Origin of the sequence: Vulcanisaeta distributa JCM 11216 (assembly GCF_001315985.1) — an archaeon.
Classification (GTDB): domain Archaea; phylum Thermoproteota; class Thermoprotei; order Thermoproteales; family Thermocladiaceae; genus Vulcanisaeta; species Vulcanisaeta distributa_E.
Map to the genome: position 1 here is coordinate 1 of NZ_BBBI01000003.1, position 56,369 is coordinate 56,369.

Consider the following 56,369-nt stretch of genomic DNA (forward strand, 5'->3'; position numbering starts at 1 on the left):
GTTGACCTTGTTGAGGCTATGAAGGAGGCTGAGAGGGTTGTTAAGACTGTGACCAAGGAGGAAATCGAAATGACAAAACAAAGAATAAAGCAATTAAGGTGATGAGCATGCCGGTAACCGTTAACTTTGGTCTTAGGGAGGAACTCCTTAAGGTAGTACCCACGCTGAGTCTTTGTTACCAATGCGGTACATGTAGTACTTACTGCCCAATAACCGACGAGTCCTACAACATAAGGCTCATCGTTAAGAAAGCCCAACTTGGTGTTATTGACCCAAAGGACTTTAAGGTCATTTGGGACTGCGTAACCTGCGGCACCTGCCAAGCCCTATGCCCCCCCAATAATGTCGAGATCGTTAATCTCGTGGAGGTTATTAGGACCATGGCCATGAAGTCCAAGGTCTTCCCAACAAAGATTAATGAAGTACTCTGGAAGATATACGAGAACCAGAACCCATGGGGGGGTTACACCGTCACTGACAAGAGGAGGTTCCTAGCTCAGTTCAGCGGTTTGATTAATAATGAGAATCCGGACGTTGTAATATACCCATGCTGCCTATCGGTTGGCGACCCAAGGCTTCAGAGACATATTAAGGCTTTGATCAAGGTATTAACCAAGGCAGGCCTTAAGGTGGGTATGTACACAGGCCTGTCCTGCTGCGGCGACATAATACTCCACACAGGCAATAAGGCATTCTATGAGGAGTATACGACCAAGTTAAGGGACTCAATAATGAATAGCATTAAGGCTCCAATAATAGTTACATTATCACCACACTGCGAATACGCCCTTAAGAAGTATCTTAAGGGTGTTAGGGTTGTTCACTACGTTGAGTTACTTGATGAGCTTATACGCAGTGGTAAGTTGAAGATCGACAAGAAGGTGGATATCACCGTGACTTACCACGACCCGTGCTACCTATCTAAGCATCAGAGAATCATTGAGGAGCCCAGGAGGGTGATCACGTCAATACCAGGGGGGGTTAGGCTTGTCGAGATGGCTCACTCGAGGGAGAAGTCGCTGTGTTGCGGTGCCGGTGGTGGGGGGGGTATAGCCCTTGAGACCAGGGTATCCACTGAACTATCGAAACGCAGGTTGAAGGAAGCAGTTGACACGGGCGCCTCGGTAGTACTCACGGCGTGTACATACTGCTTCAGGATGCTTGAGGACGCGAATAAGGTAGTGAAAACAAACCTGAGGGTTATGGACCTAGTGGAATTCCTAGATAGTGTTATGGGTGATTGACATGAGTGAGTGGAGGGGGGGTATATCCGTATTTATCGAACAGGACAATGGCGAGCTAGAGAGGGCATCGCTTGAAGTCCTAACGAGGGCTGGCGAGTTAGGTAGGAAGTTTAATGAGGAGGTTCTCGGCATATTACTAGGCCATGAAGTGAATAACCTAGTCAGGGAGTCCTCCCGGTATGGCGCCGATAAGCTCGTAATAGTTGACCACCCAGACCTGAGACATTACAATAGTGATGCCTATACTGAAGTCATGGCATACCTAATCAATAAGTACAGGCCCAGGTACTTACTACTACCAGCCACCAGGAACTCCAGGGACCTAGCCGGCAGGTTGGCCGTGAGGTTTAGAACATGCCTTAGCGCGCACGTAATAATGGTCGACATTGACGGGAAGGATGGAAAGTTGGTCACGGCGGTGCCGGGCTTCGGCGGTAACATAGTCGCCACAGTTATCTGCACCGGGGGGGGCAAGCCTGAAATGGCCACGGTTAGCCCAGGTACCTACGAGGCAAGGTCAAGCGATAAGGAGGCCACGGTTATCATGGAATCCGTCCCGGAGGACTTGATAAGGAGGCGTAAGATAGAACTCGTGGAGAAGAAGACCTCACCAATGCCTGACCTATCAAGGGCTGAGAAGGTCGTCGTGGCGGGGGGGCTTGGGACTGGGGGGGGTGATTTGGAATTGATTAAGGAATTCGCAAACCTAATAGGCGCCGCTGTCGGCGTCACAAGACCACTTGCGGACATGGGCATAATGCCCAGGGACTACCAAATAGGAACCACAGGCGTCTCACTGAGGGCTAAGACAGTTTTTGTATTTGGCGCCAGTGGTGCTCCTCACTTCGTTTACGGCATTAGGGACTGCGGCACCATAGTCGCGGTTAATACGGATAGGGAGGCGCCAATATTTGAGAATTGTGATTACTGCGCTGTGGCTGATTTATTTGATGTGCTTAAGGCATTGATAAGGGAGTTAAGGGGGGGTGGTAAGTGATGGTTTCCCTCAGGAACATAATAGTCACGATGAAGGTAACGCCAAAGCCCGAGGAGATAAGGTTCGACCCAGTCACAAAGACCGTAGATAGGTCTAAGGCGACGAATGAGATAAACCCAGCCGATAAGAACGCCCTTGAATTGGCATTACAGCTTAAGGAGAAGTACGGCGGTAGGGTAATAATACTGTCCATGGGTCCACCATTCTGGGACCAATTCATAAAGATGGGTATAGCCATGGGTGCCGATGACGCGGTCCTAATAAGTGATAGGGCCTTAGGAGGTTCAGACGCCTTCGTGACATCCAAGGTACTTGCGGCAGCGATTAAGAAAATAGGTGATTACTCGCTTGTAATTACCGGTGAGGAGAGTGAGGATGGCTCAACGGGTCAGGTACCACCTGGCATAGCCGAGTGGTTGGGGATCCCCGTTGTTACCTACGTTTCCCAGGTCATTGACGTGACCGAGGATTCAATAATTGTTAGGAGAACGATTAAGGGGGGGGTTACGAAAACGTTAAGGTTAAGATGCCAGCCGTATTATCAGTAGAGCTTGGGATTAATACACCGAGGTTTCCGGACTTCGAGAGACTACAATGGGCCAGGACCAGTTTAAGACAATGGTGTGGGGGGGTATCAAGGACCTTGGGCTCGCTGAGGATGAAGTTGGCTTTAAGGGCTCGTTAACAGCTGTTACAGAGCTGAAGGAGTTAAGGCCTCGTGAGCGACTACGCCAATTCATCGAGGGTAGTCCTGAGGAGATAGCTAGGGAGCTCATTAAGAGACTTGGCCTTAAATGATTACCCTGCCAGTTCATCTAATTGACTCAAAACATCCGCATAACCGCTTTGCCTTAATTCGTTGACCTCGTTCTTCTCGTACTTATATATTAAATCCGCCCTATTTGGTTCGAAGTCCCAGGGCGCAACCAGTATGTAATCACCAACCCTAAGCCACATCTTCTTCCTATACTTACCCGGTATCCTCACGAGCCTAATCTTGCCATCCTGCACACGGCCTTAGCCTATCATCACCAACAAGCTCTATTACCTTGGCAAGCATTTCACCCTCCTCAGGTAATCGTGTTTTACTTCCCTGCTGATTTTCCTTGGGCATCTGCGATAATAAATCTCATACCTTTATAAACCCAACCTTTATCATCAGCACATGCCATTGAGCACATACCTATCATTGCCTATCATAATTTCCAGGGACCTTGAGCCTCGATCCTCAACACACCTGGTCTCATAACTTGGCACCGATATACCATCCTTAATAATTTCACTCAACCTAACATTAATAATCTCCCTACTACCCAACTCCATTAGCCTAAATGCCCCCCCCTGTGAATAAGAAAGCACGTAATATGGCCTATTTAAGTAAATAATCACTGATCCACGGCTCAGAGGGACCAAAGCCACGCTAATACTTAACTTGGTAATTACCTTATCACCGTGTCCCCCCCTAACCACACTCTGGCTCTCGGTTACCCTACTCGGCACCGCCTTATGTATCTTATAGGCTATGGACCTAGCGAGACTTTGATCCGATAACTTAATGTCGAGCCCCCCCTCCTCCGTATCCTCAATCTTTAAAAAACCACTTCTTTCATTCTTAATGGTTTCCTTCCTAACAACATCAATTATCAACCTCTTTAGTAGGCCATTCATTGGCACAACACTCCTAACCTGTATGACCGCTCTTTCCCTTTCATTAATCATATCCCTACACCTTGGACACAGCTCCTCACTATACCTGACCCTGACCTGAACCTCCTCGTCATAGTCACTAATGAGTTCATGAACCGAACCCCCCCTGATCTTAACCACCGCCGTATTCAACCCATGCCTCAAACTCAGGGTTTCGATGGATGCATTGGTGACCCTGCCCATGTACTCTATGGACTCGAGTATCAACTTCTCAATAACCCTTGGATCCCTCACCCACCTACCCCCCCTGTAAAGTATTGCGCCACAACTTGGACACCTAACAATACCTACCACATCCCTCTTCACCCTGGCAAGCGGGTGGGTCTTCCTATAGCAGTCTGGGCATAATCCCTCAATCAATATATCAGTCTCCCTGCCACACAATGCACATACCCTGCGCATTTCCCACTAACGAACTAAGGCGGGTTAAATAAATCCTTTCCATCACCATAATACTTAATACATCTAGTTACACCAATTACCTGTGAGTAAGGACGTGGAGTCAAGGATTATAGACATAGTTAATGAGATGAGATCCTCAGTCGTAAGTATAATAACGACTAGGCTCATGGTCGATGAATGGTTAAACGCAACCCCCCCAGTCAGGGGGGGTATTGGCACGGGATTCTTCATTGACAATAAGCATATAGTTACGGCGAATCACGTGGTTCACGATGCGGCCGAATTGGTGATAGTGACACCAGAGGGCGATGAGTATGAGGGTGAATTACTAGGTAGAGACCCAGAGTTTGATGCAGCATTAATTAGGGTTGAGGGCGCTAGGTCGGTTAGGTCCGTCAAGCTAGGTGATTCTGATAAACTCAAGGTGGGGGGGCAGATGGTCATAGCCATAGGCTACCCACTTGGTTTGCTTGGTGAACCAACGGTCACTCTCGGCGTTATTTCAGCAATTGGTAGAAGCATAAATACGCCAGTGGGTGTTCTTGAGGGCTTAATACAGACGGACGCGGCGATAAATCCGGGAAATTCAGGTGGTCCATTACTTAACCTTGATGGTGAGGTCGTGGGCATGAACACCGCAATAATAGCCGGTGCCCAAGGTATTGGTTTTGCTGTGCCCATAAACCTGGTTAAGTTAACAATAGATGAGATACTGAGGTTTGGTAGGGTCGTTAGACCGAGACTGGGCATATTCGGTACCGACATTAATAAACCCCCCCTGGCTAGGTACTTTAGATTACCCGTGGAGAAGGGGGGTTTTAGTAGTTAAGGTTTTACCAGGTTCTCCAGCTGATGATGCTGGCATTAGGCAGGGTGATATAATTACGGCTATTGATGATGAGGAATTATCAAGTATCGTTCAGTTAAAGGTTCACATGACTAGGAAGTTCATTGAGGGTAATAGGGCATTTGACCTGACAATAGTTAGGGGGGGCAGGACTAGATACAGGATTAAGGTCAGCATCTAAGCTATTACCTCATAGGAATAGTTAAAAAATTAAAATCGTTATGAATAAGAGCAATGAGCGAATTAGCGATACCTAATTATTCAGGCTTAAGCATTCAGAATCTAGCTAATACATTACTATCGCATTTCGGCGCGGTACCTAGGGTCCTAAGTTAAGGCTTGACCTTGACATTAACGATCGCGTAGTCCTAATACTAATTGATGGCCTTAGTTACCTGGATTTAATAAATGCCATGGGTAATTCATTACCCGTAAGTAGACTATATAGGATAACCTCGGTTTTTCCAACAACCACATCCACGGTATTAACAACACTATTCACAGGCCTAAGTCCTGGCCAGCACGGCGTCTTCGGCCCTAATGTCTACATTAAGGAGATCGGAACAATAGTCAATACCCTATCCATGGGTCCCGTAATTGGTGAGAGGGATGGATTACATAAAATGGGTTATGACCTAAAGAAGCTCTTCCCAATAAAGTCTACAATATTTGAGGAGCTGGGCAACATGGGTATAAGGAGTAGGGTGTATGTTCCTAAGGGCCTATCCGGCGGCTTATCGAGAATAACCTACACAGGTGCTGAGATTGTGGAGTACGTAACGCCATATGACGCAATAATAAACGCATCAAAGTTCTTGAGTGAGTATAGGACTAGCTTTGTACACATATACATAACCACGGTTGATTCCGCAGCGCATAAGTATGGGCCGGACTCCGAGGAATGCAATGCCGTGATTAGGGAGACCGTGGATTCCGTGATTAGGATGGCTAAGAAGTACATGGCCGATGCCACGGTCTTGATAACGGCAGATCACGGACATGACGAGGTCAAGAGTAATGTTAAGGCTAATGATGTTCAGGGATTAATGAGGCACCTTCATGTACCGCCCTACGGCGATGCCAGGGCCGTATACCTCAAGCTCAGTGATAGGTCGAGTATTGATGAATTAACAGCATTACTCAGTAGGCATAACGTGGCCGGGCGCTTCCTAAGTAGGATGATGCGATTAACATGGGCCTATTTGGTGAGGTTTCAAGCGATGTGATTGATAGGGTTGGTGATGTAATCTTCATACCCAATAGTGGCTCAGCCTTTATCTACCTGTATAAGCCGGACAATGAGGAATTACTAACTCTCAGGGGGGGTCAGCATGGAGGCTTAACCGAGAGGGAATTGTACATACCATTAATACAGCTATAATTACTCACCAACCAACCTGCCCAGTCTCCTACGTGACTTCTTTAACTGATTAACCATCCTCTTCATCAATTGATAGTAATTCAATAACTCCTTAACGTCCTTAGGAGTTACCCCAGCGCCCCCCCTGGCTATCCTACGTATTCTAGATGCATTAATAATATCCGGATTTAACAGCTCTTCCTTGGTCATTGAATCGAGTATGTGCCTCCACCTCCTGAGCATCTCCTGGGCATTGCTCACCTTCTCCTCATCAAGCATCACAGCCCTATACTGCATTGGCAACATACTACTTGGTAATAACTCCAGGATCTTACTAAGGGGGGGCCCAAGCTTCATTATTGAGTCAATCTGCTTCTTAATGGTTAGCAGGTTTATCTTGCCCTCCTCAATCTCCTCCATGATCTTGCTCTCCTCCTCAATAGCCCTTATCTTCTCGACTAATGCCTCAAGATCACCCATACCCAGTAGTCTCGACACGTACTTATTAGCATCGAAGACCTCAATCTCATCAATATCCTCACCAACGCCAATGAACTTAATCCTCGCGCCACTCCTTATGACAGAGGTTAATGCACCACCGGCTTTGGCGGTGCTGTCCATCTTCGTTAGGAAAACACTATGTATTGGTACGTACTTCATGAAGGCCTCTGTTTGGGCAGCGGCCTGTCTACCGACTGTGGCGTCGATCACGAGCATGACCTCGTCAGGTTTAGCCTCATCATAAATAGCCTTGGCCTCCTTCAGCAGCTCCTCCTCATTCTTATGCCTACCTGCCGTATCGATTATTATCAAGTCAACCCTATTCCTCTGCATGTGCTCAAGGCCATGCCTAAGTATGGCTATGGGATCTTTAGAGCCCTCCTCACCATAAAACAGGGCATTAATTTTTTCAGCTAGTTGCTTAAGCTGATGATACGCGCCAGGCCTATATGTATCGGTCTCAATAAGCCCAACCCTTAGATTCCTCTTGATATAAAACCTGGCCAGTTTAGCCGCTGATGTTGTCTTGCCGCTGCCCTCAATGCCGATCAGCATTAACCTATACGGTCTCTTACTAATATTGACGTTAGGTATTTCCTCACCGCCAAGCGCCTTAACTAATTCCTGGTATAGGAGGTATAGAAGGAATTCCTTACTTGTGATGCCTTGGGGAGGCTTCTCCTGCCTAAACCTTTCCTCGATTGCTTTCGTTATTGACAAAACAACGTCAGCACTAACGTCAGCCTTCAATAAGATCCTCTGTATTTCTCTTAATACCTCTTTGAGCGTTGCCTCGTCTATATAATTCAACCCCCTAATCCTATTGACTAGGTTCGTGAAAGCCTCAATTAATGGATTCGGCGCCACTGCAGCCTTAGCACCTGCTTATCTCTTAATTAATTTATTGCGGGTATTTTACTAGGGTAACGGACTTAGTAGGTGAAAGGGTTAATTGAGCTTGACGTAGGCTCTGGTATGGATTAGGTTCTCTTAACCACGTTACCACTTAACGGTTCTTTATTCCTTGCCCTAAGTGAGGGCCAGGGCGGTTTTCCTCTAAGGCAATCGTGCCCAAATCAATACGCTCTAAGCAAATTACTGCTTATTGCTGCGTCTCGTAGTATTGAGACGTGTAATACTGCTGCGGGTAGTAGTAATAGCCCTGTGAGTACTGTTCCATCGCATACTGCTGCCCACAGATACTCCTCAACGTAGCCTCATTATTCAAGGGACCTATCACATAAATACCATAAGGCGCGGCTATGTCGTATACAAGCTTTATTGGTTTAATCGGCATCCACCTCATCTTCCTAATAAACATAATCCTGCTAAACACCCAAAGTTACTATTAATCATTGATACCTCCCTGAGGGATAGCATAATCACGCCACTCGCAAGATACTCCTCAACGCCAAACCTACTGAGCTTATTCTCCTCACCCGTGGGTATTTCCGAGGTCATTATCGTAGTCACATCCTTAAGTTTCTTAAGCTGGAACACCAACTCCCTCAGGTACTCCCTAATCCAAATAACGTCTTGGTGACTCATTATTATTAATGGAGCAATCGGATCAATAACGAGCCTCTTAACATCATACTTCTTAACCTGCTCAATAATCATCTTAGCCAGGTCCTTTGGATCGAGAGTTATCTTCTCATCCCGCGCATAAATCCTGAAGTATGTCCTGAAATCGGCCATTATTAGTTTACCGTTCTTCTCATAGGAATCTAAATCCCAACCAAGGGCATCCCTAACGCCTCTTTTAACGTCCTCTGAAGGTTCGTCAACCGTTACGTACATACCCACCTCGCCAAGCTCTGCACCCGTCCTTAGGAATGTCAGGCTGAATATGGTCTTACCAGTGCCAGCTTCACCGGCTATCAGGTAAACCTCACCCCCCCTCTTGAACCCGCCACTAAGTATGTATGAGTCTAGGTAGTTAATTCCGGTTATTGCCTTGTCCTCATAATAGTAATAGTAATATGGATATTGATCCTGTGGATACTGAAGGGTTTGTGTGTTATATGGATATTGATAATATGTCATTGTATCATTATAATAATTATTATCTGTTTGATAATTTCCATAGTAATTATAATAATTCGAATAAGTATCCGAATCAGCTACCACGGGCTTTTTCATTGAACTCATATTATCCTGACAATAGTTATAAAAGTGCTTATATATGTTGCGTTTCATCAATGTTCCTTCGGCCTTACCTTAAGTTGAACATTAAACTTCCTCCTAATATTCTCAAGTTTAGGCAGCCCCTTGGAGATAACAGCGCCTATGTATGCGTCAGGTACTTGGATTATTACCGAGCCATCCTCACCCCTAACTATTGATATCTCCTCTGGGGGGGCACGTACTTCCTCAAAACCCTAATAATCCTACTAATCAACCTCTTATCATTAACTACCTGACCAATCCTACGTGACCTACTGATAGGCGTTACGAAGATCTCTTCGCCAAACACATAAACCTCATACTCAACAGTATCATTTATGAAATCCTTAACAATGACCACGGGCCTCGCCAAGTCCTCCTCGCTCATGCCCTCGGGAACCTTGACAGTAAGCTCGAGACTATACACCCTCTGAACCTCGCCATCCTTCATAAAGAGGACTGTGTCTATTATTGATGGTAGCATGCCAAGCTCAGTCCTGCCTATGAACCTCTGAATCGCATCTATGGGGGCTTGTTGCGTGGACAACACCCACCATGCCAACACCCGCCAGCCTAAGGTCTATGTATAATTGGAAGTCAGCCGTATCTCTCATCTCGTCAAAAATCGTGAAGTCCGGCCTCGACAGCAGCAGTAGGTCGTGAACTTCTTCGGACGTTGCGTAGGTCTTTGATATCTGCGTTATTTCATTAGGCAGTATCATGTCCCTAGGTGATTCCACGGTCTTAACGATTTTGCCAAGGTTCATGTAATACTCCGCCAAAGCCTGGGCAAAGGTTGTCTTACCAGCACCCGGTGGACCGGCTATTAGTATTCCCTCGGCCTGCCTACTCAGTCTATCAAGAACCTTTGGGTGCAGTGAATAATCCTCAAGTTTACGCTTAATTAATGGCCTAACTGCCGTTATCTCAATCCCATCAGAAACGGGGGGGGTAACGCAATGACAATTCTATACTCACCGTGCTGAATAATGAGCGAGTTCTCCCTCCTAATCTCAACCCTGGTGTTACTATTGGCCATGAGCGATGCCGATATCAATTCCCTAACCATCCTCTCTAGGTACTCCCTACTGAGTGGTTCATTACCGAGAGGCACTAATTGCCAACTTCCCGGCCTACCCTTCTTGGCATAGGGTATTGAGCCCTCCTTTAGGTGGACGGACATGGTGTCGTTATCGAAGAACCTCTCAATCTCCAGCTTATCCTTATGCTGACCAATGAATAGCGTTTCAATACCCATAGCCCGTGAAATCTCAAAATTCATCTCATCACTCGTCACCAGTATTGCGCCTAATTCCCTGGCCAATTCCCTAACAATCTCATCAACCGAGTGCTGGTCAGGTCTTGGTATTGACTTTGGAAGTATCGATACGTACTCAACCCTTACATCCTCAAGGCCGAGCTTATTTATTGAGTCCATGATGTAATTCAGCTCCCTAATACCCAACCAACCCAATGCACCGCCAGACCTAGCCTCACCCTCAAACTTCCTAATTATCTCTGTATGTATCAATAACCTACCCTTGATATTACCCCCCCTCAATATTGCCTCCTTTAGGCTTCCATCCAAGAACACCGACGTATCGGGTATGTAAATATTGCCTACTTGCATTCCGCTTATCGCTAATTAATCGATATTAAGCACCCTTAATAAACACTTTTATTCATAATAGGCCAATTAATCATTACTCTCAATCATTGCGCCATTAATATCCAACCTGGCCCTTAATGCAGAACCGCCCACGAGCTCCACGGCCTTCTCAACCTCTACCCTATCGGACAACGCTATCATACACCACCGCCGCCGGCACCCGTCAACTTAGAGCCAAGGCACCTGCATTTCTGGCAGCATAGACCATCTCATTTAACTGCCGAGTCGACACACCAAGGGCATCAAGCAGTCCATGGTTAATGTTCATTAAAGTACCCATTAACTCCAAGTCACCCTTCTCCAGGGCCTCCCTACCCTTCCTAGTGATTAGCCTATTGACCTTATTATCGGCTCTATTACGTCCCTCATGACCTCGTACTTCTTCCTAACCATGGCCACCAAGTCCTTCGTCGTGCTCACCCTGGGCACGTACCCAATAATCAATGGAATACTGGTTCCTGGCTTCACGGGTTCCATCGCCGCGTTGTTGCCCTCGGGTTTCACATACATTATACCGCCGAATGTGGCCATTGTGGTATCCGTAGGGCTTGCAGAACCTTGAACATCCTTCTCAACCTGCCAGGCCAGGCGTGCCAGTTCGCGTTTATCAATATCATAACCCAGTTCTTTTATGTATGCGTATATGGTCGCTACGGCAACAGCGGCTGACGTGCCGAGCCCAGCACCAACAGGCATTTCAGACCGTATCTCCAAGTCAATGCCAACCCTCTTGTCTAGGTACTCCATGGCTAACTCAACCGCTCTCTTAACGTAGCTTAACGCGGAGATGACCGCGCCATAATCTGTCCTAGCAACTATATCACCGTCTTCATTAATCGTCACCGAGACACCTGCCAACCTTAGATCTCTCGCATTTATGCTCACCTTATTATCGTTCCTAGCCTTTGCCATAACATAGACATACCTATTAATGGCCATGGCTAAGGCTGGCTCGCCGTAAACGACGGCGTGTTCCCCATACAGTATCACCTTACCAGGGGGGGCTCTTACGATAACCACAGGGGGGGTTAGGATAATCAAGGAAATTAAATTCTTCCGCCAAATAACACCGAATCCCTTCTGCCGTTGGTTTTGCCTGCTTAAATGAATGACCATGTTTAATATTATCCTGCGTGTGCTACCGAGTCCGTGAATTATCACTATATGACATTGGAATTACGGCACCAGATATGAATAGGACCGCGTGTTAATGCCCTTAATAACTAACTGGCTTATAGACAGTGTCATTGTTCACTAGGGGGGGTATTATGACGAGACCTACTTAAATGAATTACTACCAAGCTCAGTGATAGGATTAATGGCATCAGGAATAGGGACTCTGTACTAATCCTATAAAATTCACCTGCCACATAACTACCTATTGTCTGTCCAATTAACTGAAACGTTATTAATAAGCTCATCCCATAACCCCCCCTCTTGTCAATGTTAATTCTATTACCCAACTCACTCTGGATTGCGGTCATGATTAGCTGGGTACCGATTTGCAGGAGTAACATGTACCCAACGGTTGAGTAGACATTTTCGAGTAGGCCTATTGCACTACCTAGCGTGTTAATAATGATACCAACAATAAGCAACTTACTCCTGTACCTATCCACATAGAACAATAGGAGAACACCTAGGACTATGTATGCTGCGTAGGAGATGGATACCAAGTAACCCCCCCAATAAACTGTACTCAATTCTAGCCTGTATACAACGTATATCGATAGTAACGTGTTAAGGGGCATCACGGCTATGTATGTTATTAATGTTATTAAATACATGGTTAATAAGTCATTGGGTAAATGAACCACGTTGCTCAGGGAGTAATAGGAACGCAATAACTCCCTAAGGGAGATATTTCTCGGCTTGCTATTGCCCAGTGTTTCCTTAATCGTGAAGTGCCTAATCACTGACACGGCCGTAGATATGACCGCGGAAAATAGGTAGGCAATCCTAATACCAAGTAGTCCGTACTTATTAACTAGGAGACCACCGATTGGCGGTAGGATTAGCCACGGTATTTGGGGCAATACGGATGTCACCAGGATACCGCTGGCGTACCTTTCAGGTGGCAATGAGTCTATTAATATCGCCAACAGTGCAGGTTGGTAAAAACCCGCTGCCATACTCAAGGCATAGAATACAGCAAGTAATTGCCAACTTGGTGCTATTACCATTAGGTACGTCGTTATTGTTATTAGCCACGTCCCCATGATTATTGATGATCTACGGCCAATGGTATCCGTTAAATAACCACCGGGTATTATCGTCATTAACTGCGCTACCATAGACACCGAGTAGGTCAGGCCAATATCCACTGCATTGGCGCCAAGCATTTTAAGGTAGATTGAGAAGTAGGGTAACGTTACCGCATTGCCTATGGCATAAAGAAACCAGGTGAGCAATAGGACTCCCACATTACCTGTTACGTAATACCTAATGCCTCTTTTTATATCGTGCAATAACAATCCCCCCCTTAATTATTAGGTATAGAACATGACTTATTTTAAGCATTATGAATGTAGGTGCAATAATCATACTCAGCCATTTACCCGTCATCATTTAATCAAGAGACCGTCGTTTCATCATAGACATTAATTAACCCTTTGGGGCTTAAAAAGACTTAAGCGTCGTATCTTTATGGTACTACGTAGTAATAATCCTTTGTTGTCCCCCCCTAGTAGTTTTCTCATCAGCGTATATAGGCACCACTATTGGTAATGTATAGGGTGTAGGTATGATCACTAAGCGACCGGTAACTTGGTCATAATGTCCATTTTTACTTCCGCTGTTTACTGGGTCGTTGTTATTTATTGATAACTTACTTAATTGCGTTGGTAATACCCTGATTCTTAAAAACCTGGTTATTGATTTTGTTACCATCATACATTTTTCAACCTTTATGGAGAATTTAAATACCTATAAGGTAGGGAGAGTATACTTGCTATATATCAAGTATATTGGAAAAATTACTATATATGCTATATATCTCACATAGAATTAAATACCGATATTAGACACTTTTCACGAAACCTTAATCCTAATTATCGCACCCCTTGAACATACCAACTGACAAATACCGCAGCCAATACATGCCTTAGCATCAATAACAGGTTTCCTATTTAATTGAATTGCTGGACAATTAATCCTTAAGCAATCACCGCAATTATCGCAATACTCATCAACAATGCTAAACGCATATTTACCTAGAGAATTCACCGGGATATTTATTACAACTATACCACGTGAATTAACAATGCCCAGAACATCCTGCAATGAACTCAGGGGGATTACCTGGATCGTAATTTACGACTTTATACCGAGCATTGACTTTAGATAAAACGTTCAAAACCTCATTACATTCACCATTAATTAATGGAATTATCATCAGGTAATTATCATGAGCAGTATTAATGATCTCACGGATTATATCCTCCTGGCTCAATAATGAGCATGGATTAACCACCGCTACTAACCTGCCATAGCCATAACCAGCCCTTAGAAATGCCAATATTGACATTAATGGATTCACCACAAAATCAATCACTTGATCAAAACTCCTCGGTTCGAAGAATGTAGGGAGCATGTCATAGCTTGGCGTCAGCCCTTCAGTACTGATTATATGTATGTATGATGGGTCAATCGTCATTATCGGTACCTCACCCTGCCTCCTATACTTTGAAAAAAGCCACTCAATGAGCATCAATGGGTCTCCCGGTTCCCGAAAAAAGAGCTGATTAACGGCATTATTGATTAAATCGTTATACCATTTATTAATATCATCAACCATAAGCCTATCAGCACCGACCTCCTTCATTAAGTAGTCCCCCCCAGTATCGATGACGTACTTAATACTAATTGAATCCTTAGGAAGTGGATTTATGTATAATGACAGTATCATCGAGTAATTACTGATTTTATCGATGCGCTCCTTAATGAATGACCACGCAGAACCAGATATGAGAACCCCCCCATCACCCTTCCCAATAATAGCAATGTTATCACGAGACCTAACCCTAACCTCCTCAGGCAATTCTTTACGGAAACTACCCAATAATCGACTGGGTCCCCCCCAACGCATGGGCTCACCCCAATTCTTATTAAACGTAGCTTCCCTATGCCTAACGCCAACGCCATTGATGCCCTCACCTATACCTAGCCAAGGCCCCAACCTCACTATGTATGGTAGCTCAAAGGACCCACTATAGTCACGGCTTTCCTTAATAGCCCTAACTAGGCTCTCCTGGTCCCAGGGCTCCAGGCATGGTAAACCCACTAAATTACAGAAGGGCCTTATGTCGTGAACGTCATAGACGAATATCACAAGCGAACCTCTAATTTTGGCGATGCTTAAGGAGCCTAGGGAATTTAAGAAGCCGGTATCATCAATTAGCACCGCAACATCCTAAACATGCCTGAGAGGACCTCAGCCTCATTAATCGCATTCTCAGGATTTATCTTTACAGTAAATACCCTATTCATTAAGTAGGAGCCTGTTATGACTACATCGTTAAACGAGTTCCTTAGTACATCCGCGATCCTCAAAATACTACTTCTTACATCATGCACTGATTTCGGTATCTATACCGCGATTTAAAAAGTATTATTTTTGTCATGGAATTGAAAGGTTTTAATAACCTCAATATATAAAGTACTTTATTAAGTATGAATTCGAATGGCTGGAATGGACTTGTTCCCTCGGTAATTATGAGATACGTAATCATTACATTGATAACCCTGATCTTCATCTCAATTAATGCTAGTGCATTAACACCTACTGTGAGTAGTACGCACTTCCTAATATACGACCTGGCAAATGCAGGTTCGTCATATGACCAAGCCCTAGATAATTACCTAGAGCAGGCATACTCATTATACACCACAACCCTGGGCATGAAAATGTCACCGCCATGCAGTGGAAGTCAATACACGGTATATGTGGTACCCTCTCTTCCAGGGTCAGAGGCAGGTGTAACTGGGTGGGAGTATACCTATAATCCAAGCACTGGCCAAATAATCAGTACATGCATAGAGTACATAAACATAAGTGCTGGTTTGTCGAGTGATTGGCTTGAACACACGGCTTATCACGAGCTTGTACACGTATCCCAACTGGCGTATATCCAATACACGACAATACCCCCCCAGGACTACCCGTGGTATATCGAAGCCGATGCTGAGGGTACAGCGAGTTACTACACGAACCAGTGCCCAATGGCCCAGGACTACTTCCAATATAACCAGTATGGGTACGACCCATACGACTACTCAGGAGAGCCAATAATAAACATGTACTACTACTCAGCCTTCATATACTGGCTAATCGCGAATGGCATTGGGCCCGCAACCATTGAGCAGAACGTATTCACCAGCAATAGCATCATTAATTCATGGCTCGATAATTACTACACACAGTACCTGGTTTCACTGGTCCATGGGCAAAACCTATGCGGATCAACCTACTACCCAAGCTTCCAAACAATAAGTATGAGTGGTAGTACTTATTCATTTAGTGTTAGCCTTCAAGGCCTCAGCGCTCAGTACTACGAGGTTCAACTGCCTGCTACGGGCACTATAGAAATCACGGCAGGCGGTGGTTCAGTTATTAGTAACATCGAACTCAACTCCGCATTCTCGATAACAAACACGACACTATACATGGCCCTGGTCAACCCAACAACAAATAACGAAACCGTTACCTTAACAATCAGCTATACACCGGGTATCACGGCTAGGATAGTGGGTGGTACGTATAACGTAATGACGGAAAACCTGGCCCTTAACCTATACGTAATGTACGGAACAACACCAATCACAGGCACGATATACATCAACGGCACACCAACAAGCGCAAGTAACGGCTATGCAAGTGCCACATTTACAGGGATTACCTGGGGGGGCACCTACGTAATTAACGTGACCTATGAAAACTCAACGGCATTAACCTACATCACGCTGGAACAACCGACGGCATCACTGGTCACAACAACCACGTTATACCTAACGAGTAATAGCTTTGGCAATTTAGTGATTTCGGTAAACAACCCAAACAGTGTAACGTTGGTTACGGACATGCTAATCACATCACCACCAAGCCCCCCCATCAACCCCCCCTATAAACCAATGATATACTTCGAACCGCCAAACACGACCTTAACACTGAGCCCAGGAACATCAACGATTAAGATAAACTTCGTTGTTAATTCCACCGTATCAAACGGCCAAGGCGACATCTACATATACAATAGCCCAAGCACAGCACTATCCCTTGGGTATGATGTGGTGCCCGTGCAGGTAAGCATCTTAAACGCCACGTACTACATAAATGGTAACTACACAATTGTTGATACGTACGTTAATGATGTAGGGAAGATGAACTTCGTGATTGGGGGGGGATTCACGGGAACAGTCTACATTAATTACAGCACGTACACAATAACAACACTTAAAATAGGCGTGATGAGCCTACGGTAAGGCTATTACCGGAAATAGTATTACTAGCGCCAAGCTGGGCCTTGGTCAATGCAACAATTGAGTTAATGACACCTAATTCCTGCCCTAGCTTCCCCCGTGTTTTACTACGGTGAGTTTTACGTTAATAACACGTATGTAGGAAGCAAATTAGTTCCTTGCGGCAGCATTGGTGTTGTGTGGAATTTATTAAATGAAACCTATACGGGCCAGTACATGGTGTTGTCCGTGGCGGGTATGAATATCATGGCCAACATTAGCATAGTGCCTCCATTAATAAATGTGGTTAATTACCTATGGAACATAACCGGTACTAATGAATACGTAATTGTAAACCTAAGTATTTACGGCCCATACGAGTACGCAGTTCTTAGCCACTATGTGAGCAACTCAACGCTTCAGTTAACGTATTCCCTACCCGCGAACTATACAATGCTAACCATAAACACGGGGGGGTTTGGCAATATAACGGTTTCAAGGCCGACACCATTAATAAGCCTTGAATCGCCCGCGGTGACCATCTATCCACAGCCGATTAATGCAATTATCAACATCACAATGCCACCAACCCTTGCCTACCAGGGTTTATTGAATACGTACTTAAATGGTTCATTATACTCATCAACCATGGTTGACCTATCGCCAGGCGAATCATCATTGTTGGGCATGGTTATCAAGCCCACGGTGCCGGGCACGTACGTGATTAATGTTGAGTTGGGCGCATTGGCGTCGATTAATGTTACCGTAATGAGCGTGGAGTTATTTAGATTGAGTATTGAGGCAGAACCGCTAGTGATTATTGGCCATAATGAGACGATAAATATAATACTCAATGATTACCCCGCGATAAGCGTACCCGTTAATCTCACATTGCAGGGTTGCATTAATGATACGACCATGGTCATGGCAAATACGTCATTAAGCCTAGGATTCAATAGGGAGTGTGCATTATTAATTAATGCATCGGCATACACACTGACGGGTGAGGCCATTAGCTACTGGGATTACTTAAACCTATGGATTAATAACACGGTTGGTTATTACGATGGTTATCCGTTAATACTTAATGGGACAATAACTGCATATGCAACATTCCTAAACGGTTCCGAGGTGCCGGCCACGGTACTCATTAATGGATCAACAACGCTCACACCGCGGTACCTGGGGGGGCTCATCACAATTACGTTGAGCATTAATTACCTCGGTGTCACCAATGAATCCACGGTAAGTACCTACGTCATACCACCGACATACTTCGAAGCAGAGAAAATACTCAGTGAGTTGGGTAATCCGCAGTTCCTGAACGCCACGGTTAGTAATGCTATAATGAGCGGTAACTGGAGCTTGGTCGATGAAATAATTAATGAGTATCAAGCATCATCGAGGCCGTACGACCCACTGGCTCAATTATCGAGGTATTTGCTAGTACAGGCAATAATGAGTGGTAGTGCCAGTAAGATAAGTCTCGTAAATGCCATACTTAGGTATGAACTCCTTATCTATACCGTGCTCATACTAATTATCATACTGGTGATAGTGGCTCTACATAGGGTAAGGGCTAGGTCACGTAAGTCCTAACTTACCCTCCTCCCTAAGTCGTTTATCGAATATCCTAATAAGCATGGTTGTGACTATGAATAAAGACGCCACGGTGGTTACTGAGTAAAATAGTTGGTAAGTAATTGGTATGGGAAGCTCCAGGTAGCCCAGGGCAGCCTCACGCATTATAACAAATGGATAGGCTATTGGCGAGTACTCATTCACCAGCATCACGTACCTACTCGCCTCACTCGGTATTAATCCGCCTAATGCAGGCATTAGGAACTGCATTATGTCGGTGATGACCCAGTTAGACCTGAGCCTAACCACGAGCATTGCGTATATTGTTGATATAAAGAGAAGCTGTAATGAAGCAAGTATTATGGATGCTGTAAGGAGTACTGGGTTCCTAATGTCAATGGTTAGGCCGAATACTACGTAGAAGCTTATCACGAGAGATGCCAAATCGAGTAATGTATATATTGAGTATGCAATGCCCCCAGCCAACCACGTGTATTAGCAAGTTACTTATGGTGGTCATGACATTCTCGAGAATTCCCTCATAACTCTCCTCAATAATCCCACCGCCAAAACCCCCCCACAACCAACTCGAGTAAAGTGCGAAGGCGTATGCAGCCCATAGGAATAACTGGAGGGTGAGTTTACCCAGGGTGAGCACACCGAATCCCCCCCTGAGGGTGAGTATGAAGAAGGCAAGCCATAGTGGTGCCGTTACGATGTTTATCATAATCGATGATGGTTTCGAGAACAATAAGCGTAAACCTCTCCATACCTCAGCACCCAACTTTCTAAATTCCCCCCCTGTTCCTGAACCCACTCTCGAGCTTTGCATATGAGGTCATCCCAAACAGTAGGTATATGATTGTTGCGGTGATTAGGTAGATAATGAGCATGTAACTTGCCTGCCCAATGCTCTCTAGGTACATGGAGTAGAATGTTATGTACATAGGTAGTGCATAAACGAGCCCCCTAATCCACCATGGAAGTACATATACCGGGTATGTGGTCCCAGATAATATTGTTAGTATTGGTGTTATTACATTATTTACCGCGTCTGCATCATTAAGTCTCATAACTAGACCTGCTATTAATAATCCAATGCCATATAGAGGGAGTAATCCAATGAAGAGCGTTAGAAGAGCTAATGCTAACCTAAGGGCTCCGATTAATCCATACTCCATATAGAATAGTGGTAGGGATGCTATTGTGAAGGCGCCGATGTTTACTATTATCATCACTAGGGATGTGCCAAGTAAGATCAAGTACATGCTAGTTGGTGAGGCAAGCAGGAACTCAAGCCTACCACCCCCCCTCCTCTCCTCCCATAGAAACCTAGACCCAGTCTGCACCATTATCATTGACAGCATTAAGACCTCAAACCCAATGAATTGCCTAATGAATACACTACTTGTTACCTTAACAAAGAATGATGCTATAAATGCCATACTACCAGCGATGAAGTACGGAAGAACAACAAGCAAGGCTAAACCGCCCGGCTCCCTACTTATTATCTTTAGTTCATTAGCCATTACAGCAAGTAACACACCTATCTTACCCATTTTACTCACCCTCATTCTTAACCACCTTCACGAAAGCCTCCTCCAGAGAAGGTTCATTTATCCTAACCCTAATTATATTCAACCCCCTCGCTTCTGCGTCATTAATGACCCTACGAAGTGAGTCGGCAGGGTTCGTGGTCTCCACACGTATGGTCTCCACACGACCATTAAGCTGAACCTCAACCTCAACTACGTACTTAAGCCCAAGCATGTCCTTTATATCCCTCGGTGAACCCTCAATGATCATTCTACCATTACTTATTATACCAACCCTATCACAGACCTCCTCCACCTCCCAAAGGTTATGACTAGTAAAGAGTATTGCCTTACCCTCCCTCTTAAGTCTCCTTACCAACTCCCTTACCTCCCTCGCAGAGATTGGGTCCAAACCAATGGTTGGCTCATCGAGAAACAGCACAGGTGGGTCGTGAATCAACGCCCTGGCTATAGCAAGCCTAGCCCTCATACCAAGTGAGTACTCCTCATAGGACCTATTCATCGCGTTCTCAAGCCCAACAAGCCTCATTAACTCCCTAGCCTAGCCTCAGCCACCGACTTGCTTAACCCATAAAGCCTGCCAAAGTAAACGAGGTTTTCATACCCACTAAGTCTCGAGTAAAAGCCTTATCTGGGTAAAGTACTAGGCCTATGATACTTCTAACGATACTTGCTTCCTTAACAACATCATGCCCATTAATCAAGGCATAACCGCCATCGGGGGGGATTAACAAGGTAGACAGTATCTTGACGGTAGTCGTTTTACCAGCACCATTAGGGCCCAACAACCCATACACCTCACCCCCCCACCTAACCCTGAAGGAAACACCCCCCCTCAGCGCCTCAACTACGATTTTTCTCCTCCTTATGAAACCAGTACGTTCATTACTAATGAACCTCTTCCTAATGTTCGAAGTTATTATTGCATCGTTCACACAACCTCAAGCTTAAAGTCCCGAGTAAATAAGGCTTTGCTAATCACTACTTTAATGAGACCTTAATTTAGGTAATGGGTTAATCCTCAATAGTGACATCATCAGCAATAAGCACTGGACTAAGGCGCTTGACCTCAAGTGGGAGCCACCGTTAATGGAGAAACGCATAAGGTTTATTAAGCCTAATATTTTTATGGTTGTCGAATGAAAATACCGTTTTGCACCTTCTGTGTCAAGACCAGGGTGTTTTGCAGCAAGTGCCAGTCTTTGCTCGATAGTGGAGAGTACTCCATGCTTGATGTTGATGTTAGCGATGCATTGCTAAATATAGCCACTGGTAAGATGGAGGAGGTCCTGAAGAATGTTGAGTATGTGAAGTCCTACGAGGTCGGTGACCTGGTTATTGTTGTACTTAAGGGCATAAAGGCGCTTCCTCGGACCATAATACAGCAGATGGAGCATGACTTAGAGAGGACATTGAATAAGAGGGTTAAGGTTGTTGAAAAGGGCGTTAATGTGAATGAGCTCGCCACGCAATTGGCTTCTCCTGCAGGATACTCACAGTATCAACGTCCTGGCTTCCCGATGGTACCACGGAGACCGTAGTCAGGATAACAAAGAGTGAACTTAGGAGGTTGCCATTTAGACCGAGTGAGTTGGCTAAGGTTCTTAGTCAAATTAGTGGTACAAACATTAGGGTTGAAATTACCAAATAATCACAATTTTTAAATCCCCCCCAAAATCTACAAGTTAGTCGTGAGTTTTCCAAGGAAGACCCACTGGACTAAAGACGTAATCCCCCCCGAGCTTGATGGTAAAGAGGTCGTGTTGGCCGGCTGGGTCTGGGACATCAGGGACCTCGGTAATATAAAGTTTATACTGCTTAGGGATAGGGAGGGCACTATTCAATTAACGATAAAGAAGGGGGTGGTCTCAGACAGTGTTTGGTCATTGATTCAGTCACTGGGTAGGGAGGACGCGATTGTCGTTAAGGGGGTCGTCAGGGCAAGCAAGGTGGCTAAGGCCGGCGTTGAAGTTTTCCCGAGCGAGTACATGTCGTGGCTAAGTCGAAGGCATTACCAATAGATATATGGGGCTCGGTGGAGACCGACCTGGATACGAGGTTAAGGTATAGGTCTGTTGATCTTAAGAGACCTATTAATTCTCTGATATTTAGGGTAGAGAGTGAGGTTGTACATGCAATACGTGATACATTGTATGGCCAGGGTTTCATTGAGGTGTTTACCCCCCCAAAGATAATAGTGACTAGCACCGAGGGCGGTGCTGAGTTATTCACGGTTCAATACTTTGAAAGAGTTGCTTACCTAGCCCAGAGCCCACAGCTCTATAAGGAGGAGTTAACGGCGAGTCTCGAGAGGATCTTCGAAATAGCGCCTGCCTATAGAGCTGAGAAGCATAACACGAATTATCATCTCAACGAGTTCATATCGGTGGATATCGAGGAGGCCTTCGCCAATTACACGGACGTGATGGCGGTTCTTGAGGACGTGATAGTCAATGTATACGATAGGGTCAATAAGATGTTTGGCAATGAGTTGGCGAGGTACGGCATTGAGATTAAGATTCCCAGGAAACCCTTCAGGAAGATAACCTATGACGAGGCCTTAGACATACTGGGTAGGAGGGGTTTGAAAGTGAATTGGGGTGATGACGTGCCTAAGAATGGTATGGAAATCCTAAGTGAGGAGTTCGGCGAGCCATTCTTCATAATACACTTCCCAACGGACCTAAGGGCATTCTACACAAAGCCCCCCCTCGACTCGGATCCAAAAATCAGTGAGTCATTCGACCTAGTCATGGGTGGCCTAGAGATAGCGTCAGGGAGTAGTAGAATTCACATTAAGGAACAATTGATAGAGGCGTTAAGGAAGAGGGGGCTTAATCCTGAGAGCTTCGAAAGCCACTTAATGGTTTATGACTATGGAATGCCGCCACACGCCGGTTGGGGGCATGGGGGCTCTACAGACTATTAATGGTATTATTGAAGAGAGATAATATTCGTGAGGTCGTGCTTTACCCAAGGGATAGGTTCAGGCTTGAGCCATAGCTATATCACCTTCCTCTTCCCAACAACCCTAGTCATTAAGTGTGGGTTAATGAATGTCACATAGCTTTTAGACACAATGTTTGGCGATGAAGTAATTTCCTCATTTACCTGCATAGGTAAGTAATAGCTTATTAATTGTGGCTTTCTCCATGCGTTATTTCTATTCAATTCAATATTGAGCGATAATATTGAAATAATTAGCAATATCCATGCCATCGAGTTCATTGGTAATCGCTGTATTGGTAATGAAGCTATTAATGAACTAATAGTCTCCATGGAGGATGTTAACGAAGTCTCAACAGGGCCTATTCGCCTAATTGATTCTGCGTATAACATGTAAGGTATTACATTACCAACCAATGCCAGTATTAATGGGTAATAGGGGGGGTTATCGAGACCGAGAGTTAATACTAGTGGATTCCGTATTATTAAGTATGAAATAATGAGGGTACCAAGTGATTGACCAAGTACAAAATTAATAATATCAATATCATTAATTCCTGCAAGGGCTATCGTGTATACGAAATTCATGACCATGAGAAGCAGCGCCACATAAATGGAATCACCATAGCCCTGGAACAATAGGTATAGGGCCCCGAGCAGGGTAATCGCCGATACCAGGTACCTCACGTTAATGCTCCTATTATTGATGTAATCAAGGATTATCAGTGGTATTATGTAGCTTGAGCTCACGAGGGCGGTTAATCCACCAACACCACCCGACAAGTCAGTGTATAAGTAAACAATTGCGTAATTGATTGGCGACAATAGTAAACCCTTAATTATCGATTTCTCATCATAACCATGAAATAGCGATGCTATGAGAAGCAAAACCGTGGAAAATAGATAGCTTAAGGCAATTAACTCATTTATGCGGTATAGTCCCAGTGCTAAGTAAGTAATTGGGTACGAGACTCCCCCCCACAAAGCCGAGGCAAGCATCGCCAATGCCAAGTACCGCTTAGTCATAGGACTCACCGCGAGTTTGGGCTTTAAGGAAGAGAGCGAAACTTTCACTGTGCTTGATAATTAAAAATCTTTCTAAATCAATTTCTTAGAATTCTAGTGGTAATTCGATAAGTTATTTCATGATAACCCATTGGGGGGGTATTTAACTAATATTTCAGTTCGTAATATCCATTGGTTTTAAGAAGGTATGGGGGGGCTTCATTACCTACGGTCGGCTGCCTTGTCAAGTGCATGTATTGGTAACCCCCTGGTCTCAATACCAAAAATGAACCAAGCCAACGCTGCCAGGAAACCCACTACGTAGAGTATTAGGTTTGAGAGCAGGTATACGTAGGTGTTTGCGGAGGCAAGTAGATAATAGATGAGGAACACATACATTGCCCACGCAATGAGCCTAACAATGCCAACCCAGGTAGCCCTATTTCTAGTTGGGTATAGCTCAGGCTCTAAGAGCACCCTAACTGCCCAACCAAGCTCACTGAATACCATGTTTAGGAATAGTAATGTATAGAATATGGTTAAAGATGATGCAAGGACACTTTTAGTCATTACACCGTATATTATGAATATCGGTACCATGGTTAATAACCCACCCAGGAACGAAACCAGGGTGAAGGTCTTCCTACTTAACTTATCGACGACCAACCCAATCAAACCAGCAATTGAAGCACCCACGTTGGCCCACAGTAACACTTGCGTAGCCAACACTTCATTATTTGAGAATGGTAATGATGGCAGGTAAACAATGTAAAAGGCCATTAATCCATAGGTCGCCAACTGGGATACACCGAGGAGAGATAGCACTAGTGTCCTAAACCACAAAGGCGGAAATCTAACGCCCTGTTCAGAGCCTTCGGTGAGGGCGTATGATAAGCCGTACTCACTGGCTATCCTCTCAGCCTCACTAACCCGGCCCTTAACGGCAAGCCACCTAACCGATTCGGGCGTTACTAACCTAATAATCACCGCTACTATCAAGACAATTATCGCGGAACCAATCATGGTCCAGGTAGCGGATAACTGGGTACCCCTCATCAACGCCAGCAATAGTATCGCCGATGCTATGGCCGCGCCTATGTTATCGAAATTCGTCATTAAGACGAGTATCGATCCCCTGTAATTATACGGCATTAACTCCGTAGCCGCGGCGAGTGCTGGTGGTTCCTCACCACCAACGCCTATTTCGGCCAGTATATATGATATAACGAATGGTATAAAGGCCTCCGATGCAGGTATTATATTTGATAGGAGTATTGACAAACCCATGCCTATTAACCCAATCGTATATAGGCTCATCGTATAGGCATATATGCCCCCCCTCCTACCGACAATATCCGCCAACCTACCCATGAGCACATTACCGATCATTAGGGATATCGGCCCAAGAGCTACGGAGATGGGCACTAAGAACTTGGGTATGTACTTGGAGAAGTAGTAAATTGACATGACACCGCTCGCGGTCACAAATCCCCCCCATATTAAGAACGTGAGTGAGTAGCTCACGAACATAACATAGTGAATCCCCGATAATCCCAAGTCCTCGGATGTTTTCATATCAATCACTCTTTTATTATCCATTAATAACATATTTATTTTTAAAGATTACTCGAGAATACAATCACTTAAATTGTCGATGAATGACCAATGAATGTACCGCCAAGAGGAACCTATGACTGAGAGAAAACAGGAATAGGTGATTGAGAAGCTTAACCTTACTCCTCCTCAGCCTCCTGGGGGGGCACCTCTATGTTCAGTTTCTTAAACCAACCCATGTAATAGTTCTTAATCCTATCCCTAACCTCCTCAAAGTGCTTCGGCAAATCAACAGGATCCAAACCCTTAGCCAAGTACTGAGAAAAGCGGGTCTTATACAACGCCTCATTCTCGCCCTTAAGCTTCTCCACGTACTCAGCAATGTGCTTACCACTTATCCTATCCTCATCGGGGAGTACCTCCTCGCCATGGGGGGGCACCTCAAGACCTGCGTCGAGTGCGCCCTTAAGAACCGCGAAGACACGGGCGCCCTTAATCGGCCTATGAAGCCCAATGTCAAGTATCACCTTCTTAACGCCCTTGAGCAACGCCTTATAACCAACTATTAAGCCCACGAGGTACGCACTCGAAGTATTCTTCAAACCACCTTTCCAACCAAAACCTGCCAATTCCTTAGACGTGGCGCTCACGATAATCTCGTCACCCATAACCCTAGGCACAACGACCTGGGCAATAATGTACCTATTCGTCCTCCTAACAACAAGCCTAGGCAAGCCACTCTTAATCATCTCCCTACGCTTGTAATAATTCGTCTTACCCTCCCTCCTACGTCTAAACCTGACTTTATAGCGTCCGGTCCTTGCCATGTTCGTAAAACCAAGAAGATAATCACTTAATAAGTATTTCTAGGATAGAGAAGCAGGCTATTTTTACCGCTGTTGCTTAAGGAGGTTATTGCTAATTAGGTATGCCCTAAGTGACGCCACACTGTCGAACCTGCCACCCTTAACCTGCAGGTAAAGCTCCCTCCAGGTCCTAGCATCAATCAATCCCCCCCTCCTCTTTAGCGAGTTTAAGTACCTCCTCAATGCCCTGACCCTCCCAATCCAAGCCTCCTTAGGGTCGAGCCTAGCGTACTTACTACCCTTCCTACTACCAACGCCCCCCCCTCCTCCTACCCTTCCTCCTCTTCTCATGCAGTTCACGCCACCTACCCCCCCTACTAACACCCTTGGCATACTCAGCGTATATCAGGCCCTCCTTAATCAAAGCCCTAACGTCAGCCTTTGTGGTAACCTCCTCAAGCCTATCAATAGCCTCAGGGCTAATCCTAACCCGCGACTCACCAACACCAAGCACCTCAGCGGCCAATTTCTTAACGTCAACCATCAGTGGCTTGCTGCAAATGCGGTTTTTAAGTGTTTACTTAACACATATATCTCCATTAATGAAAACTTAACCTTATAACCAAGCAAAAACTTGCCAATCAAACACATTGATGCTTACTCTAATGCCAACAGGATAATACACAATACGAAGCTATTAAGCATGAATATTAAGGCTTGTTAGGAGGCATTTGAGGCTTGGTGGTTATGTGTCGCTTAAGGTCCACGGTGATTTAGACGTGCCCTATAGGTGGAGGGTTTAAATTTTAGGCTGTGGCGTTTATGTACGTGGCATTAACACTATCACCAACAATTGCTGAGCTACTTAGGGAGTTGGCTGGTGGTAGGGATGTTGAGGAGTTCATAGTTAATTTAGTGGTGGAGAGGCTTGATCCCCCCCTCGTAGAGTTGAGGTTTACCTAAGGCTTCATGAGGACTACTTAAGGAGTGCTGAGGACTTATACACCAAGGGTGACTTAACTCAAGCCAGTGAGAAGTACTGGGGGGGTGCGGTTACGGCTTTACTCAACGCCATAGCCGAATTAAGAGGTTGGGAGCACTACAGCCACAGGGACTACGACGTAATAATTGATAAGCTATATGGGGGGGAGACTGGCGACAGGTTCATCATTCTTAACTTTAGCGTTGCCGAGAGATTGCATGCCAATTTCTACCATAATTTCATAGATAGAAAGACATTCGAAGTCCATAGGCAAGCAGTTTTAGAATTGATAGAGAAACTGAAAGAATTAATAAAATCAAAATGAACTAATGTTAAACAATTCACATCATTAGATCGCCGCAATTACAGAATTCTTTTAATAAGCTGGCTGGTGATGGGATATTAAGGAATTCATGATTAAACCGTACTTAAAGCTTCACGGGGGGGACTACCTCAGGGTTGCCGAGGAGCTTTATGCTAAGAGCGATCTGGTGCAGGCTGGTGAGAGTACTAGAGTGCCGTGACGGCACTGTCGAATGCCGAGACGAGTTGAGGAATTGGGACCATTATAACCATAGGGATTATGACGTAATAATTGAAAGACTTTATGAGGAGATCAAGGACAAGCCCATACTCATTGACTTCAGAACGGCTGAAGGACCCACGCAAACCTTTACCATAACCTCATGAGTAAGGTAAGCTTTAAAATCCATAGAAGGGCTACATTAGAATTAATAAGGAAGTTAAAGGAATTAATAGACCTTATTTAACCAAGGACCTAGAATTTATATGGATCCAGCAATTGAGAGTTATATTAAACATGATGAGTATTACAATGGACAATTATTGACAGGAATTTCAAATAATATAGTTTGATTGATGCAAGTTCCGACTTATAACTGAGTCTTTCACGGCATGAGTAATACCTTGCCTACTCTATCCTCAGCCTTAAACATGGCGTCGAATGCCTCCTTAACCTTGTCAAGCTCATCCTTGAGTAGATCAGCGCCTTAATTCTGCGTTTACTGAGTAGGTCAAGCAGCTTGATGAGCTCGACCCTTGTACCACCTGTTGAGCCTATTACAGCGACTTCCCTTGAGTAAAGCGATGGCAGGTTGAGCATGACATCTCCGCCGGTTAGCGCGCCTACGGTCACCCACCTACCATAGCGCGCAACCAATTGGAAGCTTAGGTTCCAGGTTGCTTGGCCAACGGCATCAACCACCAAGTCAGCGCCAAGCCCATTGCTTAACTCGTTCACCAACGCTTGAGTCTCCTCCGGCGTTACCACGTAGTCGGCGCCTAGCCCCATTAATGCATCCCTGACCTTGCTTGCCTTACGGCTTACCGCTATGACTGTGGCACCGGCTAGTTTTGCGAATTGAATGGCGTAACTACCCACGTTACCCGTGGCTCCAAATACGACGACCAACTCGCCGGGTTTTACACCGGCCCTGTCAAAGACCATGTGCCAGGCGGTTAATGCACCAACGGGTAATGTCGCCGCCTCATCAAGACTGACGCTCTTCGGAACTCTTATTGCATTAGTTGCAGGCACAACCGCGTACTCCGCGAATCCACCATTAGTCACAACGCCTATTAACCCACCATTCACGCACAACTCCTCATGCCCAATTAAGCAATACCTGCAGGTGCCATCGAATAGCCTGTTGTAGATCACGACCTCATCACCGACGGTAACGCCCTTAACGTTTGAGCCGACCTCCTCAATCACGCCGGCAAACTCTGCACCGGGTATATGCGGCATTGGTTTACCGCCCCTATTTATTGTGAAGTAATCCACTGGATTAACGCCCGCGAACTTAACTCTAACCAGGACTTCATTTGGTCCTGGCTTTGGCGCTTCGATTTCAATTACCCGTATATTCTCCATACCTGGTTTATCAAATACCACTGCGCGCATCAATGCTCTCCTAATTAACTTCAATTTAAGACAGTATGCGGTAGTTTTCAAATTCTTGACACATACGGTATGGAGTAAAGACCCATGATTGCCGTGATTGAGGCAATCATGAGTTTAATGTAACGTTCAGGGAATCTCCTTTGGGTGATCGTGCCTAGGTAAATACCGACCATACCACCCAACCCCCCCATGAATATTCCATTAACCATGTCAGGTGGATAGCCGATATATGTATATAGTGTAGTTCCGATTATCGATACTATAAACGTGACGATTAATGTCGGCCCTGAAACTACGTAGGCCGACAACCCCCCCATGGGACCCATTAGTATTGGCGATAGGATAGGTGCGCCGCCGATACCGTATGCACTACTTACGATGCCGACCAATACCGTGACTATTACCAATAGCGGGATTCTAACCCTGTACGTACTGCCCCCCCGGTCGTGGTAATTATAAGTGATGATTTATTACGATTACAGCGTATCACTGCCTCATAGGTATGAACCTCTTTTATAAGCAGAGAACTCAGTACGAGTTCTACGGCGAGCACCAGCAGCAGAGTGCCCATGAAGTAGGAGAATACGTACTTACTAGTTAGGTAATGCCCTCTTAGCCAAGCCCCCCCCAATGCCGCGCTAATCGATGATCCTATGACCAACACTAACGTGAATGACGCGGCAATTCTCTTTTCACGGACATATTTATAAATGCTTAATGGTATTGAAACTAGGTTATACATTAGGTTTGTGCTTGTTATTACTGGGTTCGTAGTGCCGAGAATATATGATTGTATTGGCAATAATAGGTAGGCCCCCCCGATATTCCTCCCTGGGATGCTACAAAGGATATAACCAATGCTATGAGAAATAATTCAATGAGCTTGAATAGGTCGATACTCATGGGTTTCAAGGATCCGATTAAGATGCGACGCCTTAAATTTTATTCTACATCAATGCACAATCATTTTAGGAATTATTGACTGCCCCTTTTAGGTCGGGATGGGGGGGTTAAGGTCATGCAGGTCTTACTTCATACTTGCCGTCAGGATACACGACAGCCCTAGCCCTCCTGGTTGCCCAGCAGGAGAAGACTATGCCTATTGCGAAGGTTGCCGGGTGTCTGTAGGCGTACTCAATGTGTACGTCTAACGCAGTCACATTACCTCCAGTTCCATGCGCGCCAATACCCAGCTTATTAATGGCGTTCAGCAGGGCTTCCTCTATCTTCGCTACGTCGGAGTTATTATTCCTAGAACCAATGGGCCTAAGCACCGCCGCCTTCTTGGCTAGTTTGGCCGCAACATCTAGGTTAGGGCCTATGCCTATACCAACAATGACCGGTGGACATGGCATTGGACCAGCATCTATCACAGCATTGAGAACAAGCTCTGGCAGTCTCTCCCAGGCATTGCCTGGCGGAACAACAAATGCCTTGCTGGGTAATTCAGTGCCACCACCCTTCGGCGTATAAATCATTTCCAGGTAATTCCCATCGAATAACTCAACATCAAAGACTGGTATTCCAATACCAGTATTGTCCCCGGGATTCTTCTCCGTTAGTGGATCCACCGAGTTGGACCTAAGTGGTAATTCCTTAGTGACCTCCCTGACGGCCTCCGTGAGTATCGAGAATAACTTACTCCTAATGGGGGGGAAGCCATCGCCAAGTTTTATGAAGAAGGTTGGGACGCCGGTGTCCTGGCACACGGCGGCCGTGTACTTCTGTGCCAATTCGATATTAGTTAATATGGCATTTAACTGAACCTTGCTTGGTTCATGCATCTCAACCTTGACAGCATTCCTTAATGCGTTAACGACATCCTCAGCCGGCGATACGCTGGCCATCCTTATTATCTTCTTAGCGGCCTCTTTAACCACATCCTCAAGGCTCGGCATATGTGGGCACCACTTTACTTGTATTAAAGCTTTAATCCTATGTTTGTTTATAGAAAATACTTAGAAGAATGCTTAATTATACCCAACCTGAGTGACTTAATTGGTAGGTATGGGTACGTACTACCTTAAAACACCAATATCAGATGATGACATTACTAAATTAAGGGTTGGCGATACAATATACGTAAGCGGCACCCTAATCAGCGCCAGGGATGCCGCGCATGTGAGGATGGTTGAGTTACTACATAGGGGGGGTGAGAAACTACCCGTGGACCTAAGGGGGGGCGGCGTTATTTACCACGCGGGGGGCCCGTGGCTCTTAAGCAGGGTGATACCTGGAGGATAGTGAGTATGGGACCAACTACCAGTGCCAGGATGGATGACTTCGAGCCGGAGGTCATTGAGAAGTTGGGTGTTAAGTTGGTCATTGGTAAGGGTGGCATGGGTCCAAAGACCACGGAGGCCATGAAGAAGTTCAAGGCGGCCTATGCAATATTCACGGGTGGCGCCGGCGTCCTGGCGGCCCAGGCAATAAAAAGGGTCATTGGTGTTCACTGGCTTGACTTGGGTATTGCAGAGGCAATGTGGGTTCTCGATGTTGAGAATTTCGGCCCATTAACCGTGATAATTGATTCATACGGTAATAATTACTATGAGGACTTGAGGAAGAACGTTAGGAGTAAAGTGCCTGAGCTGAGTAAGGAGGTCGTTAACACTATAAAGAATGTAATTAAGATATAGATGAGCGTGGCGGTACATAATTTAAATTAATTCCTCCATCTCACAATCACTTAACCATGCTCTTAACAACATCATGCTCAGTGATTATACCCATTAATCTACCAGTCTCAACAATTGGTAGTGAACCAAGGTTATTCCTCCTCATTAACCTAATGGCATCAACCAATGACGCGGCGCTATCAATGGTCACTGGATTATGACTCATTAACCTTGATACGGCAATGTTGAGGTCAACCTGACCCCTCAACTTATAGTACCTAACCACGTACCTCAGTATGTCCTTAACCGTCATAATACCAAGCAACCTATCCTGATCCGTAATCAGTAAATGCCTAATGCCGTGCTTAACCATAACCTCCATGGCAAAGGCCAATGAATCATCCTCGCCAATCCTCACAGGATTCCTATTAGCAACCTCATGAACCCTATACCTCATGAATGATTGTTCAGGCATTTTGTTGATCACATCACGCTCAGTGACAATACCGACTAATTCACTTCCTTTAAGCACGAGTGCGTGGTCAACACCAACATCAAGCATTTTCCTAATCACGGTCACAGCATCATCATTGTGCGACACAGTAAGGAATTTACCACTACCGTACTTAACCACGGGTTCCCTTAGGGCATTAATACCATTATTAACAATCCCATTGATTATCCCCCCCAACGCCGTCAATACGGACCTCACGGAACCACCCTCAATAATCGGTAAGTGCCTAAACCCGTGATCGACCATTAACTGTACGGCAATGGCTAATTCCCGATTAGGGTCTATGGAGAATACGCTACCCGTCATTAACTCCTGCGCATTCATTAATTAGGAATAGCTATTCTCCAGTTTAAGTATTTCTAATCATTAAACCCGCTAAATGAAGTAGTACCCAGAAGACTTATTTTAAGGCCATTAAGAGCGTGATTAATGCAGGCAATAACCATAAACATACTCGGCCCCGTAACATTGCCAGATTTTCCCAGGGAATTCCACGACACAATGACCAAGTTCGGCGTCTTCCGAGCCTTTATTACTGGTTCATGGATTGACTTCGGGAGTTACATGCCGGTTAAGTCGCCAATAAATGGCGAGGTGATAGCCCAGGTAAACAAATTAGGCGCTGAGCACGTTAATTCAGCCATAGAGAGACTTCACTACTCATGGCAGTCGCTCAAGGCAATACCGGCGCATAAGCGCGCCGATATGCTGATAAAGGTGGCAGACTTTATCGAGGAATACAAACAGCTGTTTAGGGATGTACTAATCATTGAAGGCGGGAAGCCCATCAATGAGGCTGAGGGCGAGGTTAACTCAACAATAACCAGGCTCAGGATGATTCACCAGGACTTGGGCAGGTTATTAAACGTAGGCATTCCAGGCGAGTACGGGGGGGCAGGTACGGAGAATAAGTACGCGGTGGTTGTTAGGGAGCCCATAGGCGTGGTCGCGGCAATAGCCCCCATTTAATTATCCATTATTCACATCAATTGTAAAGATAGCCACAGCCCTCCTGGCAGGCAACCCCCGTGATATTTAAGCCATCGAGTTACACGCCAATAACTGGCGTGTTAATAGCCAAGGCCATCGAATACGCGGGGGGGCTCGGTAATTACTTCGCAATGGTTACAGGACCTGGAGCAACGGTTGGCGATGCCATGGTAACGCACCCACTGGTCAGGGCAATCACGCTAACGGGCAGTACAGAGACGGGGCTTAGGGTCGTGAGGATGGCTGGCCTAAAGAAGCTGCAGCTTGAGCTTGGTGGTAAGGCGCCCGCCATTGTCCTTGAGGATGCGGATTTAAGGGACGCCGCTAAAAAGATAGTCACGGGTTCACTTAGGCTCTCTGGTCAGCGTTGTGACGCAATCAGTAGGGTCATCGCCATGGATGATATTGCTGACGAGCTAATCAACTACATAACTAAGGAGGTAAGTGAGTGGGTTGTTGGCGACCCACGTGATCCAAAGGTTAGGGTTGGCCCATTAATAGATACCAATGCCGTTGAGAGAGTTCATTCAATGATTGATGATGCATTAATGAAGGGAGGCAAGTTAATTCACGGCGGCAAGTACTGGCTCACTTATCATGAACCTACCGTGGTTGATAACGTAAACAGGAAGTCAAGGCTCGCGCTCGAGGAGACCTTCGGGCCAGTAATACCCATCATAAGAGTTAAGTCCGTTGATGAGGCCATTGAGGTGGCCAACGAGGTCATTTACGGGCTCGACGCCGCCGTGTTTGGGCGTGACGTGGGCACACTATGGAGGGTGGCAAGGTCTCTTGAGGTTGGTGAGGTCACGATAAACGACTTCCCAAGGCATGGACTCGGCCTATTCCCCTTTGGTGGCGTAAAGGAGTCTGGATTCGGTCGTGAGGGAGTTGGATTTAGTGTGGAGGATGTTACTGAGTTGAAGACTATAGTCATAACGTATGGTTGATCAGTCCCTGACCCATCATTCATTGGTGTTCATCCGCCGCTGAAGTTTCATCATCCGCAAAACACTATAAGTGGGTGTTAAAATGCATTTATTGAGGATGAGTTTAAGGGAGAGGCTTGTTAAGGCGTTGATAATCGTCTCTAGGGATGGGGTTTTCACGCGTGAGTCTCTTAAGTCGGTGTCGGGGCTTGGTGATTCCATGGTCGATGAGTTCATAGGCTCGCTGATTAATGATGGGGTTTTAGTTAGGGTTGGTGATGGCTATAAGTCGGTCATGCCGCCCCCCCATAGGTTAATTAAGTACTTCGTGGATAAGGGTGTTTATGTTGATCTTGAGTCGGTATCGACGTACCTGCCTGGGATGAGTTTGAGGCCTTGATTAGGCTCGTGTTTGAGGAGTGGGGGGGGTTTAGGGTTGTTAGTAGGCTTAGGGTTCCCGTGGCTGGTTCTAGGGTTGAGTTCGATGTAATAGCCTATAGGAGGCCCTGGGTATTGCTGATAGAGGCTAAGCGTTGGAGGAGGGTCTCGTCATCGATACGGCAGATAGTGGATAGCACTTGGAGAAGGTTGGGTTGGTTGCCAGGGAACCTGAGGTTTTGATGAGTAGGATTGGCGTTAATTGGGTGAGGCGTTGCTTGTGCCTGTGGTTATTACTTGGCATAGGGCATCCATGGAATTACTGGATGGCATACCCATAGTTAGTATTTACCAGGTTAACTCCTTCATTAACGGATTTGATGGTATAATTGATAGTGTTAGGACGTTTAGGGTCTCCTGGAGCCATCTATGACGTTAATGAATTATTATTTATCCAGCCCACTATCCCCTGTTAAACCTGTTTTTCCTTGCGTGATGTAATTTTTACATAGCATTCGGGGGGGCATGCGTAGACCTTGAAGGTCATGCTGAGTTCCTTAGCTTCATAGTCAACGATACGGTATTCCCTAACCCTCCTTAGGCAGAAGAAACAGATTACGCCCTTATTGCTGGTTTTCCTCATTATCCTCAGACTGCTCTGTTTCTTCCTCACTCTTAAGCATAATGGTTAGACTCATTAATTGGTCAATATCCGTGTACATGTCTCCCACGGTTGTCTTCTCTCGGTATAACCAAGTGCTCATCATGAGTAGTACTGTACTTATTAGGTAGGTTATTGAAGAGAATCCCACATAGGCGTTAACACCAACAATTATTGATTGATTTATTGAGTTCTCACCTAGGGAAATCTGGGTTGGTATGGGTAGCGAGAATATGAGGGCCACTATGAGCATTAGGATTATTCCGAAGAACAGTGGGTCTGAAACATCGATACTGTAATTTCTCTTAATCAGTAACAGGACTATTGAAATTATTATACCTATGAAGACGAATATCGGCGATAAGTAATCGACTGTGTCTATAAATGATGAATAACCCTTAATGGGTATCAACGTTAATGAACCGTTAGTATCACTAATGATTAACTTCAGTCCAGGTGTTACGTTGACAACATCATTAAAATTAGACACTGCTGCATTAGTTATTGGTAATGCAACCCTTATATTAGACATTATGAGTATTATTATGCCAATGACTATGAATACCATTATGACCTTTCTCATTGTTTATCGCCTATAGGGTTATCACTCTGTTTTAAGGTTTTCTCTATCAATTCCTAATTCAGCGTCTGAAACGCCATGCTTAATTCTATTTCTAACAGCACCCTTAATATAATAAACTAACGTATAATCATTGTTAACCCACCTATTTACATTATCAATCAATGAGTCAATGGGATTTCTCGCAAATAACGGTTCAAGCAACTTCCTATTAGTTTCTAAGCGCCTAATTACGCTTGATGGGTCGGCATAAAGGGTCAGGAAGTCATAAACCCTAGCGAGTGGTATTGCCGATAGCTTAGTTGACCAATGCAGGGAAAGAGGTACCCTATACATCCTTACCTTAAGCATTGTGTTGCCGCCAATAATGATATCATTGCCGTAAGCCTGGAATAAATCAAAGGACTTCATACTCCTATTCACAACCTCATTTATTAAGTTAACGAAGGACCTCATCTCCTCATTATCAACTTCCTTGGATAGCGGGGGGGCAATAACCTTGAACCCATTCATTCCATCGAATATTACTGCATTATTCACCAAACCAACGTATTCGAAGGTAACCCGTACTACGCTGACTATTAAGTCCATGAGTTCCAATCCCCCCCTATCAATCATCCAAACCTTTCTACCACCCTTAACATCGATTATAGCCATGTCAATGCCCCCCCTTGATAATGCAGTACCCACGGAGGCCATGAAGTCAATACCGCCAGCCCTGACGTACCTGATCAACTCATCCTTACTATTAATAATAATTGGTAATTTACTCCCATCCTCATGCCTAACCCTGGTCATTAAAACAGCGGAATCACCGATCTGTCTAATAATGGCGGTTCTCCTATTCGCTAGGAAATTAATCATTAAATCACCAACAATGTCGTAATACTTAAGGGGGGGCCTAACGGACGGCTTAATCACCATTGGCACGAGCCTCCTAGGCATTGCCAATCACCCCCCCAGGCCTGTAGTAGTAAGTTAATTTACCGAGTATCCAATCCCTAATCACGGCAATGGCAGCTCCCTAGTATTCACCTTACCACCCTTCAGGAGCAACCCCCTCCTTCTACCGACTAGTTCCAGGAGTTCCATTGGGTCCTCCGCATCAACACCATATCTATCCATAAATGCCTTGGGGGGGTTGAACGACTTAATCCTCATTATTAACTTTACCGCCGGTAAAACAGGATCCTCAAGTTTGGAGGGGGGGTCTATGGCGCCCTTAATAATGAGCAATGCCTCATCCTTAACCTCCTCAGGCGGTATAACACCGGGCGTGTCTATGACTATGAGCCACTGCTTGGCCTTGACTATCTGCTCGCCGATGGTCCAACCAGGCACTGGGCTTGTCTCGGCAACATGCCTACCCTTTAGGTAATTAATTATTGTTGACTTACCCACGTTCGGATAACCAACCACGGAGACCCTGACGGGAAGCCTGGGCGCATGTTGCTTAATACTGACGATAAGCTTCCTAGTTCCAAGCCTATTCTTGGCGCTTATGAACACCGTGGGGGGGTACTCCCGCCCGATGTATTCCTTCCACTCCTTAAGCACGTCAATAGGCACTAGGTCAGCCTTGTTAATCACTATTATTAACGGCTTACCCAACTTACCCAGCAACTCCTCAACCCTCTTGTTCCTCGTCTCCACGGGATCCCTGGAATCAATAACCTCAAGTACCAAATCACTCATTTCCAGGACATTCCTAACCCTCCTCCAAGCCTCGGTTTGGCTTACCCTACTCATTCATTGGACCTTATGCTTATGTAATAATGTTTAAAAATATAAAACGTACCCTAACTACGTGGCCTTTGAGAGACCAATACCATCAAGGTTAACCCTATTGAGACTTAGAAATCAGGAGAGGCTTTATAGGAGTATTAAGAAGACGGTTGAGGACGCGAGGAATGCAACCATACAGAGGATTAGGGCGATAATACCCAAGCTCGAGAGCGCAAGAAAGAGTGTTTATGATGAGCTAGAGAAGGCATCACTAGCGCTTAAGGCCGCCATTTCAAAGATGAGCATTGAGGATTACGGAAAGTTAAGCGAGGTTGTAAGACCATCAGTTGATGTGGAGTTTACGGACATAATAATGGAGGGGGGGCTTAAGTTCAGGGGGGGCTTGAGTTTAGGGGGGGCGTTTCGAGTCCTAACTATGGCATATTCGCAATACCGCCGGAACTTGATAGCGCCTTGTACGGTATTTATAACAACTTCAGGGCAATCTCGGAAATGATGAACCTAGAGAGCCTATTCTATACGTTACTGGCTAGGGTCAGGGAGTACCAAAGAATGGTGAATGCCATAGACAATGTATTACTACCCAGGATTGTCGAGAACGCGAGGTTCGTCAGGCTCAAGCTTGATGAGGATGAACGCGAGGAGTTCGTCAGGAGGATAGTGATTAATAGGCTCCTTGAGTCATTAGGTAGGCGTTGACTTGGTAAGTAAGGCTTAAGTACTTCATAGTGGCTTTAAACGCAATGAAGACAGGAGGGATGCACCGAGCGGTGACGAAGGATTTGAACGCTGATTACCAACCCCCCCTCCTCACATCAAAGCAGCGCTTTAGTGAGAAATATGACTGTAAGTATTAAGAGGGTTATTCTAATATATGCAGTTGAATTGCTGATCCTAGTGATAGTATCGTTGGTGGGTTTTTATCTAGGGCCATTATTCATTAGCCAATCAATGGTTGCATCATTACAAAATCAGCTAGAGAGCACCGTAAAATTAGGACCAAGTTACATTTTTCTACATAACCTGGCGATAGACACATTAATGGCAATTCCCGTAATCGGCCCATTCTTCTTCGTATTTGCATTGGCAACGACGGGCTTCGTATTAGGTATTTATATTGCATATGCCGTGAATTCTATAATCGTCCTTATAATAGCTCTCCTCGTAACAATGTTCCTTCCTCATGGTATTATAGAACTCCTGGCCTACGCATTCTCCACGGCAGGATCATTAACATTCACGAGAAACCTCATTAACTCATTACGTGGCGAGGGACGCATTGGTAGGAGCGAGGTTATAGCATTGATAATATATTATCTAATATCGATTGTGTTGCTCTATATTGCGGCAAATGTTGAGTATTTCGAAATAACGGCATTGAAGAACTTAATAAGAGTAATGACTGGTTAACCACTTAGATTTTGATATATGAATTTCTGGGTCATTAAGTTCTGTATAAGTATTGGTAGCTGAATGTTATTGCTTGTATCGTCATAGGCTCCGGTCACCGAGTTATAACCGATTATGAAGAGCGTTGGTAAGTTTGGCAGGTTAATGGGTACCTCATACGTGAGTGGCGTCGGTGCCAAGACCGGTTGTACGTAATAATCATTAATGATAGAGGGTATCACCATCTGATACATACTATTGGAAACGTAATGTCCATATTCACTCACACATTCTGTGGCGTTCAAGTTAATGCCCAGGTTATTAAGTATCTCCTGTATTGCGGATATGCTAGTGAGGTTTGCTACTTTAGTTATATTACTGCCTACGAATGAACCAATCTCACTTAGAAATAATAATGCATTATATCTATTAGTTGAGTTGTAATATAGCAGTAAGCCACGGAAGCTACATTCTCCTCAGCTAGTACAAGTGGTGAGGGCTGGCCCGAATAGTTGAAAGAACCTATGTTGAATACTATCTCATACTGAACAAGCCCCTTCTCTGAAGTATTGATCATGTAATTAGTATTAACAATCGAGAAGTTAGTGGCTGGAGGTAAGATAGGGTTATAGAATATCAATACCTTGATTGGTGCTGTATCTGGTCCATAAACTAAGCTGTAATTCTTGAAGGTATTATAGATGCTGCTTACTGTGGATGCATTGAGTAATTGAAAGTATGGAGGCCACACGATGATACCAGATGTACCAATGGGGGGGTACGTAATTATTGTTTCTCCACTATGTAGTTTTGATGGTGGTACGACGACTCTAGCAAGTAAAAAGTATGTCAATACCGCGGCCAGTATAATCACTAATACGAGTATCGCGTCATTTATTACCTTGTTAATGTCCATCTCGTTACCATAGGTGCCCGATTTATTAAGGATTACTCACGCATTAATAACGTTATAGAAATGCTTAAATTAGTGATTACCCCCCCACGGATACTCAATGTCGCTACCCAGGGTTGAGAGGCCAAGCCGGTACTCCATGGACCAACCGTGCCGGTGTGTAGTTCATGCGGTAAGCCAATTAAGCCATACGAGAGGGCAACCCACTTCCTATGCCCAAACTGTGGCAAAGCAGAGATTTGGAGGTGCGAGCACTGTAGGAGGACGGGAAACCCATACAAATGCCCAGTCTGTGGTTTTGAAGGCCCGTGATACTCAGCATATTCAACTATCCTGCTTTCTCCAGTCTGTGAATGGCCTTGGGAACAACTCACCTATGTTATGTCTAATTACTTTATCTCCGTGAACGATAATCACCTCCTCGACGCCAAACTCACTCATTACCTGGAGACAAGCTCCGCAGGGGGGGTATATTGGCTTATCTAGGTTTGAGGTCAGTACTATCGTCTTTATTTTCCTCTCGCCGTTGGATACGGCATTAAATATGGCGACCCTCTCCGCACAAACCGTGAGCCCAAGGGACGAATTCTCCACATTAACCCCCTCTATACACCTTACCGTCAGGCGTTATCGCCAGCGCACTTACCCTAACTCCGCTGTATGGTGCATATGAGTATTTCAACCCATCCTTAACAAGCTCCACCCACTCTCTTGGGATCACGGTTTATGACAAGGTAATAATGAATTTAAATAGTTCCTGCTTTAAGTTACGTAGTTGGTGGTTAATATTGAAGCTTGCCATAATAGTTGGAGCAAATAATGTGAGTGTTAATGTGGCTAAAGCTCATGGATAGATATGACGTGGTGATCGTCGACTCAAACGATGATGCATGCTCAAGGGCTTTCAAGATGCTTAAATCGTCGGCGCTTGTTTATAGGGGGGGTGATCCGAGTAGTGAGGATGTGCTTAATGAGGTTGGTATTGACAAGGCTGAGTTATTTCTGGCTTTGTCTGATAATGATGAATTGAATTATAAGGCATGCAGTATAGCCAGGGGTAAGGGGGTTCCATTGATAATCGCCAGGGTTAATAATAGGGATAACGTGGATTTGTTTAGGGAATTGAATGTAAATACCGTGATTGTTGAAGACCTAATATCAAGAAACATAGAGACCCTCATAATAAATAACATAGCTAAGTCCGTATTTAACGATCCATCAATAAATATAACATTCGCGGTAATTAGGATTAATGCAGGCTCGCAATTAATAGGTAAATCCATTAATGAGATAATTGATAATTATGGCGTTGCAATACCGTATGTAGTAACGTCGAGCGGCGTCACCAAGCCAAGTGGTGATTATATTGTGGAGGGAAATGATGAATTAGTAGTTGTAGGCCCCCTCAGAAAGTATCAATAAATTAATAGGTGACCTTGGCGGTTAATTACTCATTACTCCTAACATTATATCTTCTCCTAAGCTCCATTGATAATTCAAAGGTCTTATTAAGTATGGAGTACTTAACATCATCTATTGTCCTCAAATCCTTATATGTACCCCCCCTCGCCATTAACTCCACAAACCTGTCCTCAATCGCCGCGACGTCGACATGCGGATCTTCAATACCCAACTCCTCCATGTAGTCCGTGAGATCCTTGCGTAAATCCTCAATGAGCAACTCATTCTTAGGTACCTTAAACGGTATTCTAATTTCAATGCCTTCTGTGGGCGGTACTTTCCTAATAACGTTCTTAAGTATTAATGTGTATGGCACGTATATCAACTCATTACGTGAACTCCTAATTATTAGACCTATCGATGATTGCTTGATTATGTAGCCCTTAATCCCCATGACCTCCACGTGATCCCCAACATCCAGTGAGTAATCCTTAATGAGCCTGGTTATTTTACCCGTGAAGTACTCCTCAATTATTGGCCTAGTGCCTAGTATCAGTATTACAGCGAAAACAACAAGTAAGGTGCCAACGATCAGGTACTGCTGATAAACATAGGCTATTGCTGATAGTATTGTCACTATTAGCATCATCCTGAAGATGAACTTCGCGTTCTCAACATCACCCTTCCTCGAAAGTTTCACGAAGGCCCTAACCAACTTATCAAATGTGTAATCAAGCACGAAGTAGATGGCCACGGCGGCCACAAGCACGATGATGGCTGTCCAAACCCAACTAGGGACTAGGCCGCTTACTCCGCTACCAATATTACCTGGATTACTTGCATTAATTATTTCGGCCATACTATGAATATCAATAATGATTAAAACAATCCGTGTTTTAAGTCTAACCTCATTTAATGAACAACAAGAACGGGCCTATTAGCATACCTAACAACCTTCTCACTCACTGAGCCCAGGAGAAAGCGGGTCAATCCCCCCCTTAACCCCCCCTAGAACCAACTATTATTAAGTCGACGTTTAGGTTATTTGCAACATTTATTATGGTTTCAGCCGCGTCGGTGCCGACTTCAAGGAGACCTTCCACGTTGACACCGAGGTTTCTAGCACGTTCAACAGCCCTACTCAGCAAGTCCCTGCCCTGTTTTTCCATGGAGTCAATTAGGGCCGGGTACATTGATGAGTCGGGGGGGCTATCGTAATCTTGCCTTCCTCAATTACATGAATTATATAAAGCTTCGCATTAAAGCTCTTGGCAATGTTTATTGCGTAATCCAGGGCCTTATCACCGGCTTTCGAACCATCGTAACCAACCAGTATCTTTGTTATAAATGACACTGGCTTTGTATGCATGATTTATTAATAAGTATTATCAATCATCGGCACTGCTTATACTCATCATGGATTTGTTACCCCCCCTGTAAATTGCGTAGGTATTACAAATTGGCTTTAATTCACATCTAACGCAAAGAAGAGGATCCGGTGGCTCCATAGGCCAGCCTTGGTAATTCTCGATAGCCTTGAGTTCCATTATGACATTTTGGTACTCTCTTCTCAACCTATTTATGGGTAATGACTTAACGTCCCTCATAGTAACTAGGTATGCTTCCCTAATGGTTATGCCGGTTTCCTCAAGCATTAATACGTATGAAATCACCTGCTTAAGGTACCTCCTCTCCCTATCTTCATTGAGATTCCACGAACTCTTCAACTCAATAAGCCCCCCCCAAACCTCCTCTCCGTCAAACTCCCTCATATATACAATGTCCGCCCTACCCGAGGTATCCACAGTCTCTATACCACTTTCGATCTCCACGTGAACCCTGGGATTAGCGAACTTAAACCACTCTTGGTAAAGGTCGTGGATAGCCCTACCCCCCCTGGCCAAGCTCCTTATGCCCTCCATATTCGTTATTGTGCCAAACCTAAGCTTTATCAATGACTTAACAAAGCAATCGTTACTGAAGAAGGACGGTGTGGCCTTACCCGTGGCCTTATCCACGAGGAATAAGTCATCACCAATGACCTGGGCATTCCTCAACATCTCACTCACGTACTCATCAGTCTTCCTCCTAATCTCATCCTCACTCAATACATCAGCTATGGGCTTTACGACCAACTTAACCATAATATGCAATAAAGCCATACTTAAATCCCTTTATAAATCCATCAATTATGCCCAATTAATAACTTAAAAGTGCATGCATCATTGAAGACCTGATATGGTGTATGTGGGTGTTGATGTTGGCGCGACATACATAAGGGTTGGGCTTGTGAACGAGGATGGCCAAGTTATCAATAAGGTGAAGACGAGACAGCCAACAAGTGGTGATGAGAATACTGTGGCTAACGTAATCATTAAATCAATAAGGGATTTAACGGGGTGGGGGGGTGGCATTGATGGTATAGGTATTGGCTCCATAGGCCCGTTAGACTTAAGGGAGGGTATTGTGCCCTGGGCGCCAAATGCACCAATTAAGAGGTTTAAACTCGTGGAGCCAATAATTAAGGAGTTCAGGGTACCCGTGGTCCTAGGCAACGATGCGATGGCGGCCGTGTGGGGGGGCGAGTACCTATTCGGTATTGGTAAGGGCATTAGTAACCTCGTCTACATAACCCTTAGCACCGGCATTGGCGCTGGCGTTATTGTTGATGGCCACCTACTCGTTGGTAAGGATGGCAATGCCCACGAGATCGGCCACGTGGTAATTGACGTGAACTCAGAGATACAATGCGGTTGTGGCGGTTATGGGCATTGGGAGGCCCTTGGTTCGGGGGGGGCTAACATACCGAGGGTCATTAAGGAGTTTATTAGGGGGGGAAGGTCGTATGGGTCAAGGTTGTATGAAAGGCTTGTTAAAGGTGAGTATGTAAGTACTGAGGAGGTATTTCAGGCTTATTATGAGGGGGGGGATGAACTAGCCAGGGATTTCATTGATAATTACCTAATGAAGGTGCACGCGGCTGGCTTGGCCAGTGTAATGAATGCTTACGACCCAGAATTAATAGTGCTGGGGGGGGTTCAATGGCCCTTAATAACATGGATTTATTTAGAAGGGGGGGAATTGAAAAATACCTAAAGAGGTACTTAGCTGTTAAACCAGCACGTATTGAGTTTACTAGGTTTGGTGATGACGTAGGTGTCCTGGGCGCGGCGGCGTTGGCAATAAAGGTACCTGAGTCATTAAGGACCTACGCAGAGCAATACAGGAAATTCCTTAAGCTAAGTTATTAAAAGTCACGGGTTCCCACATACTTTGTGGTTGATGCTGTCATAATCGGCGCAGGGCATAATGGATTGGTGGCGAGTATAGTCCTGGCCAGGGCCGGGCTCGATGTACTCGTTCTAGATCACGTAACTTGGCCTGGGGGGGGCTTGGCTGGTTATCACGTTGTTGGTGGCGTTGAGGTGCCCATAGGGGGCCTACGTACTTGGCCTAATACCCAGCGACTTAATGGGTGAATTGGGGGGGGTAAATATTGATCAGTACAAGCCGGAGCCTATAGCGGTTTACGTGAAGGACGGTGAATTAGTTAGGTGGTGGAGGGGGGGTTTTGAGGATAGGGTTCGCGAGTTCAATAGGTGGGGGGGCCTTGGCGATGACCTAAGGGCTATGTGGGGGGGTAAGATCGTGGGTTTCCATAGGGCATTACGTAAGTACATATATAGGTTAGACCCGCCGAGTAGGGATGAGTTACTCAATGACCCAGCGCTGGGCGAGTTCCTTAGGTTGAGGAGTTGGGAGTTCCTTAGCCAATACCTGCCCAGGGAATTTTGGGGTATGTTCATATTCGAGCCTTACCTAGACCAGCCAGCCTTCATGGTTGGTTACTACAACCCCGACACCGATTGGTGGTTCCCCCCCGCCAAGGATGGTGAGGTTGGTATGCAGGTCTTTGCCCGTGAACTATACAATGCCGCCCTGAGGGCCGGTGCCAAGGTAGTGCTTGGCCTGGGTGTTAGGAGAATAATCGTTGAGGGTGGGAGGGTCAGGGGGGGGTGTTGACAGATGATGGGAGGATTATTGAGGCGAGGGTCGTGCTTTCTACGGCGAGCCCAGTAAACACATTGATTAACCTGGTTGGTGAGGAGTACTTCGATGAATCGGTGATTGATAGATTGAGGAATATACCTCCAGGTGGTACGTCTAGGCTGGTCATTGTTAGTAATGGGCCAATTAAGTTGAAGGGCGAGTTGAATAATTACAGGGATTCAATACTGCAACTACCCTTTGGCGAGACGGTGGTTCATGGCAATTACTTAATAGTCACGGGTCTGCCAACTAAGGATGAGCTTAGTGACTATGTAAGTATTGATTGGTCTAGTATAAAGGCCTTTGAATTAATAACGCCGAGTGATTACGAGTCCACGTTCAGATTGGCCGGCGGCAACCTTAATCACTTGCCGATGACGGAGGATTACATGTTTAGTAATAGGCCCGTACCCGGCTGGGGGGGCTACTCAACGCCGATAAGGGGGTCTTTACCTGGGTGGTGCGGGTACGTGGCCTGGTGGACAGGTGACTGGGGTGCCTGGTTATAACGCGGCGAGGAAAATACTCAGTGATTGGAGCTCGCTGAGGTGACCGCCAGTGTATAAGCAAGTTATTGTGGTTAGGACTGACCTCGGGATGTCCTGTGGTAAGACGGCTGCCAGGTGGCTCATGGTGCTGTTGGGGGGGCTGTGCTTAGGGTTCTTGAGGATGGTAAGAGGGATTGGCTTGAGTGGTTTAGGGCTTGGGAGTCCTCTGGGCAAAAGAAGATTGTTTTGATTGCTAACTCACTAGATGAATTGCTCAGGCTTAAGGAAAGGGCGGAGAAGCTGGGCCTGCCGACATTCCTCGTGGAGGATGCCGGCCTCACGGAGTTACCTCCGGGTACAATCACCGTACTTGCGATTGGGCCTGGGCCTGAGGATTTAATTAATAAGGTCACTGGTTCGTTGAGGTTGTTAAGGTGATCATGTGAGCTTATCCCAATTCTTTAAGGACGTGATGAATAAGGTCTTTGCATACTCAAATTATGAGCTGGTAAATACGGTTATCACACTCTTCCAACTAAGGAAACTTAGGTATTGGGCCTTTCAGGAGGTACTGCACTCAATACGTGATTGCAGTGGTTACTTACTTGACCTTGGTGCTGGTGACGGCTCAATGACCAGGTTCGTAATAAATAACGGCCTTAAGCATAGGCCAATAATATTACTCGACCCAGCAATTAGTGGTCTCAAGTCAATGAGTAATCTACACTCTGAGTTGGTTGATAGGGTTGTTGGCGTTAGTGAATACCTGCCGATTAGGCAAGGGTCGATGTGCACCGTGTACACGTCGTTCGCACTGAGGCAATTCAGTAACAAGCCACTTGCCCTACTTGAGGTACGTAGGTCCTCAGGAGGGGTGGTTCATTCATAGTCCTCGAGTTCTGGAGACCCGATAATTCGCTAACCTATGCCGTCCTACTGTTTTACCTAGTGTTTGCATTGCCATTGTTGGTATCTATTGTGGCGCCTAGGGAGGTTTGGGATTACGCCACAATGAGGATTACGGTTAGAGGCATTGGGGGGGTATTTCATGGCTGAGGAGGTTAATTGAGGATTTAGTCGGCTACACCATATCTTACAGGACTTACCTAGGGATATTCCTACTAATAAGGGCTGTGAGGACCTAGGATTGAGACAGTATCTTTAGCCTGACGAGTGTATCCTGCCTAGGCCTACCAACCTCGTCATAACCCCCCCTAAGTTCATAATACTTCCTGACCATGAACGACCACTCCTCCTCAGTAACCACGTACTGCCTGCCCTCATACTCAACAGGCTCCCTCAACCACCTCGGTGGTAACCTATCCTGCTCAATAGTGGTACCATTCATGTACCTATGAAGCACGATAATCCTCTGGGCAGCCTCCCTCAACTCATCAACCGTGTAGTTAAAGCCCGTCACCGCATTCAAGACATCCCTAATGACATCCCACGTATATACCGCCCTACCGAACTTACAAAGGAGCATTGAGTCGTACAAGGCATTCCTCTCCTCAATATCCATTACAGCCCTAACCTTCTCCTCACCGGTGGCGAACCTACCACCCGCCTGACCAGCAATATCAACGGCATAAGCACTAGACCATAGGTGATCAGCGCCCCCTCTCGGAAATAGCGTTGTTGAGTATCATGCCCTTAAGCGTCCTTGGGTCATAGGCAGCCGGCTCAAGGCCCTTAACATGAATAGCCAAGTCTTGTACGCCTAACTTCTCGGCAATGGCCTTAGTGCCCAATGCGGCTAACTCACCAAGCCCGCGCCTATAGGCAGTGTCAATTATTAGGCGCCTAATACCCTCATAATCACCCCCCCACCTTGGCGCGCCCTTAACAATACCTCTCTCACCTAGGTATATTAGGAACGCTATCGTGTTTCCGAGACTTATCGTGTCGAAACCAAGCCTATCGGCGAGCTCAGCAAGGTCGATGAGCCTCTGTGGGTCGTGAATACCCGTTAGGCCTCCAAGGGCCATTGTTGTCTCATACTCAAGGTCGTACTCGCCATTGCTTGATCTAACGACTTTATGACAAGCCACTGGGCAGTATAGGCAGGCGCCATGCTTAATGAAGTACTTTGGCTTTAGCACCTTCTCCCACGATATGTCCTCCCAATTGGGCATGACAACCCTGGTCCAGTAAATTGATGGGAAGAACCCCCCCATGCCATTGCCAACGTCTATAAGCCTTACAGTGCCGCCCTGCCTATACGGTATCATGCCTGGGTTCGTGACGGCTTGCCTACCTAGGTTCCTAACCAAGTCCTGGTAGGCCTTATCATCGGCCACATCCACGGCCTTGCTAACGGGTATGAAGGTTATGGCCTTCACGCCCTTACTACCCATGACAGCCCCCCCAGCCCCCCCAGTACGCCCAAACTGCCTCCACTCCTCATGGCCAATGCACGCATATGGCACCTTATTCTCACCGGCAGGCCCAATCGTTAAGACCGCCGAATCCCTAAACTCCCTTTTAATGGCATGCTCGGTCTCCACCGTGTCCATGCCCCATAACTCCCTCGCATCTCTAAACTCAACCTTACCATCACTAATCACCAAATGAACAGCCTTGGACTTACACCGGTAATTACTACGGCATCAACACCGGCATACTTCATGTACGCACCGAGCGTCCCACCAACAGTTGAGTAACTCCACCTATTCGTAAGCGGTGATTTAAATATGGCAGCGGCCTGGTAGCCAATGGCATTCTCGTACCACCTAGAGGCCCCCCCGTGGCTATTATCAACGGATTCTCAGGACCGTATGGATCAACACCGTTAAGGTTCAAGTTCAAATCAAAGATTATCTTTAACCCTAATCCCCCCCTGCCTCCTATGAATAGCCTAGCCACATTTTCATTAATGCCCTCAGCCCTCACCTCATTACGGCTCAAATTAATCCAAAGTATCCTACCCGCATAACCATGCATATCGACATTGCCTCACTTAATAACTGATTAATAAGGGCTTACTCAAACATTTTAATCCCGGTACTCATTTAAAATCAGCACCTCTTAACAAGATGTTTGTGGAGAAGACGTACTCCAATGGCGGTTGGTTAGTAAGGGTTAACAACGGCGTTGCCGAGGTCATAATAAATAAGCCGCCACTGAACCTAATAACGCTTGAGATGAGGAGGGACCTGGGCAGGATAATAAATGAGTTGGAGCAGGACGGCAACGTGAGGGTCGTGATTTTCGAAGGCAGTGGTGATAAGGCATTTAGCGCGGGCGGTGATGTTACGGAATTCCTAAACACCACACCCAGCGAATTAATTGATTGGGGCAGGACAATAGAGGCCGTGGAGAACCTCAGCAAGCCTACGATAGCCCTCCTCAGGGGCTACGTACTTGGAGCAGGCACAGAATTAGCCCTCGCCTGCGACATCAGGATAGGCACGCCAGACGTGGAAATAGGGCTTCCCGAGATAAGGCTTAGCATGACACCTGCAAGTGGTGGATTAACAAGGATTGTTAAGGCGCTCGGTGCTCTGCGCGCAAGGTATTACCTGCTCCTTGGCAGGAGGATTAAGGCTGAGGAGGCGTTGCAGCTTGGCTTAGTCCATGAGGTTGTTGATCAGGCTAAGGTTCATGATAGGGTTATGGAGATTGCCAGGGACTTGATGTCACTGTCACCGCTTGCGATTAAGGCGTTGAAGGAGGTCATTAGCTGATCCAGGACTCGCCAATGGAGGTTGGTTTCGACATTGAGAGGAAGACCTTTGCACTACTGCGATATAGCCAGGACTTCCAGGAAGGTATTAGGGCGTTTAAGGAGAGGAGGCAACCCAGGTTCCAGGGTCTATAATGCGGCGAAAGATTATTAAATCAATGTTAATACTGCTTAATTACCACACAGAGACCCGACGAGCGGGCCGATGAAGGTCGTGGGTTACCCCGGCCATATTTCATCCTTACTCATTTTAGGTAATTATCAAGGTCTTTAATTACAAGTCTTAAATCACCCGTAATTTCATAGGTAATCCTCTTCACATCGCCATTATTAATCACGTATATCTGCGGTATCCTCACTACCCCCCCATTATCAATCCCATACTTAATGATTAACCGCAGAGCCTCTTGGTCTTCGTAATTCATGGTCTCACAATCAATACCTGCCTTAATAAATTGTGAGCATAACGTGCTTAATTGGTCCTTGAAGTAATCCCAATCGGCCGTTACTATGACTATCTTCTTCGGCATCTATGACTTATTGAATTAAGTAATGTTTTTAAAGCGGTTTTCAATTGACATGTCGAGGAGGTATGGAGTACGTATATGCAGCATTACTGTTGCACTACGGCAAACAACCCATTAATGAGGAGAATGTAGTCAAGGTCTTGCAGGCAGCTGGGATACAGGTTGATGAGGTTAGGGTTAAGGCCTTGGTGGCTGCTCTTAAGGAGGTTAACATTGACGAGGCCATAAAGACGGCCGTCGCAATGCCTGTGGCCGCTGCCCCCCCTGCGGCTGCAGCCCAGGCAGGTGGTGCTGCGGCTGGTGGTGAGCAGAAGGCTGAGACTAAGGCGGAGGAGAAGAAAGCCGAGGAGAAGAAGGAGGGTCCGAGTGAGGAGGAGATCGCGGCGGGCCTTGCAAGTCTATTTGGCTGAATTAAGCATTGTCATCAAACTTTCAATTTTACTTAAAATTACTGAATAGTACCCTCCTCAATCTTAAATAGGGCCTTCATTGCCTTATCCCACAGGTCCCTTGGTGACTTATGGTAAATCCTTATCTTTGTGTATGGTAGTCCAGACAGTGGTTTTGAGAGTTGGAATTCGATGAATCTCCTCTTCTCATTAATCACTATCTGCTTGACTTGTATTGGCGACTTGAGTAGGTACATACCATCAATGAGCATAGCATCTCTGAAGATTATTAATTCCTTAGTCACTGTGTATGGGTAGTCTGTGATTTGAACGTTCATTGACATAAAGGGCATCCTCATTATCCTGAAAATCACGTACATGAGAATGAAGAAGACTCCGAAGTATATGAGGTAGTCAATGAAGTATGCGTAAAATAGGTTCGCCTCCTGAACCGTTGGTGTGAACCAGGGCTTTAAGTAGTAACCAATGTCCACCGTATCTGATATGTACTTAGCCAGTGCTATGAATGGCCCGGAAAGTACATACGTATAGAGTAGGAGTAAGCCTATTAGGACGACCATGAGTATCACCATGTTTTTCATCTGGGACTTAACGAACCTATTCGTTTCCTGAATGTACTCGGGATCCTTCTCCATCGCCTTCATGAAGTCATCACGGGTTAACTTCTCCACGGCGCCGGACTTCGTCATCTTCATGTACTCCTCAATCTCCCTAAACCTAACCCTAGTGCTCCTAATGCCTATGGCTATGGCTATTCCAAAGAATATGGCTAAATAAGCAATTACTATTATCCAGGTTATAGACGTTTCATGCGCAATGTTACCCCCCCAGGCACCGACTATGGCGAAGACTAGTACGAACGCTATAGGCCATACATACCTAAATACCTTATTCCAGGTACCGCCCTGTTGTTGTGGGTACATCTCGGGTTTCCTTAACTCTAATGCCCATTTAAAACTTACCAAATGCTGGGTGATGTGCGAGGAAAGATTTATTTCCCGCATTAGCTATTGCCCTAGCGGAAATGAATGCTAGTAATGAATTAGTGATAAATGTGATTTGTGATAATGAGGTGAAGGCGCCCAATGTGAATGGGGGGGATAACTCCATATCCTTACTGGTCAATAATGAGTTAATGATTGATACATGCTCAAGCACTAGTAAGTTAATTAGTAATAGTAAGGCGTTGGGCATTAGCATTAAGCCTAAGTTACTGGTCATAACGACACCAGTTAATCATCACTGGGGGGGTGGTATTGATGCCATCAATGGAGTATCCACAGTAGCCATACCCGTTGACAACACAATGCACGGCTTTGAACTCAGAAGTAAGCTTTATGAGTTAGGCCTTGACGCTCTTGAGGTTGATGGTAAGGAAAGAATTAAGCTCGCTCTAGGACCCGTAGAGCTTATTAGGGTCGGTAATAAAAGGGTTGGCGAGTTACTCATTTATTTCCCCAACCATAAGCTACTGGTGAGTGGTTGCGGGTTAAACCTATGGCTCATTGATGATGATGAAATAACGAAGTTCTTCGGGGAATTGGGCGTTAGGTACTTCGTGGGTGGTTTGGGGGCCACATCAATAAGTGAATACCAAGGCGCATTATTGAGGGACATTATTAGGAACCTAGGCGGGGGTTTACCCACTACATGGTACCGGTCCTAGGCTCAGGAGGGAATTGGTAAGTAATTGCAGGAATGCCCATGATGCTGGTACAGGTTCTGTACTGAGGTTTAGGTGATGCCATGCAATACCTAGGCCTGTTAATAGTCATTGCCGCCTGGTTCGTAATTGTTGGGATAATATACCTGCTTAGGAGTCTCGGTATCAATGTGCCCGTGAAGGTTTACTACGGGGTATTCATAATGCTTAGGGATGAGGAGTTGGTTAAGGAGGTGATTGCACCGCTCGGTAACCTACTGCGTAGGTTACCTAGTTGGTTAGTCATAGCACTGACTGTAGGCTTCTTCTCCATTTCCATGTTTATAATTGTACCAATACCACTGACAATCATGGGCATAAACGCGTGGGGGGGCTTACCATCAATGCTCTACCTAATGTTTAGGAACTTAATTCTAATGGTCATAGCCATGATGCATAGACTAAGCCCAATAGAGACTGTGAGGAGCGGCTTCACCCCACTGGCGCCATTAATACCTGGCGTTACCGTGTCTCTTTACACGTTTATTTACATAATAGTCGCCATAGGCATTGGAATACTACTGCACGAACTTGCACATGGAGCCGTATCATCTAGGTACGGAATAAGGATAAAGTCAGGAGGAGCCTTTGCCCTCCTTTTCCTTGCCTTTGGTGGATTCGTTGAAATCGACGAGGAGGAATTAAGGAATAGGAGCATCCTAATTAGACTCGCGGTTTACTCGAGTGGTGTGTTCATGAACGTAGTACTCGCCTATGTGGCGGTGGCTATCGTAGAGCTAGCAATGATGAGCCTAAACTAACGCAGGACCTCCTGGGCACCACGGTTGTTTATGTGGTTAATTCCACGGATATAGCCCTTAGGAATGGTTATATAATAACGGCCGTGAACAACCAACCCGTGGCCAGTATTTACTCACTAATTTCGATACTGAGCTCAACAAACTCAAGTAGTGTCACGTTAACCATACTTAACCCGGCCAATGGCGCCATGTTCAATGAGGTCTTAAGTACGGGTAATTTGTCAATGTCTCTGCTTGGGTATTCGGCCTTGTATATAAGTCCGTGGGGTATCGTTGTTGAGAGTAGGTCCTTCTACAACCTAATGTTTTGGATATATACATTGAACCTAACCCTGGCGTTACTCAATGCCTTTCCAGCGTATCCGCTTGACGGCGGTCAATTCCTGGAGACATTACTTGCAAGTGTGATAAAGAATCAGGAATTAAGGAGTACATTTATGATAATAATATCAGTAGTGCTGTGGTCCCTCATAGGATTAACCCTGTACTACACGTTAGCAACCGGTTTGTATAGGTTGATTTAGGGTGCGTGATTCTTTAATAATCCCCCCCAACTAGGGTGTTGGTAATGTGCGGTAATACCATTGACCAGTCTAGGGACGTTAACATGAGGATTAGGAGGGGGGGCTTCATACTTGGTGTAATTGTTACGTTTCTACTATTCATAATGGGGGGGTTAACAAGTCTTGGCCAGGCCTTTGCCCTAGAGCCGAGGTATTACTACGTGATTTATGAATCTGGCGAGGTCATACATGTTGGTTATGTACCATTCTACATCTATATGTGGAGGGTTTCATCATTAATATTCCTTGCCTGGGTGATTACGTACGTAGCGTACATAATAAAGCCATCACAGGTTCTCGATTCTGCAGGTGTTGTATATGGCATCTCCTACGTAATCACCCACTACATTTACCTATTCACAATAGGCGCGCCGGTGATTATTTATCCCTTCACCTACGTGTTAATCACCGTGGGCAAGCCCCCCCTCCTTTACCTTGATTGGGGGGTCAAGTCATTGCGTTAATAACCATTTGGAGACTTTACTTAATTCGCAGGTTAATGCGGGGTTTATGATGAATAGCGTTAAGGAGAGAATAGCGAGTTTATTGCGTGGGCTCGGCATCAATTGGGTCAGGGGGGGATTCGAGGAGAGGGACCCTCAATACTTGACTGTGGCTAGATTATGCCGTGGATTTGGACATGATGTGGAGGTGGCACTAAGGTTAACTATACTTAATGCCCTAGTTAGTTATCAATTGGCTGGTAAGGGTGAGGATCACTGGAATTACTTCGCCAATTACTTCATTGGGAATAAACCCGTTAATTTATGTGAAGACTTCATTAATTACGTGATGAGTAGTAGGTACTTAGTTCGTTACAGGGATTCTAGGGTGAGGAGGATTAGGAATGTTTGCCCGCAAATAGCCAAGTTAAGCCTTAGTAGATATCTTAATGACTTATCATCGCTGTGGAGATTACTTTCGAATATAACAAAAACGCGCGGTGATGAGAAGACAATAGTGTTTGCCGTTAAGATGGCGTATTACGTGGGTAGGGCCTGTGGGCTTGAGGTTTTGGTTCCAATGGAAATACCAATACCCGTTGATTATAGGGTTACTGTAATAACAATATGTAGTGGGTTGATTACGGTTACGGTAAGCCCCCCCGACAATGCGGCTGACCTGGCTAGGGAGTTAATGACTAGGCGTAGGGCGGAGATTCAGCATGTGTGGAATGAGATTGGCAGACTCAGTGGCATACCGCCGCTTAACCTCGACTCCGTGGTTTGGGTTCTCGGTGGATTACTAATTAATTCCTCATTCAATATAGATAAGGCAATTAATGAAGCAAGGGCTCTCGGCGCATTTAATGAGAAGGTCTCTGAATTACTTCATTTGTTTGGTGGACGCTGTGTCGAGAGATAGACATTAATAATGATTTCCCTGGCCTCCCTATATATTTGTGAGTGGTTCTTATTTGTCTTAAATCTACGTATTAGCTCAGCCCTATCACCCTTAATTACTATGTAGCCGCTTGAGACGAGCCTATCAAGCATTGCCTTGGCATAGCCGGGGGCCGAGCCAGTAGGTCATCATCCTATAAACCTTCAGGTACTTAAGCTTGGCCCTACCATTCCTCAACTCAAGCTCCTCAAGCAGTAATAATGCCAGCCTCGCCTCAGGACTCATTGACATAGACCTCACCCCTATCCAGGTCAACCCTGGCAATGGCGCCACCACTAAGGTTCAGTATATCCCTGGGTAGGTTAGTCATTATTGGTATCTGCGCCATGACAGCCCCAATTATAAGCATCGTATCAGCCTTAACACTGAGTATCACCAGTGGAGCCTTACCATACTTACTCAGTTGGTACATAACGTAGGGACCCACGGTCGAACCCCTCGAACTAGGTATTGCCAAAACCTTACCCGCAATGCTTGCGTTAATAGGCCTTATGACGCCATTCCTGCCGTCAACATCGCCGAGGAAGGAAAGTGGTTCTCGATAAACCACCAACTCACCACTAACAATGCCATTTCCAAACAAGGTCTCTCCCTTGAATTTCATGCAGGTTCAAGATAAGCTAGAAATAATTACCTTAAAATGTTTTTAGGCGATTTATAAAGGCTCCATCATCACTCAATCCTAATCTTAATAATCCTCTTGGTCTCCTCAACCTCCTCCTTAGGCAACTCCCTATACGTCAACCACCAGGCATAGCCTTATACTGCTGAAGTCTCTTGGGAGCCTCCTCAACATGATGTGGCGGTGGGTTCAGTACATTCTCACCAATTATTTCATTGTACGGCCAATTCGCCGGCATGACAACTCCATACTTATCAATTAACTGTAGCGACCTAACAATTCTCAGTATCTCGGGTATATTCCTACCAAGTTCCAGTGGGTAGTATAGTATTGTC

At 45.5% G+C, this 56,369-nt stretch carries 65 protein-coding genes and 15 pseudogenes (1 of these 80 running past the window's edge); 36 read left to right on the plus strand and 44 right to left on the minus strand.

Features of this window, described 5'->3' with window-relative positions; all coding sequences use genetic code 11:
* The first annotated feature begins 107 nt into the window (after window positions 1-107).
* The 4 genes from JCM11216_RS03180 to JCM11216_RS15790 are packed head-to-tail and all read left to right on the plus strand — an operon-like array spanning window position 108 to window position 3,039.
* On the plus strand, window positions 108-1,244 hold the full coding sequence (locus JCM11216_RS03180) for a (Fe-S)-binding protein (protein WP_054853384.1): 1,137 nt from the start codon (window positions 108-110) through the stop codon (window positions 1,242-1,244).
* Window position 1,245: 1 nt separating this feature from the next.
* Entirely contained in the window at window positions 1,246-2,241 is a 996-nt protein-coding gene (locus tag JCM11216_RS03185; protein ID WP_054853385.1) for an electron transfer flavoprotein subunit alpha/FixB family protein, read from the plus strand.
* Window positions 2,241-2,789: an electron transfer flavoprotein subunit beta/FixA family protein gene (locus JCM11216_RS03190; RefSeq protein WP_243675018.1), complete on the plus strand. Its 549-nt coding sequence runs from the start codon at window positions 2,241-2,243 to the stop codon at window positions 2,787-2,789. Before JCM11216_RS03185 ends, JCM11216_RS03190 begins: the two co-directional genes overlap by 1 nt.
* Window positions 2,790-2,835: 46 nt before the next feature.
* Window positions 2,836-3,039, plus strand: coding sequence for a hypothetical protein (locus JCM11216_RS15790; RefSeq protein WP_243675019.1), 204 nt, complete (start codon window positions 2,836-2,838; stop codon window positions 3,037-3,039).
* Here JCM11216_RS15790 and JCM11216_RS03195 read toward each other — a convergent pair whose 3' ends face one another.
* Both JCM11216_RS03195 and JCM11216_RS03200 read right to left on the minus strand, forming a co-directional pair.
* Window positions 3,040-3,252: a translation initiation factor IF-1A gene (locus JCM11216_RS03195; RefSeq protein ID WP_243675020.1), complete on the minus strand. Its 213-nt coding sequence runs from the start codon at window positions 3,250-3,252 to the stop codon at window positions 3,040-3,042.
* Between the two features lie 147 nt (window positions 3,253-3,399).
* Complete coding sequence (locus JCM11216_RS03200) at window positions 3,400-4,308, minus strand: 60S ribosomal export protein NMD3 (protein WP_243675021.1); 909 nt, start codon at window positions 4,306-4,308, stop codon at window positions 3,400-3,402.
* Window positions 4,309-4,432: 124 nt separating this feature from the next.
* On the opposite strand from JCM11216_RS03200, the gene JCM11216_RS03205 reads away from it, so the two are divergent.
* The 4 genes from JCM11216_RS03205 to JCM11216_RS15800 all read left to right on the plus strand — a co-directional run bounded on the left by JCM11216_RS03205 (window position 4,433) and on the right by JCM11216_RS15800 (window position 6,578).
* The gene (locus tag JCM11216_RS03205; RefSeq protein ID WP_243675022.1) at window positions 4,433-5,179 is read left to right on the plus strand and encodes a trypsin-like peptidase domain-containing protein; all 747 of its coding nucleotides are present in this window, start codon (window positions 4,433-4,435) and stop codon (window positions 5,177-5,179) included.
* The gene (locus tag JCM11216_RS15795; protein WP_243675023.1) at window positions 5,070-5,378 is read left to right on the plus strand and encodes a PDZ domain-containing protein; all 309 of its coding nucleotides are present in this window, start codon (window positions 5,070-5,072) and stop codon (window positions 5,376-5,378) included. Before JCM11216_RS03205 ends, JCM11216_RS15795 begins: the two co-directional genes overlap by 110 nt.
* A gap of 232 nt (window positions 5,379-5,610) precedes the next feature.
* Window positions 5,611-6,423 carry an alkaline phosphatase family protein gene (locus tag JCM11216_RS03210; protein ID WP_243675024.1) on the plus strand — a complete coding sequence of 271 codons (813 nt, stop codon included), beginning with the start codon at window positions 5,611-5,613 and terminating at the stop codon, window positions 6,421-6,423.
* Window positions 6,390-6,578 carry a hypothetical protein gene (locus tag JCM11216_RS15800; protein WP_243675025.1) on the plus strand — a complete coding sequence of 63 codons (189 nt, stop codon included), beginning with the start codon at window positions 6,390-6,392 and terminating at the stop codon, window positions 6,576-6,578. The genes JCM11216_RS03210 and JCM11216_RS15800 overlap by 34 nt, the downstream gene beginning before the upstream one ends.
* Here the strand turns inward: JCM11216_RS15800 and JCM11216_RS03215 are convergent, their stop codons facing one another.
* The 10 genes and pseudogenes from JCM11216_RS03215 to JCM11216_RS15815 form a co-directional block, all read right to left on the minus strand.
* On the minus strand, window positions 6,579-7,925 hold the full coding sequence (locus JCM11216_RS03215) for a signal recognition particle protein Srp54 (RefSeq protein ID WP_054853292.1): 1,347 nt from the start codon (window positions 7,923-7,925) through the stop codon (window positions 6,579-6,581).
* Between the two features lie 235 nt (window positions 7,926-8,160).
* Window positions 8,161-9,209, minus strand: a pseudogene (locus tag JCM11216_RS03220) (recombinase RecA).
* A 47-nt stretch (window positions 9,210-9,256) separates the two neighbouring features.
* A pseudogene (locus JCM11216_RS03225) lies at window positions 9,257-10,854 on the minus strand (PINc/VapC family ATPase).
* 202 nt (window positions 10,855-11,056) lie between these two features.
* Entirely contained in the window at window positions 11,057-11,173 is a 117-nt protein-coding gene (locus JCM11216_RS15805) for a hypothetical protein (RefSeq protein ID WP_243675133.1), read from the minus strand.
* 47 nt (window positions 11,174-11,220) lie between these two features.
* A complete protein-coding gene (gene mvk, locus JCM11216_RS03230) occupies window positions 11,221-11,913 on the minus strand; it encodes a mevalonate kinase (protein ID WP_243675026.1) in 693 nt (230 codons plus the stop codon).
* Window positions 11,914-12,137: 224 nt separating this feature from the next.
* Entirely contained in the window at window positions 12,138-13,361 is a 1,224-nt protein-coding gene (locus JCM11216_RS03235; protein WP_054853293.1) for an MFS transporter, read from the minus strand.
* A gap of 184 nt (window positions 13,362-13,545) precedes the next feature.
* The gene (locus tag JCM11216_RS03240; protein ID WP_054853294.1) at window positions 13,546-13,785 is read right to left on the minus strand and encodes a hypothetical protein; all 240 of its coding nucleotides are present in this window, start codon (window positions 13,783-13,785) and stop codon (window positions 13,546-13,548) included.
* Between the two features lie 138 nt (window positions 13,786-13,923).
* The gene (locus JCM11216_RS15810) at window positions 13,924-14,118 is read right to left on the minus strand and encodes a 4Fe-4S binding protein (protein ID WP_243675027.1); all 195 of its coding nucleotides are present in this window, start codon (window positions 14,116-14,118) and stop codon (window positions 13,924-13,926) included.
* Between the two features lie 31 nt (window positions 14,119-14,149).
* Window positions 14,150-15,295, minus strand: a complete 1,146-nt coding sequence (locus JCM11216_RS03245; protein WP_243675028.1) for a 4Fe-4S ferredoxin — start codon at window positions 15,293-15,295, stop codon at window positions 14,150-14,152.
* Window positions 15,289-15,468 (minus strand): hypothetical protein, encoded by a 180-nt coding sequence (locus JCM11216_RS15815; protein WP_243675029.1) that lies wholly within the window; start codon window positions 15,466-15,468, stop codon window positions 15,289-15,291. Before JCM11216_RS15815 ends, JCM11216_RS03245 begins: the two co-directional genes overlap by 7 nt.
* A gap of 96 nt (window positions 15,469-15,564) precedes the next feature.
* On the opposite strand from JCM11216_RS15815, the gene JCM11216_RS15820 reads away from it, so the two are divergent.
* On the plus strand, window positions 15,565-17,373 hold the full coding sequence (locus tag JCM11216_RS15820; protein WP_243675030.1) for a hypothetical protein: 1,809 nt from the start codon (window positions 15,565-15,567) through the stop codon (window positions 17,371-17,373).
* A gap of 96 nt (window positions 17,374-17,469) precedes the next feature.
* Entirely contained in the window at window positions 17,470-18,948 is a 1,479-nt protein-coding gene (locus JCM11216_RS15825; RefSeq protein WP_243675031.1) for a hypothetical protein, read from the plus strand.
* On the opposite strand, the gene JCM11216_RS15830 is transcribed toward JCM11216_RS15825, so the two are convergent.
* From JCM11216_RS15830 to JCM11216_RS15845, 5 genes and pseudogenes are all read right to left on the minus strand, one after another.
* Window positions 18,934-19,374: a hypothetical protein gene (locus JCM11216_RS15830; RefSeq protein WP_243675032.1), complete on the minus strand. Its 441-nt coding sequence runs from the start codon at window positions 19,372-19,374 to the stop codon at window positions 18,934-18,936. The genes JCM11216_RS15825 and JCM11216_RS15830 overlap by 15 nt on opposite strands.
* Complete coding sequence (locus tag JCM11216_RS15835) at window positions 19,325-19,714, minus strand: hypothetical protein (RefSeq protein WP_243675033.1); 390 nt, start codon at window positions 19,712-19,714, stop codon at window positions 19,325-19,327. Before JCM11216_RS15835 ends, JCM11216_RS15830 begins: the two co-directional genes overlap by 50 nt.
* 4 nt (window positions 19,715-19,718) lie before the next feature.
* Entirely contained in the window at window positions 19,719-20,489 is a 771-nt protein-coding gene (locus JCM11216_RS03260; RefSeq protein WP_243675034.1) for an ABC transporter permease, read from the minus strand.
* Between the two features lies 1 nt (window position 20,490).
* On the minus strand, window positions 20,491-20,955 hold the full coding sequence (locus JCM11216_RS15840; protein ID WP_243675134.1) for an ABC transporter ATP-binding protein: 465 nt from the start codon (window positions 20,953-20,955) through the stop codon (window positions 20,491-20,493).
* Window positions 20,944-21,283, minus strand: a pseudogene (locus JCM11216_RS15845) (ATP-binding cassette domain-containing protein); the annotation flags it as partial. The gene JCM11216_RS15840 and the pseudogene JCM11216_RS15845, both read right to left, overlap by 12 nt.
* 342 nt (window positions 21,284-21,625) lie before the next feature.
* On the opposite strand from JCM11216_RS15845, the pseudogene JCM11216_RS03270 reads away from it, so the two are divergent.
* Together JCM11216_RS03270 and aspS are read left to right on the plus strand one after the other, a co-directional pair.
* A pseudogene (locus JCM11216_RS03270) lies at window positions 21,626-22,137 on the plus strand (transcription elongation factor NusA).
* A gap of 40 nt (window positions 22,138-22,177) precedes the next feature.
* A pseudogene (gene aspS, locus JCM11216_RS03275) lies at window positions 22,178-23,489 on the plus strand (aspartate--tRNA(Asn) ligase).
* Here aspS and JCM11216_RS03280 read toward each other — a convergent pair.
* The 4 genes and pseudogenes from JCM11216_RS03280 to JCM11216_RS03295 all read right to left on the minus strand — a co-directional run bounded on the left by JCM11216_RS03280 (window position 23,490) and on the right by JCM11216_RS03295 (window position 27,341).
* Window positions 23,490-24,458, minus strand: coding sequence for a hypothetical protein (locus JCM11216_RS03280; RefSeq protein WP_054853296.1), 969 nt, complete (start codon window positions 24,456-24,458; stop codon window positions 23,490-23,492).
* A 201-nt stretch (window positions 24,459-24,659) separates the two neighbouring features.
* Entirely contained in the window at window positions 24,660-26,012 is a 1,353-nt protein-coding gene (locus tag JCM11216_RS03285; protein ID WP_243675035.1) for an MFS transporter, read from the minus strand.
* A 158-nt stretch (window positions 26,013-26,170) separates the two neighbouring features.
* Complete coding sequence (locus tag JCM11216_RS03290; protein WP_054853298.1) at window positions 26,171-26,818, minus strand: 50S ribosomal protein L18; 648 nt, start codon at window positions 26,816-26,818, stop codon at window positions 26,171-26,173.
* A 63-nt stretch (window positions 26,819-26,881) separates the two neighbouring features.
* Window positions 26,882-27,341: pseudogene (locus tag JCM11216_RS03295) on the minus strand (50S ribosomal protein L19e).
* Window positions 27,342-27,625: 284 nt separating this feature from the next.
* Between JCM11216_RS03295 and JCM11216_RS03300 the strand changes: the two are divergent.
* Both JCM11216_RS03300 and JCM11216_RS15850 read left to right on the plus strand, forming a co-directional pair.
* A pseudogene (locus JCM11216_RS03300) lies at window positions 27,626-28,104 on the plus strand (PaREP1 family protein).
* 176 nt (window positions 28,105-28,280) lie between these two features.
* A complete protein-coding gene (locus JCM11216_RS15850; RefSeq protein WP_243675036.1) occupies window positions 28,281-28,469 on the plus strand; it encodes a hypothetical protein in 189 nt (62 codons plus the stop codon).
* 241 nt (window positions 28,470-28,710) lie between these two features.
* Here the strand turns inward: JCM11216_RS15850 and JCM11216_RS03305 are convergent, their stop codons facing one another.
* The 4 genes from JCM11216_RS03305 to JCM11216_RS03315 form a co-directional block, all read right to left on the minus strand.
* Window positions 28,711-29,727 (minus strand): alcohol dehydrogenase catalytic domain-containing protein, encoded by a 1,017-nt coding sequence (locus tag JCM11216_RS03305; protein ID WP_243675037.1) that lies wholly within the window; start codon window positions 29,725-29,727, stop codon window positions 28,711-28,713.
* 23 nt (window positions 29,728-29,750) lie between these two features.
* On the minus strand, window positions 29,751-30,092 hold the full coding sequence (locus tag JCM11216_RS15855) for a sulfite exporter TauE/SafE family protein (RefSeq protein ID WP_243675038.1): 342 nt from the start codon (window positions 30,090-30,092) through the stop codon (window positions 29,751-29,753).
* Between the two features lie 11 nt (window positions 30,093-30,103).
* Window positions 30,104-30,505 carry a TSUP family transporter gene (locus JCM11216_RS15860; protein WP_243675039.1) on the minus strand — a complete coding sequence of 134 codons (402 nt, stop codon included), beginning with the start codon at window positions 30,503-30,505 and terminating at the stop codon, window positions 30,104-30,106.
* 214 nt (window positions 30,506-30,719) lie between these two features.
* Window positions 30,720-31,601, minus strand: coding sequence for a fumarate hydratase (locus JCM11216_RS03315; protein WP_054853299.1), 882 nt, complete (start codon window positions 31,599-31,601; stop codon window positions 30,720-30,722).
* Window positions 31,602-31,710: 109 nt separating this feature from the next.
* Here JCM11216_RS03315 and JCM11216_RS03320 point away from each other — a divergent pair.
* Window positions 31,711-32,342, plus strand: a pseudogene (locus tag JCM11216_RS03320) (FumA C-terminus/TtdB family hydratase beta subunit).
* A 46-nt stretch (window positions 32,343-32,388) separates the two neighbouring features.
* Here the strand turns inward: JCM11216_RS03320 and JCM11216_RS03325 are convergent.
* Window positions 32,389-33,159, minus strand: a complete 771-nt coding sequence (locus JCM11216_RS03325) for a CBS domain-containing protein (protein ID WP_054853300.1) — start codon at window positions 33,157-33,159, stop codon at window positions 32,389-32,391.
* A gap of 240 nt (window positions 33,160-33,399) precedes the next feature.
* Here JCM11216_RS03325 and JCM11216_RS03330 point away from each other — a divergent pair.
* The 4 genes and pseudogenes from JCM11216_RS03330 (at window position 33,400) to JCM11216_RS15875 (ending at window position 35,565) form a co-directional block, all read left to right on the plus strand.
* Window positions 33,400-34,775, plus strand: a pseudogene (locus tag JCM11216_RS03330) (aldehyde dehydrogenase family protein).
* Window positions 34,776-34,866: 91 nt separating this feature from the next.
* Complete coding sequence (locus JCM11216_RS15865) at window positions 34,867-35,154, plus strand: hypothetical protein (protein ID WP_243675040.1); 288 nt, start codon at window positions 34,867-34,869, stop codon at window positions 35,152-35,154.
* Window positions 35,151-35,375 carry a hypothetical protein gene (locus tag JCM11216_RS15870; protein WP_243675041.1) on the plus strand — a complete coding sequence of 75 codons (225 nt, stop codon included), beginning with the start codon at window positions 35,151-35,153 and terminating at the stop codon, window positions 35,373-35,375. The genes JCM11216_RS15865 and JCM11216_RS15870 overlap by 4 nt, the downstream gene beginning before the upstream one ends.
* Window positions 35,376-35,394: 19 nt before the next feature.
* Entirely contained in the window at window positions 35,395-35,565 is a 171-nt protein-coding gene (locus JCM11216_RS15875) for a hypothetical protein (protein WP_243675042.1), read from the plus strand.
* A gap of 190 nt (window positions 35,566-35,755) precedes the next feature.
* Here JCM11216_RS15875 and JCM11216_RS03340 read toward each other — a convergent pair whose 3' ends face one another.
* The 3 genes and pseudogenes from JCM11216_RS03340 to JCM11216_RS03350 form a co-directional block, all read right to left on the minus strand.
* Window positions 35,756-36,376 carry a hypothetical protein gene (locus tag JCM11216_RS03340; protein WP_054853301.1) on the minus strand — a complete coding sequence of 207 codons (621 nt, stop codon included), beginning with the start codon at window positions 36,374-36,376 and terminating at the stop codon, window positions 35,756-35,758.
* 21 nt (window positions 36,377-36,397) lie between these two features.
* Complete coding sequence (locus tag JCM11216_RS03345) at window positions 36,398-37,318, minus strand: hypothetical protein (RefSeq protein ID WP_054853302.1); 921 nt, start codon at window positions 37,316-37,318, stop codon at window positions 36,398-36,400.
* Window positions 37,311-38,122, minus strand: a pseudogene (locus JCM11216_RS03350) (50S ribosome-binding GTPase). The gene JCM11216_RS03345 and the pseudogene JCM11216_RS03350 overlap by 8 nt, the downstream one beginning before the upstream one ends.
* A gap of 58 nt (window positions 38,123-38,180) precedes the next feature.
* Between JCM11216_RS03350 and JCM11216_RS03355 the strand changes: the two are divergent.
* Together JCM11216_RS03355 and JCM11216_RS03360 are read left to right on the plus strand one after the other, a co-directional pair.
* A pseudogene (locus JCM11216_RS03355) lies at window positions 38,181-38,818 on the plus strand (V-type ATP synthase subunit D).
* Between the two features lie 141 nt (window positions 38,819-38,959).
* The gene (locus JCM11216_RS03360; protein WP_054853303.1) at window positions 38,960-39,529 is read left to right on the plus strand and encodes a stage II sporulation protein M; all 570 of its coding nucleotides are present in this window, start codon (window positions 38,960-38,962) and stop codon (window positions 39,527-39,529) included.
* Here the strand turns inward: JCM11216_RS03360 and JCM11216_RS15880 are convergent.
* Window positions 39,526-39,762, minus strand: a complete 237-nt coding sequence (locus tag JCM11216_RS15880; protein ID WP_243675043.1) for a hypothetical protein — start codon at window positions 39,760-39,762, stop codon at window positions 39,526-39,528. The two genes, JCM11216_RS03360 and JCM11216_RS15880, sit on opposite strands and share 4 nt — an antisense overlap.
* Window positions 39,763-39,911: 149 nt before the next feature.
* The gene (locus JCM11216_RS15885) at window positions 39,912-40,424 is read right to left on the minus strand and encodes a hypothetical protein (protein ID WP_243675044.1); all 513 of its coding nucleotides are present in this window, start codon (window positions 40,422-40,424) and stop codon (window positions 39,912-39,914) included.
* 147 nt (window positions 40,425-40,571) lie between these two features.
* Here JCM11216_RS15885 and JCM11216_RS15890 point away from each other — a divergent pair, with 147 nt between their 5' ends.
* A complete protein-coding gene (locus JCM11216_RS15890; RefSeq protein ID WP_243675045.1) occupies window positions 40,572-40,733 on the plus strand; it encodes a zinc finger domain-containing protein in 162 nt (53 codons plus the stop codon).
* Between the two features lie 12 nt (window positions 40,734-40,745).
* Here the strand turns inward: JCM11216_RS15890 and JCM11216_RS03370 are convergent, their stop codons facing one another.
* Complete coding sequence (locus JCM11216_RS03370) at window positions 40,746-41,015, minus strand: hypothetical protein (RefSeq protein WP_243675046.1); 270 nt, start codon at window positions 41,013-41,015, stop codon at window positions 40,746-40,748.
* Window positions 41,016-41,252: 237 nt separating this feature from the next.
* Between JCM11216_RS03370 and JCM11216_RS03375 the strand changes: the two genes are divergently transcribed.
* Window positions 41,253-41,843, plus strand: coding sequence for an NAD-binding protein (locus JCM11216_RS03375; RefSeq protein WP_243675047.1), 591 nt, complete (start codon window positions 41,253-41,255; stop codon window positions 41,841-41,843).
* A gap of 25 nt (window positions 41,844-41,868) precedes the next feature.
* Here the strand turns inward: JCM11216_RS03375 and JCM11216_RS03380 are convergent, their stop codons facing one another.
* The 3 genes and pseudogenes from JCM11216_RS03380 to JCM11216_RS03390 form a co-directional block, all read right to left on the minus strand.
* Complete coding sequence (locus JCM11216_RS03380) at window positions 41,869-42,681, minus strand: mechanosensitive ion channel (protein WP_054853305.1); 813 nt, start codon at window positions 42,679-42,681, stop codon at window positions 41,869-41,871.
* A gap of 53 nt (window positions 42,682-42,734) precedes the next feature.
* Window positions 42,735-43,191 (minus strand): annotated as a pseudogene (locus JCM11216_RS03385) (universal stress protein).
* A 19-nt stretch (window positions 43,192-43,210) separates the two neighbouring features.
* Window positions 43,211-43,966, minus strand: coding sequence for a Dna2/Cas4 domain-containing protein (locus JCM11216_RS03390; protein ID WP_054853306.1), 756 nt, complete (start codon window positions 43,964-43,966; stop codon window positions 43,211-43,213).
* A 94-nt stretch (window positions 43,967-44,060) separates the two neighbouring features.
* Here JCM11216_RS03390 and JCM11216_RS03395 point away from each other — a divergent pair.
* From JCM11216_RS03395 to JCM11216_RS15910, 6 genes and pseudogenes are all read left to right on the plus strand, one after another.
* A pseudogene (locus JCM11216_RS03395) lies at window positions 44,061-45,073 on the plus strand (ROK family protein).
* Between the two features lie 24 nt (window positions 45,074-45,097).
* Window positions 45,098-45,301 carry an NAD(P)-binding protein gene (locus tag JCM11216_RS15895; RefSeq protein ID WP_243675048.1) on the plus strand — a complete coding sequence of 68 codons (204 nt, stop codon included), beginning with the start codon at window positions 45,098-45,100 and terminating at the stop codon, window positions 45,299-45,301.
* Window position 45,302: 1 nt separating this feature from the next.
* Window positions 45,303-45,845 (plus strand): hypothetical protein, encoded by a 543-nt coding sequence (locus tag JCM11216_RS15900; RefSeq protein ID WP_243675049.1) that lies wholly within the window; start codon window positions 45,303-45,305, stop codon window positions 45,843-45,845.
* Window positions 45,839-46,381, plus strand: coding sequence for a hypothetical protein (locus JCM11216_RS15905; RefSeq protein ID WP_243675050.1), 543 nt, complete (start codon window positions 45,839-45,841; stop codon window positions 46,379-46,381). The genes JCM11216_RS15900 and JCM11216_RS15905 overlap by 7 nt, the downstream gene beginning before the upstream one ends.
* A 49-nt stretch (window positions 46,382-46,430) precedes the next feature.
* Window positions 46,431-46,798, plus strand: a pseudogene (gene pth2 / locus JCM11216_RS03405) (peptidyl-tRNA hydrolase Pth2).
* Between the two features lie 4 nt (window positions 46,799-46,802).
* Window positions 46,803-47,249 carry a class I SAM-dependent methyltransferase gene (locus tag JCM11216_RS15910; protein WP_243675051.1) on the plus strand — a complete coding sequence of 149 codons (447 nt, stop codon included), beginning with the start codon at window positions 46,803-46,805 and terminating at the stop codon, window positions 47,247-47,249.
* A gap of 252 nt (window positions 47,250-47,501) precedes the next feature.
* Here JCM11216_RS15910 and JCM11216_RS15915 read toward each other — a convergent pair whose 3' ends face one another.
* From JCM11216_RS15915 to JCM11216_RS15925, 3 genes and pseudogenes are all read right to left on the minus strand, one after another.
* The gene (locus JCM11216_RS15915; RefSeq protein WP_243675135.1) at window positions 47,502-47,939 is read right to left on the minus strand and encodes an aldehyde ferredoxin oxidoreductase C-terminal domain-containing protein; all 438 of its coding nucleotides are present in this window, start codon (window positions 47,937-47,939) and stop codon (window positions 47,502-47,504) included.
* 31 nt (window positions 47,940-47,970) lie between these two features.
* The gene (locus JCM11216_RS15920) at window positions 47,971-48,591 is read right to left on the minus strand and encodes an aldehyde ferredoxin oxidoreductase C-terminal domain-containing protein (protein WP_243675136.1); all 621 of its coding nucleotides are present in this window, start codon (window positions 48,589-48,591) and stop codon (window positions 47,971-47,973) included.
* 153 nt (window positions 48,592-48,744) lie between these two features.
* Window positions 48,745-49,303: pseudogene (locus JCM11216_RS15925) on the minus strand (aldehyde ferredoxin oxidoreductase); the annotation flags it as partial.
* A 92-nt stretch (window positions 49,304-49,395) separates the two neighbouring features.
* On the opposite strand from JCM11216_RS15925, the gene JCM11216_RS03420 reads away from it, so the two are divergent.
* Window positions 49,396-50,046 carry an enoyl-CoA hydratase/isomerase family protein gene (locus JCM11216_RS03420; RefSeq protein ID WP_243675052.1) on the plus strand — a complete coding sequence of 217 codons (651 nt, stop codon included), beginning with the start codon at window positions 49,396-49,398 and terminating at the stop codon, window positions 50,044-50,046.
* Between the two features lie 244 nt (window positions 50,047-50,290).
* Here the strand turns inward: JCM11216_RS03420 and JCM11216_RS03425 are convergent, their stop codons facing one another.
* Window positions 50,291-50,575: a hypothetical protein gene (locus tag JCM11216_RS03425; RefSeq protein ID WP_054853307.1), complete on the minus strand. Its 285-nt coding sequence runs from the start codon at window positions 50,573-50,575 to the stop codon at window positions 50,291-50,293.
* A 62-nt stretch (window positions 50,576-50,637) separates the two neighbouring features.
* On the opposite strand from JCM11216_RS03425, the gene rpl12p reads away from it, so the two are divergent.
* Window positions 50,638-50,982: a 50S ribosomal protein P1 gene (gene rpl12p / locus JCM11216_RS03430; RefSeq protein WP_054853308.1), complete on the plus strand. Its 345-nt coding sequence runs from the start codon at window positions 50,638-50,640 to the stop codon at window positions 50,980-50,982.
* Window positions 50,983-51,020: 38 nt separating this feature from the next.
* Here the strand turns inward: rpl12p and JCM11216_RS03435 are convergent, their stop codons facing one another.
* On the minus strand, window positions 51,021-51,905 hold the full coding sequence (locus JCM11216_RS03435) for a DUF2208 family protein (protein WP_054853309.1): 885 nt from the start codon (window positions 51,903-51,905) through the stop codon (window positions 51,021-51,023).
* 149 nt (window positions 51,906-52,054) lie between these two features.
* Here JCM11216_RS03435 and JCM11216_RS03440 point away from each other — a divergent pair, with 149 nt between their 5' ends.
* The 5 genes from JCM11216_RS03440 (at window position 52,055) to JCM11216_RS03455 (ending at window position 55,373) form a co-directional block, all read left to right on the plus strand.
* Entirely contained in the window at window positions 52,055-52,648 is a 594-nt protein-coding gene (locus JCM11216_RS03440; protein WP_243675053.1) for a hypothetical protein, read from the plus strand.
* Window positions 52,649-52,728: 80 nt separating this feature from the next.
* Window positions 52,729-53,445, plus strand: coding sequence for a site-2 protease family protein (locus JCM11216_RS15930; RefSeq protein ID WP_243675054.1), 717 nt, complete (start codon window positions 52,729-52,731; stop codon window positions 53,443-53,445).
* A gap of 32 nt (window positions 53,446-53,477) precedes the next feature.
* A complete protein-coding gene (locus tag JCM11216_RS15935; RefSeq protein ID WP_243666255.1) occupies window positions 53,478-53,969 on the plus strand; it encodes a site-2 protease family protein in 492 nt (163 codons plus the stop codon).
* A 44-nt stretch (window positions 53,970-54,013) separates the two neighbouring features.
* Entirely contained in the window at window positions 54,014-54,472 is a 459-nt protein-coding gene (locus JCM11216_RS03450) for a hypothetical protein (RefSeq protein WP_243675055.1), read from the plus strand.
* Window positions 54,473-54,518: 46 nt separating this feature from the next.
* Window positions 54,519-55,373 carry an N-glycosylase/DNA lyase gene (locus JCM11216_RS03455; RefSeq protein WP_243675056.1) on the plus strand — a complete coding sequence of 285 codons (855 nt, stop codon included), beginning with the start codon at window positions 54,519-54,521 and terminating at the stop codon, window positions 55,371-55,373.
* Here JCM11216_RS03455 and JCM11216_RS15940 read toward each other — a convergent pair.
* The 4 genes from JCM11216_RS15940 to JCM11216_RS03465 form a co-directional block, all read right to left on the minus strand.
* Complete coding sequence (locus JCM11216_RS15940) at window positions 55,340-55,504, minus strand: hypothetical protein (RefSeq protein WP_243675057.1); 165 nt, start codon at window positions 55,502-55,504, stop codon at window positions 55,340-55,342. The two genes, JCM11216_RS03455 and JCM11216_RS15940, sit on opposite strands and share 34 nt — an antisense overlap.
* Complete coding sequence (locus tag JCM11216_RS15945; protein WP_243675058.1) at window positions 55,497-55,637, minus strand: hypothetical protein; 141 nt, start codon at window positions 55,635-55,637, stop codon at window positions 55,497-55,499. Before JCM11216_RS15945 ends, JCM11216_RS15940 begins: the two co-directional genes overlap by 8 nt.
* Window positions 55,627-56,016 (minus strand): DUF126 domain-containing protein, encoded by a 390-nt coding sequence (locus tag JCM11216_RS03460; RefSeq protein WP_054853311.1) that lies wholly within the window; start codon window positions 56,014-56,016, stop codon window positions 55,627-55,629. Before JCM11216_RS03460 ends, JCM11216_RS15945 begins: the two co-directional genes overlap by 11 nt.
* A gap of 136 nt (window positions 56,017-56,152) precedes the next feature.
* A protein-coding gene (locus JCM11216_RS03465) for a peroxiredoxin (RefSeq protein ID WP_243675059.1) crosses the window boundary here: on the minus strand, window positions 56,153-56,369 show its final stretch. The gene runs 410 nt beyond the window's last position; only the last 217 of its 627 coding nucleotides appear in the window; its start codon lies beyond the right edge, outside the window; it ends in the stop codon at window positions 56,153-56,155.

Coding starts and splice junctions, on each gene's coding strand:
- JCM11216_RS03180 (WP_054853384.1), top strand. CDS start 108: ATGCCGGTAACCGTTAACTTTGGTCTTAGGGAGGAACTCCTTAAGGTA.
- JCM11216_RS03185 (WP_054853385.1), top strand. CDS start 1,246: ATGAGTGAGTGGAGGGGGGGTATATCCGTATTTATCGAACAGGACAAT.
- JCM11216_RS03190 (WP_243675018.1), top strand. CDS start 2,241: ATGGTTTCCCTCAGGAACATAATAGTCACGATGAAGGTAACGCCAAAG.
- JCM11216_RS15790 (WP_243675019.1), top strand. CDS start 2,836: ATGGGCCAGGACCAGTTTAAGACAATGGTGTGGGGGGGTATCAAGGAC.
- JCM11216_RS03210 (WP_243675024.1), top strand. CDS start 5,611: ATGGGTAATTCATTACCCGTAAGTAGACTATATAGGATAACCTCGGTT.
- JCM11216_RS15800 (WP_243675025.1), top strand. CDS start 6,390: ATGGGCCTATTTGGTGAGGTTTCAAGCGATGTGATTGATAGGGTTGGT.
- JCM11216_RS15805 (WP_243675133.1), bottom strand. CDS start 11,173: ATGGGTACTTTAATGAACATTAACCATGGACTGCTTGATGCCCTTGGT.
- JCM11216_RS03240 (WP_054853294.1), bottom strand. CDS start 13,785: ATGATGGTAACAAAATCAATAACCAGGTTTTTAAGAATCAGGGTATTA.
- JCM11216_RS15820 (WP_243675030.1), top strand. CDS start 15,565: ATGAATTCGAATGGCTGGAATGGACTTGTTCCCTCGGTAATTATGAGA.
- JCM11216_RS03260 (WP_243675034.1), bottom strand. CDS start 20,489: ATGGGTAAGATAGGTGTGTTACTTGCTGTAATGGCTAATGAACTAAAG.
- JCM11216_RS15840 (WP_243675134.1), bottom strand. CDS start 20,955: ATGAGGGCTAGGCTTGCTATAGCCAGGGCGTTGATTCACGACCCACCT.
- JCM11216_RS03280 (WP_054853296.1), bottom strand. CDS start 24,458: ATGACTAAGCGGTACTTGGCATTGGCGATGCTTGCCTCGGCTTTGTGG.
- JCM11216_RS03285 (WP_243675035.1), bottom strand. CDS start 26,012: ATGAAAACATCCGAGGACTTGGGATTATCGGGGATTCACTATGTTATG.
- JCM11216_RS03290 (WP_054853298.1), bottom strand. CDS start 26,818: ATGGCAAGGACCGGACGCTATAAAGTCAGGTTTAGACGTAGGAGGGAG.
- JCM11216_RS03315 (WP_054853299.1), bottom strand. CDS start 31,601: ATGCCGAGCCTTGAGGATGTGGTTAAAGAGGCCGCTAAGAAGATAATA.
- JCM11216_RS03325 (WP_054853300.1), bottom strand. CDS start 33,159: ATGAATGCGCAGGAGTTAATGACGGGTAGCGTATTCTCCATAGACCCT.
- JCM11216_RS03340 (WP_054853301.1), bottom strand. CDS start 36,376: ATGAGAAAGGTCATAATGGTATTCATAGTCATTGGCATAATAATACTC.
- JCM11216_RS03345 (WP_054853302.1), bottom strand. CDS start 37,318: ATGCCTAGGAGGCTCGTGCCAATGGTGATTAAGCCGTCCGTTAGGCCC.
- JCM11216_RS03360 (WP_054853303.1), top strand. CDS start 38,960: ATGACTGTAAGTATTAAGAGGGTTATTCTAATATATGCAGTTGAATTG.
- JCM11216_RS15880 (WP_243675043.1), bottom strand. CDS start 39,762: ATGTATCAGATGGTGATACCCTCTATCATTAATGATTATTACGTACAA.
- JCM11216_RS15885 (WP_243675044.1), bottom strand. CDS start 40,424: ATGGACATTAACAAGGTAATAAATGACGCGATACTCGTATTAGTGATT.
- JCM11216_RS03375 (WP_243675047.1), top strand. CDS start 41,253: ATGTGGCTAAAGCTCATGGATAGATATGACGTGGTGATCGTCGACTCA.
- JCM11216_RS03380 (WP_054853305.1), bottom strand. CDS start 42,681: ATGGCCGAAATAATTAATGCAAGTAATCCAGGTAATATTGGTAGCGGA.
- JCM11216_RS03390 (WP_054853306.1), bottom strand. CDS start 43,966: ATGGTTAAGTTGGTCGTAAAGCCCATAGCTGATGTATTGAGTGAGGAT.
- JCM11216_RS15920 (WP_243675136.1), bottom strand. CDS start 48,591: ATGATACCGTATAGGCAGGGCGGCACTGTAAGGCTTATAGACGTTGGC.
- JCM11216_RS03420 (WP_243675052.1), top strand. CDS start 49,396: ATGTTTGTGGAGAAGACGTACTCCAATGGCGGTTGGTTAGTAAGGGTT.
- JCM11216_RS03425 (WP_054853307.1), bottom strand. CDS start 50,575: ATGCCGAAGAAGATAGTCATAGTAACGGCCGATTGGGATTACTTCAAG.
- rpl12p (WP_054853308.1), top strand. CDS start 50,638: ATGGAGTACGTATATGCAGCATTACTGTTGCACTACGGCAAACAACCC.
- JCM11216_RS03435 (WP_054853309.1), bottom strand. CDS start 51,905: ATGTACCCACAACAACAGGGCGGTACCTGGAATAAGGTATTTAGGTAT.
- JCM11216_RS15930 (WP_243675054.1), top strand. CDS start 52,729: ATGCAATACCTAGGCCTGTTAATAGTCATTGCCGCCTGGTTCGTAATT.
- JCM11216_RS03450 (WP_243675055.1), top strand. CDS start 54,014: ATGTGCGGTAATACCATTGACCAGTCTAGGGACGTTAACATGAGGATT.
- JCM11216_RS03455 (WP_243675056.1), top strand. CDS start 54,519: ATGATGAATAGCGTTAAGGAGAGAATAGCGAGTTTATTGCGTGGGCTC.
- JCM11216_RS15940 (WP_243675057.1), bottom strand. CDS start 55,504: ATGCTTGATAGGCTCGTCTCAAGCGGCTACATAGTAATTAAGGGTGAT.
- JCM11216_RS15945 (WP_243675058.1), bottom strand. CDS start 55,637: ATGAGTCCTGAGGCGAGGCTGGCATTATTACTGCTTGAGGAGCTTGAG.
- JCM11216_RS03460 (WP_054853311.1), bottom strand. CDS start 56,016: ATGAAATTCAAGGGAGAGACCTTGTTTGGAAATGGCATTGTTAGTGGT.